A 57,671-nucleotide genomic window follows, 5' to 3' on the forward strand; every position below is an offset into this window, starting at 1 on the left:
TTCGATTCCGTCCCGAGCCACCATTTTGAAGTCGCAAGCCGGCTTAGCTCAATTGGTAGAGCAACTGACTTGTAATCAGTAGGTTGGGGGTTCAAGTCCTCTAGCCGGCACCACTTTCAAAATGAGCCATTAGCTCAGTTGGTAGAGCATCTGACTTTTAATCAGAGGGTCGAAGGTTCGAATCCTTCATGGCTCACCATTTTCAATTTAATGCGGGTGTAGTTTAGTGGTAAAACAAGAGCCTTCCAAGCTCTGGTCGAGAGTTCGATTCTCTTCACCCGCTTTTCAATTATGGGCCTATAGCTCAGCTGGTTAGAGCGCACGCCTGATAAGCGTGAGGTCGATGGTTCGAGTCCATTTAGGCCCACCATAATTGTTCCGCAGTAGCTCAGTGGTAGAGCTATCGGCTGTTAACCGATCGGTCGTAGGTTCGAGTCCTACCTGCGGAGCCATATTATAGAGAAGTACCCAAGTGGCTCAAGGGGCTCCCCTGCTAAGGGAGTAGATCGCGAACGCGGTGCGAGGGTTCGAATCCCTTCTTCTCTGCCAGAACTGGCCCGTTGGTCAAGTGGTTAAGACACCGCCCTTTCACGGCGGTAACACGGGTTCGAATCCCGTACGGGTCATACTAAAAGAGATAGCATAATCTGCTATCTCTTTTTTGTTGTGTATAGATATAGAAGAAGCTATAACAGATTATAAATAATAAATTTTAAAAAGTTATATCAATTTAAATAGGATTACCTCTTCTTATACATAAGAAGAGGTAATCCTATTTTTTGAATATGTTTTAACCCTCTGCTGAATGCCCATCCGGTTTCATAACAGCATGACTATATGCGGAGTGAAGAGTTTTGTATCCTAAAAGTGCAATAGTTAAGGCAAGGCCTCCGGCTATAATGGCCACACTAAATCCTGCCCGAGCTCCAAAGTTATCAATAACTAAACCAGCTATCGCTGATCCTAGGGAGACTCCAATTCCAAGTCCTGTAATTGCCCAAGTCATTCCTTCGGTTATTTTTGATTCAGGTACGATTTTTTCCACAAGTCCCATGGTAATAATCATAGTAGGAGCGACAGATAACCCTGCAAAGAAAACAATAACTACTAGCCAAGTAATAGTGTTTACGAAAACTAGTGGCAGCATTGTTATCATGGATAGTGTGACTGCTATTAAAAATTGATTATAGGGTGGAGTACTGAGTTTAAGGGTACCGAAAATTAGACCTGCAAGGCATGAACCGATTGCATAGACAGAAAGTACAAAGCTAGCAGCTACGGTGTTTCCTTGATGTTCAGCAAAAGCTACACTAACGACATCTATTGTGCCAAATATAGTACCTATGGCGATGAGTGTGAATACTAGTACTCGCAAAGAACCGATTTTAAACACTGTTCCTTTGTTTGTAATGTCATGAGGGTGTACAGGCGGTTCTGTGCTTTTTTGCATGGTGAATAGGCATACCCCAATTGTAAGAAAAACAGATGATAAAAGTGGGCCCGCTTCTGGGAAGAACATAACACTTAAACTGACAGATAATACAGGACCAATGATGAAGCAAATTTCGTCGACGACCGATTCGAAGGAAAATGCTGTATGCAATTTATGGGATCCACGGTATAGTTTAGTCCAACGTGCACGCACCATGGCTGACATGTTGGGCATACAACCTGCACATAAGGCGGATAGAAATAGCGTCCAATAAGGAGCTTCATATTTCGTACATAGGAGTAAGAGGATCGTAAAGAAAACACTGATACCTGTAGTCGGAAGAAGTATGCGAGATTGCCCTAATTGATCGGCCATCCGAGAAATATGAGGAGCTAGTAAAGCTGATGATAATGTAAAGGTGGCTGCAACAGCTCCAGCAAGCCAATAGTCACCACGTAACTGAGATAACATTGTAACAATACCTATGCCCATCATTGATATAGGCATCCGAGCTATAAATCCTGCTAATGAGAATCCTTTTGTACCAGGAGCACTGAAAATTTCGCGGTAGGAATTAAACATGATAATCACCAAAGTATTTGACGTTTACATATACATTCTTCATTCTTTTAACTCCTCCTCTGTTTCATTAATACCTTCTATAAAAAGGGACAGTGAGTCAATGTAGGATATAGGTAAGAAGTTATATTATCTTGTAAGCTAGAAACAATTGACATACGCACCGTATGCCAATATCATATTAACATACGGTGCGTATGTCAATTAGAAAGTTTTATCGTTGGGTAGAGAGCTAACGATAAAAGGAGTTATTCTTTTACATAGAGAACGATACTATAATAGGATTCATTTTGAATAAAGAGAATGAATAGAAGTAGGAGGAAAAGATGGGTAGAAAAACAAGAGAAGAAATGATCATTGAAACACGTGCAAAATTGCTAAGTGCAGCAAGAGAGGCTTTTGGTACAGTTGGATATGTAAACACGTCTATGGATGATTTTACAGCATCTGTCGGTTTAACACGTGGTGCAATTTATCATCATTTTGGTGATAAAAAAGGATTGTTAGAAGCGGTTGTAAAAGAAATTGATATGGAAATGGATAATAAATTAGGAAAAGTATCAGATGAGGCGGAAGGAAAATGGGAAGGGTTTGTTGGGCGTTGTCGTGCGTATTTATCAATGGCACTTAATCCAGAGATCCAGCGAATTGTACTTCGTGATGCACCAGCAGTATTAGGAACTAGTTATTATCAATCATCACAGTCACAATGTTTAGTGACGATGGCGGAGATGCTTCAGCAACTAATGAAGGACTCTATTATTGAAAACACGGATTGTGAAGCATTAGCAAGATTCATAAATGGCGGACTAGTGGACCTTGCTTGTTGGATTGCGAATTCTGAAGATGCAGAGATGCATTTGTCTAAAGCTTTGCGTAGCCTATCACTTATATTGGATGGTTTATTACTAGAAAAGAATGCATGATTTTAACTGATATTTTTTTATTAATATAGGGTAATGGTTAAAAGGGAGGTGTTAAAGAATATGCTAATTGATTTATTTCACTGTATTCTATATAGGCCAACTAACGTCCATTTTGTAAGGCGATAATGTGTTAGTTTAATCTTATAATACGATTTCTTTTTCGACTATTAGGATTTGGATTATAAAAAATGAATTTGGTTACAGGGAATAATCGAATCACACTATTTTTATTCACAATCTAAAGAAAACGCCTCCATTGAAATGGATTCCACACCTATTCTAATAACTTTACACTCTATGTGAAAAAGTTCACAAATAGGTCATAATTTGTGAAGTAATTCACAATAATACGTGCTACAATATGAATGTAAAGAAGTTAAACAACATTAAATTAGTATTTTAATTAATTACTTAAATAATCATAAAAAATATATGTGAACAATAGAGAGGGGAAATTAACATGAAAAAAGGTATCAATCGTGTAGTATTAGTAGGAACAGGAGCTGTAGGTTGTAGTTACGCTTACTCAATGATCAACCAAGGTGTAGCTGAAGAATTCGTATTAGTAGATGTTAATGAAGCAAAAGCAGAAGGGGAAGCAATGGACTTAAGCCATGCGGTACCATTCTCACCATCACCGACAAAAGTTTGGAGCGGTAGCTATGCAGATTGTAAAGATGCAGATTTAGTAGTTATCACTGCTGGATTACCACAAAAGCCAGGTGAAACTCGTTTAGACTTAGTTGAGAAAAATACAAAGATCTTTAAACAAATCGTTCGCGGCATTATGGATAGCGGATTCGATGGAATCTTCTTAATCGCAACTAACCCAGTTGATATTTTAACTTACGTAACTTGGAAAGAATCTGGTTTACCGAAAGAGCGCGTAATCGGTTCTGGTACTACTTTAGACTCTGCTCGTTTCCGTTACATGTTAGGTGACTACTTAGATGTAGATCCACGTAACGTTCATGCTTACATCGTTGGTGAACACGGTGACACTGAACTTCCAGTATGGAGCCACGCTACTATCGGTGTACAAAAACTAGAAACAATCTTAGCTAACAACGAACAGTACAATCAAGAAGACTTAGATAAAATCTTCGAAAATGTACGTGATGCAGCTTACCATATCATCGAGCGTAAAGGTGCAACTTACTACGGAATCGGTATGTCACTACTTCGTGTAACTAAAGCAATCTTAAACAATGAGAACAGCGTATTAACTGTATCTGCATACCTTGAAGGTCAATACGGTGAAAAAGATGCTTACGTAGGTGTTCCAGCTGTAATTAACCGCGAAGGTGTACGTGAAATCGTAGAACTTGAGCTAAATGAAGATGAAAAAGCGAAATTCGCTCATTCTGTAAAAGTATTAAAAGAAACAATGGCACCAGTACTATAATAATTGCTAAATAATTCAGAGGTGGGAAACTGCTTCTTACCTCTGAACTTATATAATTTAATATAAATTCCTTTTCCGGTTTCCCTTGTATATCCCCAATATACCCCTTTTGCTGGATAAGGGTCGTTTATAGAAAAGAGCACTCTACTTTAAGTAGAGTGCTCTTTATTATCCCGCATTAACGGGCAGTAAGATCCCCACCTCAAAATGCAGCGAAAGCAAAGAAGTTAGTTTGGTGATCAACTGCCCGTAAAAGCCCGATTGGTGAGGGCTGATAATCAGTGGGGGATGAACACCCCCCACTGATTAAAGTTTCACTTTATCATTTTTTAGGTGTTAATCCTAATTTCTTTAAAATATCTACCAGTGTACCGCTTTTTGATTTTTCTACAGGTGTTTGTGATTTAGATGCATCTGGCCCTTTTTTCAAGAAGTTCTTTTCAACGAAGCGAATATCTTTTTCGTCGACAATACCATCTTTATTAAGATCTCCGTCTTTTACAGTTAGTCCTTTTTTACCGTAGTTGCTAGCGATAATTTCACCATCTTTAATATCGATTACTTTATCACCATTTACATCGCCGGCAAGGTTTTCGTCAGGTCTTGCATAATAATATTGGCCAAGCAGCTTACCGTCTTTTTCAGTACCAAGTTTCGTTGTTAGGCGGCTTGTTAAATGTCCTGGCACTTCTACATATAAGTTGTAGTCGCGTTTATTAACTGGAAGTCCATTGAGTTTGAAGTATCCGTATTTATCTAGTGAGCCTTCAAACTTATGACGGTAAGAATCAGTTGCATATACTTTTACGCCAAGCTTTGTATAATCAAACTTTTCATCTAAATATCCACGTTCATTTAAGAATGCACCAGGTTTAATATTTCCTTCTACTAGTGAATTTAAGGACATAACTGAGAATGTTTGATCTTGAAGTACACGCATTCTATTTGGTTCTGATTCACCTTGTTTCCAGTAAACAAAAATTGGTGACTCTAATTGAGCATTTGCTTCATAAAATTCATCATTTTCTACTTTGAAAGTTACATCAATGAACGGGAAATCACCATCTAATCCAGCAAAGTTTTTGTCATCGATAGCGCCGCCAACTGTAACCGAACCTGCCTCTAGTTTCGGTTCATTTACTTTTGCGGTTACTCCTTTTTCGGAAAGTAGCTTTTCAAAAGCAGGATTAAATTTCGCATTTGCAAATTTGAAGTTCTTCTCTAGGAAGTTTACATTAAATTGCCCAGCAACAAATTGTTTTACGTGTTTTGCGTTTAGTGTTACTGTGAACTCGTCATTTTTATATAATTCTTTTTTATCGTAACTAGCTTTCGCATATTGAGCACCTTGCGGGATAAACCAGTAGTTATTTACACCGCTTGGATAGTCAGCTCCTGCAGTTGCATAATCGAAAATATATACGCCTGTGTTCATTGGACCTTCCGTTCTGAAGGAGTCAGGTGTAATGCCAACTTTAAAATCGCCATTTGCATTAATCGGTAAAAACTTATGCAAGTATGGAGAATAGTCATAGTACATAACGCCATTCGCTTCTTGCGTAATGTTTAATCCTTTTCCTTTTAAGTAGTCAACATTTGAATCGTATACATTTCCTTTAATCCATAGTGCTTTTTTGCCATCTTCTACTGTATAATTTTCTTCATTTAACTCGTAAATACCAGGTTTTAATCCAATTAGTTTCACTTCTGGTGGGGTATTATCAATTACAACATAATCACCTTTTACACGTGCTTTCCCAGCCTTATCATAACCGACAAACTCAATTGTGTAGTCTCCTTCTGGTAAGTTGATTTTCTCATCACCAATTGGTTTTGCAGGATCATTTGTAAAAGGATACACTTTTCCATTAAAGAACGAGTCTAAGTAGTAATACACATCAGTTTTTAGTCCACTTGTGTTTAATGTTCCAATGAAGCCGAGAGCTTTATCTGTTTTGGAATCTTTTACGATAAGATCTAACGTTTCAAGTTCGCTGTTTAATTGGAATGCCCCGTGAACATACGATTCACCGTATGGATTAAATTTAGATGTATCAGTTGAAATTGCTTTTCTTGATAGTATTGCATTTTCAATACCGGGCTCTGATACACGAATAGAGAATGGGATTTGATATGTTTCTTCTTTATTTTTCGTGTTCGTAATATGAATATATCCTTCATATCGGCCTTGTTTTACACCGGCTGGAACATTAATTTTTGCTTCAATTTCATCTGTTTTGCCAGCATCAAGAGTAATTGTTTCTGGAGCAGAGACTTTTACACCGTTTGCGACAGCATCGTTAATAGTAGGCGAAGCTGGTGTATAAGAAATTTCTGTTTTAAATTCTTTTTTCTCTTGTTTATTATGATTAGTTACTTTTATATTTCGTTTTTGTTCAAGAGCTTCACCGTCTTTTTGATAAAACTTACCGAATGCAATAGATCCAGTTTCTTCGGGCACTTCAATTACTTCATCATTTACAACAGTTTGTGTCGTATCTAATACTTTAAAGCTTGTTTCTGTACGAACGGCGTTGTAAGCATCTACTCGCCCAGCTCCAACTTCATAGACCGAATATTTTTCTTTTAAATCATCAGCTGTGTTCATAAGAGACGCTTTTACATCGAACGGAGAGTAGTCTGGGTGTTCTTGTAAAATTAGAGCGGCAACACCAGCGATATGAGGGGAAGCCATAGATGTTCCTTGCATACGCTCATAGGAAACAGCATAGTTTTCACCCTCTTGCGGGTCGTTAATATATTCAGGAACTGTTGAAAGGACAGCAACACCAGGCGCTGTAATATCAGGCTTAATATCATCATTTGCTGTAACAGGACCGCGTGAGCTAAAGTCTGCAAGATGATCGCCTTCTGTTTGAATGTAATTAATTTCATCGAAAGTTAAGGATGTGCTACCTTGTTCAATTTGAGCTTTTAGTTTTTCACCTTCTTCTTTCGTTAGGCGGAATGCTGGAATGTATTTTGTGCTTTCACCAACGTAGAAAGGAATTTCTCCATCCACGTTGTTATAAATAATAACAGCCTTTGCACCTGCTTGTTTTGCGTTAGCAATTTTTTCATCAAATGAGGTTGTACCACGTGCAACGAGAGCGATTTTTCCTTTTACATCTTTTTTACTAAACTCGTCAGGCGTACCGATTCCTACAGATTCAATAGGTAAAGTTTGTCCCTTAAAATCTTCTATTTTATCAGTGAAGTTTTTGCCGAACAAAATTAAGTTAGGGAATTGTAATTGTCCAGCATGACCTGATAGTTTCGGTAAGGAAATAGAGCTATCACTGGCTCCAACCGTAATAGCAAATGGCGAAGCACCTGGTGATCCGAGTGTTGATGGATTCGGTCCAGAGTTACCAGCAGCAACGACTGTAACAACGCCTGAAAGCATCGCGTTATTAACAGCAATAGATGTTGGATCAAGTGGATTGTTGCTATCATCACCTAACGATAAGTTAATAACGTTCATACCGTCAGAAATAGATTTATCAATTGCAGCTATAATACCTGAACTATCTCCACTTCCGTATGGACCGAGTACACGATAGTTATACAGTTCAATGTCAGGTGCAACACCTTTTACTGCTGAATCAGATTGGTTCTTCTTTTGAGCAGAAACGATACCTGCTACGTGAGTGCCGTGGGCTGTGTAGAAGGAAGAACCACGGTTATCAAATTCAGGAGCACCAGATTGTTGCCATTCTGAATAAGTAGTTTCCATTGGATCTGCATCATTATTAATAAAGTCCCAACCCTTTACTGAATTTGGATCTACTTTGCTAGAGTCCTCACCAGATTTTGCGCGATAGCCTTTATATACGTCCTTTAAGTCAGGGTGATTGTAATCAATACCTGTATCTAATACACCAACTTTAATTCCTTTTCCAGTAATGCCCTCGCTATGTAACTTATCCACTCCAATTTGCGGAATGCTATCTGTTAGTTTTTGAGGTGCTTTCTGCTCTGCTTGTTTTGGTAAATTTAATTTCACTTCGTAATCTTTCCAAATACGTTTTACAACACCAATTCGTAACAACTCTTCAACTGTATTTGCTGGTAATGTCATTGCAACACCATTTATCGCATGCTTATAAGAACGTTTAATTTGTACAGACTGGAAGTTTCCTGATTTTACTGATGGGCTGAATTGATAAAGACGTTTTAATCCTTTTTCGAATTCTTCATGTTCTTGATCAATACGTGCTTTTATATTTTCAGGAGCAGATTGTAATCCTTTTTCTTTTTGTTTTAATTCATTAATCTTTACTGGAGCAGTTTGAAATTCTACAATGATATTTACAGGCTCAGAACTACTCGTATTAATATCTGGTGAAATTGTAAAACCAGGGTTGGCATCTACCGTTTGTAATGCCAGGCGTTGTTCTTTAGAAAGCTTCGATAATATAGAATGAGCATTTGAAGATTCAATTTGGTTAATAGGACTTTCAGCAAGTACATTGAACGGAATGGCAGTTGAAAACAGAACGCCAGCTGTTACAATTCCAGTAACAAAACGATTTTTCTTTTTCATTTATAGGCCTCCGGTAATTTATATTTTTAAAAATTATTTCTCCACACCTGCTGTTTGCTCAGCATGGAAAGTCCAGTTTAGCTGCAGGGAATCACCTTGAAATTTATTTTGATCTTGGTCGTTATCTTCAAATGAGAAGAGAACGTGTAAGTAATCTGTTTCACCAGATTTAATACCATCTATTAAGTTATGACGTTCTAGAGACGTAGCGACATCTTCAGGTTTCATAGTTTTTAATTTTGATAGTTTTGTTTCCCACAAAATCTCATGATCATCGTTTGGATTAGATGGCTGTCCATCATTCACTAGAAACTTGACGATAATGTGATCACCTAAATCTTCACCGTCATTATTTTGCTTTGCATCTGTAACTTCATATGATGTTTCAAGTGCTACTTTTGCGATATCTAATGTACCTTTATTTTCAAGCTTGAAGTTCCTTTCAATAAAATCACCTGGTTTTAAATCTTTCACATTAACGATTACACTTGGATTAAGAGAAAGATCTAGTGTTCCAGCTTGAAATGAGTTACTCGATGTTTCTGAATCACTGAAATAGGCGAATACACCTCCGAATGTAAGGGATAAACCAAGTGAAGCGGTGACAACTCCCATTCCTACTTTTTGTTTTAATGACATAAGAAAGCCCCCTAGTTAAATTTTTATAGCAATCGTTCGCAACAAGGATAAATAAGTAAACATAGTAGTCCGCTATGAATTATAGTTACGAAAGATCGTAGTTCTTTATTGAGAACAAGTATATGCTTATGAATTTCGCATTTCAATAAAATTGTGACAAAAAATGTTGAGAAACATTTTTTTATGACAGATTATTTTGTTTTGATTTTGATTGGAAAATAGCATGAAAAATAGGGTAAACCTAATAAAATAAAGGTTGAGAAAAAATAATAGACAGAAATATAGAAGAATAATAAAGCGTTTTCAATGAATATTCGTCAAAATTCGATATTTTACACGGAAATGTGAAGAAAAACTAACATTTTTAAGAAAAAAACGAATATTTTTTATAAATTAACAAGGATATTGCAGTTTTTCGCAGAAATAGTTAAAGTATAAAAAATTCTGTCATCTAAGTGAGGTGAGCATATTGAGTGTAATAAATTGTGAAGAAGTGAAACGAGATGAGTTTCATACAGAAAAGTACTATGAAAGTTATAACATCTTTGGTGCACATGTTGTGACGGAAGGTGAGATTCAAGGGGTACGGTTTACAGTGTGGGCTCCTCATGCGAAAGCAATGAGTGTTGTTGGAGATTTTAATGAGTGGGATTATGAGCAACATAAGATGCTACAAGTGACAGAAGAAGGCATTTGGTCCTTATTTATACCGCATATTGAAGAAGGAGAAATATATAAATATGCGATTGAAACGTTGGCTGGTGACGTCATTTTAAAGGCAGATCCGTATGCTGTATATGCAGAAGTAAGACCGAATACGGCATCTGTAGTTTTTGATATAAAAGGATATGAATGGAATGATAAAAACTGGAATCGTAAGAAAAAGAAAAAATCGATTTATAAAGAAGCGATGACAGTTTATGAATTACATTTTGGTTCTTGGAAAAAGAAAGAAGATGGAACGCTGTACTCTTACAGGGAAATGGTTGAAGAGCTCATCCCGTATGTGGTGGAACATCAATTTACACATATTGAAATTATGCCGCTTGTTGAGCATCCATATGATCGTTCTTGGGGATACCAAGGAACGGGATATTATGCCGCGACGAGTAGATTTGGTACGCCGCATGATTTAATGCATTTTGTCGACGAATGTCATAAATATGGAATCGGTGTCATTTTAGATTGGGTGCCGGGGCATTTTTGTAAAGATGCTCACGGTTTATATTTGTTTGATGGCACACCGACCTATGAATATAAAGATAAAGATGTACAAGAAAATCCAGTATGGGGAACTGTCAATTTTGATTTAGGGAAGAGAGAGGTACGTAATTTCTTAATTTCAAATGCGTTATTTTGGATGAGATATTTCCATATTGATGGTTTCAGAGTAGATGCAGTTGCGAACATGTTGTACTGGAATAAAGAAGGACAAGAGCAAAGTAATGAGCATGCTGTTTCATTTTTAAGAGAGTTAAATGAAGCAGTGTTTGCAGAGGATGAAGATTTTCTTATGACGGCAGAAGATTCAACAGCTTGGCCACTTGTAACAACTCCAACGTATGAAGGTGGGCTTGGATTCAATTACAAATGGAACATGGGCTGGATGAATGACGTGCTGAAATATATGGAGTGTGCGCCTGAATATAGGAAACACATTCATGAGAAAATGACGTTTTCTTTACTATATGCGTACTCTGAAAACTTCATATTACCACTTTCTCATGATGAAGTCGTTCATGGGAAAAAGTCGTTATTAAATAAAATGCCAGGTGATTACTGGGATAAGTTTGCTCAGCTTCGTTTATTATATGGATATTTCTTTACTCACCCAGGAAAGAAGTTACTTTTCATGGGAGGAGAATTCGGACAGTTTGATGAGTGGAAAGACCTTGAAGATTTAGATTGGAATTTACATGATTTTGAAATGCATCGTTATATGCATGATTACTTTAATGAGCTCATAGCATTGTATAAGCGCTCAAAACCACTTTGGCAGCTTGACCATTCACCTGAAGGTTTTCAGTGGATTGATGCTAATAATAATGAGCAAAGTATTTTCTCTTTTATCCGCCAAGGGGATAAACAAGAAGATGCGTTAGTTGTCGTATGTAATTTTACGAAATCTACATATGAAAACTATAAAGTAGGTGTACCAGATTTCGAGTATTATAACGAGATTTTAAACAGTGATGCTGAGCAATATGGCGGTTCGGGGCAAGTGAATAAGAAACGTCTTAAGACGATTCTAGAACCGTACCATAATCAAGCAGCACATGTAGAGATTACAATTCCACCATTTGGCGTATCCATATTACGACCAGTGAAGACGAGAAAGGGGAGCAAAAAACAAGATGGCTCAAAAACAAAAGTGCGTAGCAATGTTACTAGCAGGGGGAAAAGGTAGTCGTTTAAGTGCATTAACAAAAAATTTAGCCAAGCCAGCTGTTCCATTTGGTGGTAAATATCGCATTATTGATTTTACGCTAAGTAACTGTGCGAATTCTGGTATTGAAACGGTTGGGATTTTAACACAATATCAACCACTTGAACTTCATAATTATATCGGAATCGGAAATGCGTGGGATTTAGACCGAGTAAACGGTGGGGTCACAGTATTACCTCCTTATGCGGAGTCTTCAGGGGTTAAGTGGTATACAGGTACGGCAAGTGCCATTTATCAAAATTTAAACTATTTAAGTCAGTATGAACCGGAGTATGTTCTTATTTTATCAGGCGACCATATTTATAAAATGGATTACAGTAAGATGCTAGATTACCATATTGAGAAAGAATCGGACGTATCCATCTCTGTTATTGAAGTACCTTGGGATGAAGCGAGTCGCTTTGGCATTATGAATACAAATGAAGAGATGGAGATTGTTGAGTTTGAAGAGAAACCACAATTTCCAAGAAGTAATCTTGCATCAATGGGAATCTATATTTTTAATTGGTCAATTTTGAAAGAGTATTTAGAGATGGATGCAAGAAATCCTGAATCTAGTAACGATTTTGGAAAAGACGTTCTTCCGCTTTTATTAGATGAAGGTAAGAAGTTGATGGCGTATCCGTTTGAAGGATATTGGAAAGATGTTGGAACGGTGAAGAGCTTATGGGAAGCGAATATGGATTTGCTTCGCGATGAAACATCACTGAATTTAAACGATCGTAATTGGCGTATTTACTCTGTCAATCCAAACGAACCGCCTCAATATATTGCTGAAAAGGCAAAAGTAGAAGAATCGCTTATTAACGAAGGGTGCGTCATTGAAGGGGACGTGAAGCATTCTGTGTTATTCCAAGGAGTGACGGTGGAAGAAGGAAGTATGGTGATTGATTCTGTCGTTATGCCAGGGGCTAAGATTGGTAAAAATGTTGTGATTGAAAGAGCGATCGTTGGATCAGAAATGGTTATCGAAGATGGAACAATCATTCGTCCAGAAAAGAATGTTGACGATGTAGTATTAATTGCTGAAGGGAAATAGAAAAGGGGGATGAAATGAATGGGAGAAAAAATGTTAGGAATTATTAATGCAACGGGAAGTTTTCCTTCCTTAAAGAAAGTAACAGGGCATCGTTCACTAGCGGCGTTACCGTTTGGGGGCCGTTATCGACTCATTGATTTCATGCTTTCAAATATGGTGAATTCTAGTATTCATAGTGTGGCAGTTTTTACAAGCCATAAAAACCGTTCGTTAATGGACCATGTCGGTTCAGGGAAACAGTGGGATTTAGATAGAAAACGAGACGGACTATTTTTATTCCCGCCAAACTGCCAATGTGACCAAGATGAGTTTGGGTCTTTCGCACACTTTAGAAGACATATTGATTATTTTCTAAGAAGCAGAGAAGAGTACGTTGTTATTACGAATAGCCATCTCGTAACAGCATTAAATTTTCAAGCGGTGTTAGAGCGACATATACATACGGCGGCTGATATTACGGAAGTTTGCCATGAAGGGGTTTCGCTTCAAACATACGTGTTAAAGAAACAATTATTATTAGATTTATTTGAGACATATAAAGATGTGGAGCAATACAGTTTATTTGATGTAGTGAGAGAAAAACGCGGGAAATCATTACACATTGCTACATATGAACATACTGGATATGTAGCAATTATTGATTCGATCGAAAGTTACTATAAACATAGCTTAGAAATTTTGCAACCTGCTATTTGGAAGCAATTATTTAAGAAAGAAGCACCGATCTTTACGAAAGTAAAAGATGAGCCACCAACTCGTTATCTAAAGGGTGCAGTCGTGAAAAATACAATGATTGCAAATGGCAGTATTATTGAAGGGGAAGTAGAAAATAGTGTTATTTCCCGTTCAGTTAAAATCGGAAAAGGTTCAATTATTCGTAACAGTATTATTATGCAAAAGAGCCAAATTGGAGATAACTGTATAATAGACGGTGTTATTATTGATAAAGACGTGAAAATTGGCGACGGTGTCGTATTAAAAGGAAACATCGATGAGCCGTATGTTGTAGAAAAAGGAAGCGTACAAAACAGTACGATTAATAGTTATTCCTAAAGAATCAGTGGGGGCTTTTTCCCTCACTGATTAAAGTTTTAATTTAAATGAAAACTCGAAGGGAGGAAGCTGCAAGAGGAGTAATAAAAACTTTTCGCGCAGTGGGACAACAAGTGAATATTTTATTTGCAGTATCAGAATGTGTACCGTTTGTGAAATCGGGAGGATTAGCTGATGTAGCGGGTGCGCTCCCAAAAGAGCTGAAAAAATTAGGAGTGGACGTTCGTATTATACTTCCGAATTATAGCCTCATTCCGCAAAAGTTAAGAGATGGATGTACGTTACATAAAGTAATTAACGTCCCGCTTGGGTGGAGAAATCAATATTGTGGAATTTTAAAAGGTGAGCAAGACGGAATTACGTATTACTTAATAGATAATGAATATTATTTTAAGAGAGATTCTCTGTATGGTCATTATGATGACGGGGAGCGTTTTTCTTATTTCTCAAAAGCAGTGTTAGAGTGTATTCCACATCTTGATTTTGAAGTGGATGTTCTTCATAGCCACGATTGGCATACGGCTATGGTTAATTTCTTACTTCGTGAAAAGTATCAAGATAACCCGTTATATGAGCGTATTAAAACGGTATATACGATTCACAACTTGCAGTTCCAAGGCGTATTTCCTCCTGAAGTGATGTACGACTTGTTAGAGCTTGGTGATGAATATTTTCATAGTGAGCAGCTAGAGTTTTATGGAAACATAAACTTTATGAAAGGCGGTATTATCGCTTCGGATCAAATTACAGCGGTGAGCCCGACGTATAAAGAAGAAATTCAATATGAATTTTTCGGTGAGAAGTTAGATGGATTACTGCGAAAATATAATGATAAGCTTAGCGGCATTGTAAATGGTATTGATACGAGCGTATATAATCCAGAAACGGATTCGTATATTAAGGCTCAGTATGATGCAGAGTCATTATATGAAAAGAGTGAAAATAAACGCGCTTTGCAGCGTTATTTTGGTTTGCCAGAAAAAGAGGATACACCAATTATTTCAATGGTAACGAGATTAACGAAGCAAAAAGGTCTTGATTTAGTACGCACTGTATTCCGCGAAATAATGGAAGAAGATGTACAATGTATTATTTTAGGCTCAGGTGATTCGGAATATGAGCAATTCTTTGAGTGGATGGCATATGAGTATCCAGAGAAGGTAAAAGTTTATATCGGATTTAATGAAGAATTAGCGCACCAAGTGTATGCGGGAAGCGATTTGTTTTTAATGCCATCGCTGTTTGAACCGTGTGGACTTGGACAACTTATCGCATTAGCGTACGGTACGATTCCAATTGTAAGAGAAACAGGTGGATTAAACGATACGGTACATTCTTATGATGAAGAAACAGGCGAAGGAAATGGTTTCAGTTTCACGAACTTTAATGCACATGACATGCTGCATACGGTTCACCGTGCAATTGAATTTTATCACGATAAACCAGTGTGGGAGCAACTTGTAAAACAAGCGATGACTGAAGATTATAGCTGGGAGCAATCGGCTCTTGCTTATAAGGAATTGTATAAAAGTCTCATGGAATAACATGTAGGTGGTGAAAAAATGTTTACTCATGTTGAAAGTTTTAAATCAACTTTTCTAGAAAAGTTAGAGACGATGTATGGGAAAAGTTTCAAAGATTCTACAACTCGTGATCAATATAATACGCTCGGCCATATGGTACGTGAGTATATGAATAGTCAATGGATTGCAACGAATGAGAGTTATCGATCCGGAGAGCAAAAGCAAATGTATTACTTGTCTATTGAGTTTTTGCTTGGACGTTTGCTTGGAAGTAACATCTTGAATTTAGGTATTAGAGATGTTTGCGAGCAGGGTTTATCTGAACTAGGGATTTCGTTGCAAGAGCTAGAAGAAGTGGAAGCAGATGCAGGCCTTGGTAATGGTGGCCTTGGACGCTTAGCGGCCTGTTTTCTTGATTCACTTGCATCTTTAAACTTACCAGGACACGGCTGTGGAATTCGTTATAAACATGGGTTGTTTGATCAGAAAATTGTTGATGGTTATCAAGTTGAATTTCCAGAACAGTGGCTTCTTCATGAAAACGTATGGGAAGTAAGAAGGCATGATCAAGCTGTGGAAGTAAGTTATTTCGGCAGTGTTGAACCGCTAGAAATTGACGGGCGTTTAGAGTTTAGGCATACAAACGCAGAAGTCATTATGGCAGTGCCATATGATGTGCCGGTAGTAGGCTATGAGACGAGTACTGTAAATACACTTAGACTTTGGAATGCTGAACCAGTTCCTTTCCCGCAAAACTGCAAAGATATTTTGAAATATAAGCGCGAAACAGAGGCTGTGTCGGAGTTTTTATATCCAGATGATACGCATGATGAGGGGAAAATACTTCGTTTAAAACAACAGTATTTCCTCGTATCAGCAAGTTTACAAAATATCGTCCGAATGCATAGAGAAAGATATGGTGACCTTCGTCAACTACATGAAAAAATTGCGATTCATATTAACGATACACATCCGGTTTTAGCAATTCCAGAACTGATGCGTATTTTACTAGACGAAGAAAAGTTAACATGGGAAGAAGCTTGGCACATAACGACGCAGACGATTTCTTATACGAATCATACGACGTTATCAGAAGCGCTCGAAAAGTGGCCAATTCACATTTTTAAACCGTTATTACCGAGAATTTATATGATTATTGAAGAGGTTAATGAACGTTTCTGTCATGAACTTTGGGAACGTTATCCTTATGAATGGCATCGCATTGAAGACATGGCAATTATTGCGCATGATCTTGTGAAAATGGCTCATTTAGCAATTGTCGGTAGCCATAGCGTAAACGGTGTAGCAAAAATTCATACGGAAATATTAAAACAGCGGGAAATGCGATTGTTTTATGAATTTTATCCAGATAAGTTTAATAATAAGACGAATGGAATTGCTCATAGGCGCTGGCTTATGAAAGCAAATCCACAGCTAACAAATCTCATTTCAGAGGCGATTGGAACAGAGTGGAAGAAAGAACCAATTAAGCTTCAATCGTTGCAAACAGTTCAATATGATGCTAGTTTCCAAGAGAAATTTGCAGAGGTAAAACAAGAGCGTAAAGAGATTTTAGCGGAGCGCATTCATAATACAATGGGGATTACGATTGATCCAAATTCTATTTTTGATGTGCAAGTGAAAAGATTACATGCTTACAAACGACAATTATTAAATGTTCTTCATATTTTATATTTGTATAACCGTTTGAAAGAGGATGCTAGTTTTACATTTTATCCGCGTACTTTTATTTTTGGAGCGAAAGCATCACCTGGCTATTATTACGCGAAAAAAATTATTAAATTAATAAATGAACTCGCAAGAAAAGTAAATAATGACCCGTACGTCAGTCAATATATGAAAGTTATCTTTCTAGAAAACTACCGAGTTTCTTTAGCGGAAGATATATTCCCGGCAGCGGATGTAAGTGAACAAATTTCAACGGCGAGTAAAGAAGCATCGGGAACAGGTAATATGAAATTTATGATGAATGGTGCAATTACACTCGGAACGCTAGACGGAGCTAACATTGAAATAAAAGACCGGGTCGGTGATGATAACTGTTTCATTTTCGGCTTAACAGCGGAAGAGGTTCTTCATTACTATCAAAATGGTGGATATCGTGCAAGTGATTATTATCACCACAATAGGCACATTAAAAAAGTAGTTGATCAATTAACAAATGGTTTCTTTGCACAATCGGGAGCTGAATTTGAAGCGATTTACGATTCTCTTGTTATTCAAAATGATGAATATTTCGTTCTGCGAGATTTTGGCCCATATGCTGAAAGACAAGAAGCTGTCGGTAGAGCTTATGAGAACCGAACAAAGTGGCTAGAAATGTCGATTTTAAATATTGCACAGTCTGGTCATTTTGCGAGTGATCGAACGATTTTGCAGTACAGCAATGAAATTTGGGGTATTGGTAATGCAGTTAAACAGTTTTAAAGAAGTTGCTATATTGGGAGATATATTATCGATTTACCAACAAAAATGGATATTAATAAATAAAACGGGCTTAATAAAATTAAGCTCGTTTTATTTATTTTGCTTAAGAAAGAAATGGAACAGTGGTATATATGATACCTGCCCCATCATACTCTCCTGTCGCAAAGTATGAAAATGTAAAGAAACCTGTGACCGTAAAAATTACAATAAGAAAAAGTGTGAAGATAAATTTTAACATGTAAGGTCCCCTCATCCAAAAATAACTTCATAGAGTATTATAGTATACGAATATTTTATTTCCAATTGTTTACTGGTTAAAAATGAGAAGTCAGACATGTTTTGTATGTTGTAATGGAATGATTATTTGTAATGGATTTTGTGTTTTTTGTAAATGTCATATTGTGATGAACGTGTGCATACTCCCAATCATGATCATTGAAATTTATGTTTCGGGGAGGGAGAAGTGGAACGACATCGAACAAGTTGACGAAACGAAAACTACTAGCTACTTGTAGTTTATAATAATTTCGAAAAGCGATATCTCCTACTTTTGGAGAAGCAAATGTATAAAGTCCATATTGCGCGAAGGCAGTATTTATACGCGCATCTAATATGTGTAATGTGGCAAGCGCGCCACCTAGACTATGCCCAGTAGCTAGCAGTTTTTTATGTGCTGGCAATGATACGAGCATATCCATAATAGAATCACGGCAAGACTCATAAATAGAGAGAAATCCGTGATGGACATTTCCGCCATTTAAAGCATAAGGATAAGGTTTTTGATTGACGAGAGAGTCAATAATCCAATCTGGGTCTGTTTGAGTGCCCCTAAAGGCAACGATAATTGTATCCTCAGATTCTAATATAAACCCGAACCATTCTGTTGTTTGAATGGCCTTTCCTTGAAAACCTTGTACATATTGAAAACCATCTGGTATTTCGAAAATACCATTTTGTTTATATTGTTCATACGTTAACTCACAACAAGAAGCTAACAGTATGGCAGTGTCTTTATCAAAGGATAAAGGAGTACGCATTAAGGAAGCCCTCCTTAAGAAAAGGTATAGTTTAATATATGCAGTGAGGAACTTGATTCATGCTTTTGGAGGAGGGAAGTAGCTTGTATTGCTTATCTAAATCAGTGGAGGAAATTATATAGACTTATCGACGAATAATGTCAAAATAAAACAGTGCCTGATAAGGGCACTGTTTACTCTTTTCCATCTTAAGGAATCGACTTTTTTAGTTATTCTTAATGAACTAACGCATGCGTTAGTTACATAAGTAAGAGGTTTGAAAAAATAGCCTGTATATATTTGAACGATGAATTACCTATTTTCTTTTGTTTGTTCGCATTATATACCGAAAATTTCGGGAAACGAAACGTATTATTTATCTGTTTGTTTTTGCTTTTTTTTCAAATACTCCGCACGCAATTGTTCAAGTTGCTGCTTTTTATCAAATTTGGCAGGCTTCTGTTTTTCATGAAACTTTGCCACAGCTACCTGACTTTTGGAATCCAATTGATATTTTCCCACTTTGTTCACCTACTTTTCTTGTCTTTAAAGAGAATCTATTCAACAAATATAATATACCTTATTTTACTGAAGTAAACCTTATTACTTTATTTCATCTGCTTTTTCTCGTTTGTAGACGTAAATTAAAACACCCTTTCACTGCATTACTGCAAGCAAGGGTGTTTTAATTGTAGTATTTTATTAGTCGATGGCTATGCCCGCATAAGGGCCCTTTTTACTCTTTCCCATCCAATAAACGACCAAGTCCACCTAATACACTACCTTCACCAGTACTTTGCGCTGCTGGGCTTGTAAGGCGTGCTGCTAATCGGCTAAGTGTTAAGGACTGAATCCAAACTGTTCCAGGACCTTCTAATGTTGCGAAGAATAAACCCTCACCGCCAAATAGAGCTGTTTTTACTTTTCCAACGAACTCGATATCATAGTTAATATCTTTTGTCATGGCAACGAGACAACCTGTATCAATGCGAAGTTTCTCACCAGGTTTTAATTCACGTTTATATACAGTTCCGCCTGCGTGCATGAAAGCAAGGCCGTCACCTTCAAGTTTCTGCATGATAAAACCTTCACCGCCGAAGAAACCAGTTCCTATTTTTTTCGTAAATTCAATTCCGATAGAAACCCCTTTTGCGGCACAAAGAAAGGCATCTTTTTGACAAACTATTTTTCCTTGATATTCTGTTAAATCTACAGGAATAATTTTACCAGGATAAGGAGCAGCAAATGAGACGTGGCGTTTGCCGTGACCTGTATTTGTAAATACAGTCATAAACATACTTTCGCCTGTAACGAGACGTTTACCAGCGCCCATTAATTTGCCGAATAAACCGTTAGATGGGCCAGAACCGTCACCAAAGATTGTTTCCATTTCAATGTAATCTTCCATCATCATCATTGCGCCAGCTTCTGCGATAACGCTTTCTTTTGGATCTAATTCAATTTCAACAAACTGCATATCATCGCCATATAACTTATACTCGATTTCATGTGCTTGCATTTTTTCACCTCATAAATATGTAGTAATTATATTGTACAGAAGTTAAAAGAATTAGAGTACTGTATTTTTGTTAATTTTTGAATAAAAATAGAATGAAAATTTAAGGTTATACTAGGATTATAAAAAATGATGTAATGAAAGTGTTCTCATTTGACGTTTTCGATATAGCATGATATAGTGAAAGCACTATTGAGCTACATAATGTGGTACGGAAATAAAGCACGTTGTATTAAAGGCTGTAAGCTTGTTATACATTCATGTCCTTTATATCCACCTTTTCATGTGGATTCATAGTTTCATTTTTATTTAGGAGGTACATGACATGCAAACAGGTAAAGTTAAATGGTTTAACGGCGAAAAAGGTTTTGGCTTCATCGAAGTTGAAGGCGGAGAAGACGTATTCGTACATTTCTCAGCTATCCAAGGCGACGGCTTCAAAACTTTAGAAGAAGGTCAAGAAGTTTCTTTCGAAATCGTTGAAGGAAACCGCGGACCACAAGCAGCTAACGTTACAAAAAACTAATTAGCTAGCGATAAAAAGCATTCCGATTTTCGGAATGCTTTTTTTTATTCTTTGGAACTAGATTCATTTGAAGATAATTCGCCCTTAAAGGTACGCTCTTCAAAGTCATCAAGCATTTGTTCATATTCTTCATGTTCCTCTGTGGCGAAAACTTGTGGATTTTTCCCGTACATATCCGTGCCGATGAAGTTTTCGAAATCCTCTACGTATCCCACATTTTCCTCGCTATTTATATACATGCCATTATAGTTTTTTGAATCTTGTCTTTCTAAATCAGACGGTGTTTCAGACGTTCCGTAATTTGCGACGTCTTGCCATGCATCTTCCGCGTCATACTCGACAGAATAGTCTTCATCGTGCTTATGGAAAGAAGGGGACAATACTTCTTCTTCAACTGGACGCGTATCCATATTTAATTTATTTGTCGCGTGCTGAACGCATGTTGTAGCAGTAGGCATTGCTTCTAATCTTTCGAATGGAATCTCCACGCCAGATACTTCACAAATGCCGTACGTACCAGCTTCAATTTTTTGCAGAGCATGTTTTGTATCATCTAGTTGTTTATGCCAAAATTCGATGAGTCCAAAATCCTTTTCTCGTTCGTATAATTCTGTAGCCATATCACCTGGATGGTTGTCATAGCTAGACAGTTCTCCTACTGAATCACGTTCAGAAGCACGATCTGTATTTTCATGAGTCTGTATCGTTTGTTCCAGTTCTTGTTTTTGTTTTTCTAAAATGGATTTAAATTGACCTATTTGTTGTGGAGTTAACATAGTCGTCCACCTTCCTACAATTCAGTTTCTTTACATAGTATGAGCGTTGAGAGTAGGAATTATGAGATGAATTTCAGATATGAAAAAGGAGCCGCATAAGCAGCTCCTTTTATAGAAAGTATCCAAGTAATAATCCGATTCCCATTAGGAAACCGAAGATTGTATTTGTTTTTGCTGTTGCAATCATCGCAGGTACCATTTCCATTGGAATGCTTTTGCCGATAAAGCCTTTTGTCGCTTTAAATGCTTTCGGTGCACTTAAAAATACGATAAGCATCCATGGTGATACGATGCCCACGATAATTAAAGCAATTGTCCAAATGTAGGAAACGATGAACATCGAAGCAAGTACACCAACAGCTCTTTCCCGTCCAACGAGAATTGCTAACGTTTTACGACCGTTTTCTTTATCGCCATCCAAGTCACGAATATTATTAGCTAGTAAAATGGCACCAATTAAAATGGAGCTTGGAATAGATAGTAAAATGACCTCTGATGTTACAGTGCCAGTTTGAATAAAGAATGAAATCCCAATAATAATGACACCCATAAATAATCCGGCTGTCAATTCTCCAAATGGTGTATATGCAATTGGAAGTGGGCCACCTGTATAAAGGTAAGCAACGGCCATACAAACAAGACCGATTGCAGCAAGCCACCAGCTAGAATTTATACAAATATAAACACCTAATAGTATTGCGATGCCGAAAAATCCAAATGCTAAGTTAAGCACTGTTTTTGGCTGAATGCCATCGCGAACGATAGCGCCGCCAATACCAACTGAACCTTCGTGATCGAGTCCTCTTTTATAATCAAAGTATTCATTAAACATGTTTGTTGCTGCTTGAATGAGAAGACAAGCAAGAAGCATCATAAGGAAAAGAGGAAGATGTATTTGATTTATACCTCCGACCTGCATCGAATATGCTGTTCCGATGAAAACAGGAACGAAAGCGGCTGTTAATGTATGGGGACGTAGTAAACTCCACCAGATGCGCCAGCCTGTTTGCTTACTTGGCTTTGGCGCCGTAGGAGAGGAATTCGTTTTGACGTTCATTTCCATGTTGAATCCTCCTTTGGTCACATATTGTACAAAACTAAGTGTAGAAAAAGCATCATTTAGTGTCAACGTTTATTTTCTAGGAAGAGAAGGTGAATTTCTCAGAAATGCTAAACGTTGACAGGCCTTTCGTTTGAGGTGTATCTTAAAATCAAGCGTAATTATGACTATTTTTCGCCCATAGGGGGGAGACAATTGTGATTCAAACGAAACAAAAAGGCTTGCAAGAAGTTCTTATTGCAGCCATAAAGCGTGCAACTAACGAAAAAACATTAGTTAGTTTTGTAAAACAAATAGACTGGGTGGATCCGCTTCTGTTCTATGCAGCAGGAAAGAGGATTTCATTCGAAAATAGATGTTATTTTGCAGACCCGGCTCAGCATGTAATATTGGCAGGAATTGGCTCTGTTTTCACTATAGCAAATTCTTCTCATAAGCGCTTTCAAACTGCTCGTGACGAGTGGGAGAAAGTAAAAGAGAATGCATTTCTCCAAAGAGATGAATATGAATTTGGAACGGGTCCGCTTTTATTTGGTGGTTTTTCATTTGATCCAGAAAAAGAGAAAACGGACCTATGGAAAGAATTTAAGGATACGACATTTTCACTACCAGCATTTTTATTAACTGTAAAAAATGAAAAAGCATGGTTAACGATGAATACATTTGTTTCAGCAACAGATTGTGCAGAAACTCTTTATAACGAAATGATTTCTTTAGAAGAGAAAATTTTGGGAGAGAGTAAATGTGCGCTAAACGGATCGAAATTAACTGTTATTTCTAAAGTAGAAGTGGATCCGAAAGGCTGGATGAAAGCAATTGAAAAAGTACAAGATGAGATGAAGCAGGGTAACGTACAGAAGGTTGTATTGGCGAGAGAACTAAAAGTAGAGATGAATCATTCTATTGATTCCGCTCTTGTTTTAGAAGCACTTCGCATTGGTCAACCAGATTGTTACGTATTTTCTTTTGATTATAAAGGAGCATGCTTCTTAGGAGCGACACCAGAACGATTAATTCGCAAAGAGGATGAAAAATTTACATCGATGTGTCTTGCTGGTTCAATCGGTCATGGTCATTCTATAGAAGACAGTGAACGAAATAGTAATGAGCTTCTTCATGATGAAAAGAATTTAGCTGAACATGGTTATGTTGTTAACATGATTCGCTCCGTACTAAATGAACATTGCGAATACGTTAATATTCCGGAAAGCCCAGGCTTATTAACAACGAAAAACTTAATTCACTTATATACGCCTGTAGAAGCAAAAGGCGATGCGAGTCTTTTAACAATGGTAGAAGAATTACATCCAACACCAGCTCTTGGCGGGACACCTCGTTTGGCAGCGATGAAACTGATTCGTGATGTTGAATTGTTAGACAGAGGATTGTATGGTGCACCGATTGGCTGGATAGATGATGAAGGAAATGGTGAATTTGCGGTTGCACTGCGCTGCGGATTATTAAACGGCGAGAAAGCATCCTTATTTGCCGGTTGTGGTATTGTAATTGATTCAATCCCGCAGCTTGAATATGAAGAAACAAGTTTGAAGTTTAGACCGATGCTTGGTGCTTTGGAGGAATTAATGAAATGAACAATCATATAGAAGCATTATCATATTATTTAGGCGCGTTCGTGGATGAACTGACGCGTCTAGATGTATGTGATGTTGTCATTAGTCCAGGCTCACGGTCAACGCCGATTGCTTTACTAATGGAACAACATGAAGGAATGAACACATATTTACATGTAGATGAAAGATCAGCAGGATTTTTCGCGCTCGGTATTGCGAAAGCGAAGAAACGCCCAGTAGCATTATTGTGTACGTCAGGAACAGCAGCAGCTAATTACTATCCAGCTGTATGTGAAGCTTTTCATTCAAGGGTCCCGCTTATCGTCTTAACAGCGGATAGACCGCATGAATTAAGAGATGTAGGTGCACCACAAGCAATGAATCAATTTAATTTATACGGTACTTTTGTGAAGCAATTTACAGAGATGGCACTGCCAGAAGCGAGTGAAATGATGTATCATTACGCTCGTATGACGACGCAGCGCATAGTAGCAAGTGCTTGTTTAGCGCCGCAGGGTCCTGTTCACCTTAATTTTCCAGTTCGCGAACCACTTATCCCTGATTTCTCACTAGAAAGCTTATGGGATAAAGGACGTAGTGAATATACAGGAGTAGTTCAGCAAGGAAACGTGACGATGCCGAGTGAATATGTAGATTCTCTTGTAGGGCGCCTTTCACATATGGAAAAGGGGCTTATTATTTGTGGGGATGATAGTCATTCGGAAATTGCAATGTTTGCCACAGAACTAGCTGAAAAAACTGGCTATCCTATATTAGCAGACCCACTTTCTAATATTCGTAGCGGACACCACGATAAAACGATGGTAATTGACTGTTACGATACATTTTTACGAAATGAACAGTTAAAAGAAACGTGGAAACCGGACGTTTTAATTCGCTTTGGTGGTATGCCTGTTTCTAAATCATTAACGCAGTTCATAAAAAAACAAACGAAAGCAGTTCATATTGTTGTCGATGAATCAGGACAATGGAGAGATCCAGCTCTTGTTGCGACAGAAGTTGTGCAAGCAAGTGACATTGAATTCTGCAAGGCAGTAATAGAAAAAATGCCAGTTATGAAAAAGAATGATTGGTTCGTAATGTGGCAACATATAAACGAAAAAACGAAGGAAACGCTTCGTGAAATAGAAACATATGATACTGCATTTGAAGGAAAGGTTATTACGGATATTGTACGCGTATTACCAGAAGGAGCAACATTATTTGCGAGCAATAGTATGCCAATTCGTGATACAGATTCATTCTTCTTCAAATCGGATAAAAACATTCAAGTGATGGCAAATCGTGGTGTAAATGGTATTGATGGAATTATTTCGACAGCTTTAGGAGCGAGTATTATTTGTAATCCGCTCGTATTAGTTATCGGTGATTTATCGTTTTATCATGATTTAAATGGACTGTTAGCAGCGAAATTACATGAATTAAACATAACAATTGTCGTTGTAAATAATGACGGCGGGGGGATTTTCTCATTCTTACCGCAATATGAGAAAAAGGAACATTTCGAATCATTATTTGGAACACCAATTGGCCTTGATTATGAGCATGTTGTCAAAATGTACGGTGGTTCATTTAGCCGTGTAAATGGCTGGGAAAACTTCCGAGAAGAGGTACAAAAAGGAACGACTGCAAAAGGTTTACACGTTGTGGAAATTTGTACACACCGTGATGAAAACTTAACGTTGCACCGTACATTATGGGCAAAAACGATGGACGTAATTACTACATCTTTGCAAGGTGAATCAAAATGAAAGTAACGCTGCAAGGTGTATCGTATGAATATGAAGTAGTCGGGAGCGGGGAACCACTTCTACTTCTTCATGGTTTTACGGGAAGCATGGAAACGTGGCGTTCTTTTATCCCTTCATGGAGCGAGCAGTTTCAAGTTATTGTAGTAGATCTTGTTGGACACGGAAAGACCGAGAGTCCTGAAGATGTTGCGCATTATGATATCCGAAATGTGGCATTGCAAATGAAAGAGCTACTAGACTATCTTCATATTGAAAAAGCGCACATACTCGGCTATTCGATGGGCGGTAGACTGGCGATTACGATGGCATGTTTATATCCGGAGTATGTACATTCTCTTTTATTAGAAAATTGTACAGCTGGGCTCGAAAATGAAGAGGATAGAAAAGAACGTCGTGAAAAAGATGAGCGACTTGCTAATAAAATTGAGCGAGAAGGCGTTCAAAGTTTTGTTTCTATGTGGGAAAATATTCCACTTTTTGAAACGCAAAAACGTTTAGCAGAAAACGTACAAGAAGCGGTGCGAAAAGAACGGCTTGCTAACAATCCAAAAGGACTTGCAAATAGCTTGCGCGGCATGGGAACAGGGGCTCAGCCTTCATGGTGGGATGAGCTACACAACTTGAAAATGCCTGTTCTTTTAATGAACGGAGAATATGATGAAAAGTTCTTTCGCATATTAAAAAACATTGAAAAATGCGTGTCTGATGCGAAATTTGTCAAAATTCATGGTGCTGGCCATGCAATTCATGTGGAACAACCGGAAAAGTTTGATACAATAGTAAAGGGATTTCTAAAAACTATGCAGTGATGCTTTTTTCAGCAAGAAGGAAGTCACACTTATAGATGAGATCAGAAATATACAAGGAGGTAGTTGTAATGGCTATTGAATGGGTAAAAGAAGGCAATTACGAAGATATTATTTATTCAACATACAATGGTATCGCAAAGATTTCGATTAACCGTCCTGAAGTACATAACGCATTCCGTCCAAAAACGGTAATGGAGTTAATCAACGCTTTTGCACACGCTCGTGATGATGCAAATGTTGGCGTTATCATTTTAACAGGTGAAGGTGGACGTGCATTCTGTTCTGGCGGCGACCAAAAAGTTCGCGGTCATGGTGGATATGTAGGTGACGACCAAATCCCACGTCTAAACGTATTAGACTTACAACGTCTAATTCGCGCAATTCCTAAACCAGTTATCGCAATGGTAGCAGGTTATGCAATCGGTGGTGGACACGTACTTCATATCGTATGTGACTTAACAATCGCTGCAGACAACGCTGTATTCGGACAAACAGGTCCTAAAGTAGGAAGCTTTGACGGTGGATACGGAGCTGGTTACTTAGCTCGTATGGTAGGCCACAAGAAAGCTCGCGAAATTTGGTACCTATGCCGTCAATACAACGCACAAGAAGCGCTTGATATGGGCTTAGTAAATACAGTAGTACCATTAGAAGAGCTTGAAGCAGAAACAGTACAATGGGCACAAGAAATCTTAGCAAACAGCCCAATGGCACTTCGTTTCCTAAAAGCTGCATTCAACGCAGACACAGACGGTCTAGCTGGTATTCAACAACTAGCTGGAGATGCAACGTTATTGTACTACACAACTGACGAAGCAAAAGAAGGTCGTGACGCGTTCAAAGAAAAACGCAGTCCGGACTTCGGTCAATTCCCTCGTTTCCCTTGATCAAAAGCGGAAGCGGCTCGCTTAGAACAAGAGGGCGTTGGAACTCCTGACGTAGAGGCGCTTTTTGCCTCGTAGGAAGGCGTGAAACGACCGACTGTTCTAGCCGCTGTAGCTGGATAAGGTCAAACCGGAAACAAAACAACTAAGAGACTTGATGTCATATCAAGTCTCTTTCTTTCATGAAAGGAGAATGAGTGATGGAGACGATGCCAAATTGGTTAATGCAGCGTGCATTTTTAACACCAGACCGCACTGCAATTGAAATAGAGGAAGAGAAAGTTACTTTTATGGAGCTACATGAAAAAGTAGTATCTGTTTGTGAACACCTTACGTATGTTGGAGTGAAGCGAGGGCAAAAGGTGGCTGTTCTGATGAAAAATGGTATGGAGATGATTACAGTTATTCACGCCCTATCTTATGTAGGTGCAGTAGCTGTACTTTTAAATACGCGTCTTTCAAGAGAAGAGCTACTTTGGCAAATGGATGATGCTGAAGTTATTTGTTTAGTGACGGATCAAGATTTTGATGCTAAAGATGTTCCTGTCTATTCATTCGCTGAAGTGATGAATGGACCGAAGGCGGAAGCATCTATACAAGAGGAATTTTCTTTAGAAGAAGCGATGACAATTATTTATACGTCTGGGACAACAGGGAAACCGAAAGGCGTTATTTTAACGTACGGTAATCATTGGGCAAGCGCAGTCGGTTCTTCGCTTAACTTAGGGCTTCGTGATGATGATTGTTGGTTAGCTTGTATGCCGATGTTCCACGTTGGCGGGCTATCTCTTTTAATGAAAAATATTATGTACGGCATGCGCATTTTACTCGTTCCGAAATATGATGCGGACTTTATTCATAAAGCACTTCAAACGAGAGGTGTAACGATTATTTCTGTCGTATCAAAAATGTTAACTGATTTATTAGAGAGACTTGGAGAAGGAACATATCCATCTTCTTTACGATGCATGTTACTTGGCGGAGGACCAGCGCCGAAACCATTATTAGAAACGTGTGTGGAAAAAGGAATTCCAGTGTATCAAACGTACGGTATGACAGAAACGTCGTCTCAAATTTGTACGTTATCAGCTGATTACATGTTAACGAAAGTAGGATCAGCTGGAAAGCCACTATTTCAGTGCCAACTTCGCATCGAAAAGGACGGCGTAGTAGTGCCGCCACATGCGGAAGGTGAAATTGTAGTAAAAGGGCCGAACGTAACAGGCGGTTATTTTAACCGTGAAGATGCGACGAGTGAGACAATTCAAAACGGATGGCTTCATACTGGTGACCTCGGTTATTTAGATGAAGAAGGATTTTTATACGTATTAGACCGCCGCAGCGATTTAATTATTTCTGGCGGAGAGAATATATACCCGGCTCAAATTGAAGAAGTGTTGCTTTCTCATCCGATGATAGCGGAAGCAGGTGTTGTCGGTATGTCTGACGATAAATGGGGACAAGTACCAGCTGCTTTTATTGTAAAAAGCGGGGCGGTAACAGAAGAAGAAATTCTTCATTTTTGCGAGGAGAAATTAGCGAAATATAAAGTGCCGAAGAAAGCATGTTTCTTAGAGGAATTACCACGTAACGCTTCGAAAAAATTGTTAAGACGAGAGCTAAGACAATTAGTGGAGGAGATGTAGGTGGAGATAAAAAAAGCGACACTTCATATAACGGAAATGCCACTCGTAATCCCGTTCGCTGCAAGCTACGGGACTTACGAAAAGCGCGAGAGTATCGTTATTGAATTGGAGGATACGGACGGGTACATCGGATTTGGGGAAGTCGTTGCATTTTCTGAACCGTGGTATACGGAAGAAACGGTGAAGACAGCGCTGCATATACTGCAAGACTTTTTAATACCTGACTTATTAAAGGCTGAAATTTCTCATCCGAATGAGGTACAGGGTCTATTTCAACATATAAAAAGAAATCGAATGGCAAAGGCCGGAATAGAGGGGGCTGTTTGGGATTTATATGCGAAGCGTCAAAAGAAATCGCTAGCGACAGTACTTGGCGGAACTAGTCCTGAAATTGAAGTCGGCGTTGTAATTGGGATCAATACAACGCCGGTTATGTTAAAACAAATCGAGAAGTACGCGGAAGAAGGATACGAGCGTTTTAAAGTGAAAATAAAGCCAGAACATGATTACGAATTATTGAAAGAGATTCGTAAAGAGTTTCCGCATATCCCGCTAATGGCAGATGCGAATTCAGCGTATACATTAGCGGATACAGAGAGGCTGAAACGACTAGATGAATTCCAATTAATGATGATTGAACAACCGTTAGCGGATTACGATTTTCTTGATCATGCACAGTTGCAAAAGAAAATTGAAACGCCGATTTGTTTAGATGAAAGTATTCATAGCTTTGAAGACGCGCGCGTTGCGATTACGCTTGGCAGCTGCCAAATTGTGAACATTAAGCCAGGGCGAGTGGGTGGACTAACAGAATCTATTCAAATCCATAATTATTGCATGGAGCATAATATCCCTGTTTGGTGCGGCGGTATGGTAGAGATGGGGATTTCACGAGCGCAAAATGTTGCTCTTGCCTCATTGCCTAACTTTACGATTCCTGGTGATATATCTGCTTCTAATAGACATTGGAAGAGGGATATTATTTCACCGGAAGTGATGCTTGAGGGCGGGAAAGTGATGGTGCCGCAAAGTATTGATGCTGAGTATGAGGTGGACCGCGGGAGACTAGAAGAAATCACGAAGCAGCGGATTGTTTTTGAGCGGTAAATGGAAGTTTCATTAGGATGCCCGCAAATAGCGAGATGATTTTGTCGTTCATTGTCGGTAAGTCGATATAATTGGAAAATCGCTGATATAATTTTATTTACCAAGGTTACTTTAACGAGTAGCCTTTTCGTATTGTACAAATTGGATAGACTAGTTTACAATCGAGCGTATAAAAATGGAATGAAAAAGGGGGAGTAAAATGAAACGCATTTCAATTTTAATCGCTGATGATGAGGCGGAAATTGCTGATTTAATTGAGATACATTTAGAAAAAGAAGGGTACCATGTTGTGAAAGCAGCGGATGGGGAAGAGGCAGTTCATATTATTGAAACGCAGCCAATCGACTTGGTAGTTTTAGATATTATGATGCCCAAAATGGATGGTTATGAGGTGACGCGTCAAATTCGCGCGAAACATCATATGCCGATTATTTTTTTAAGCGCGAAAACTTCGGACTTTGATAAGGTGACAGGTCTTGTACTAGGTGCGGATGATTATATGACGAAGCCTTTCACACCAATAGAATTAGTTGCACGTGTAAATGCACAACTGCGTAGGTTTTTTACGTTAAATCAACCGAAAGTAGCGGAGAGTAAATCTGCTTTAGAAATAGGCGGAGTCGTAATTAATCCCGAGCGCAGGACGGTTGATGTGTATGGTGAGCAAATTGAATTAACGCCGAAAGAGTTTGATATTTTATATTTATTAGCGAGTCATCCGAAGAAAGTGTACAATGTGGAAAATATTTTTCAGCACGTATGGGCAGACGATTATTATGAAGGTGGAAATACAGTAATGGTACATATTCGTACTTTGCGGAAGAAACTTGGAGAAGATAAAAGAAAGGATAAATTAATAAAAACAGTGTGGGGAGTAGGGTATACTTTCAATGGCTAATATGATGAAAAGTTTTCGATTTAAAATGATTGCCTTATTTGCGTTAAGTATGGTGCTTGCAGCAACTGTAACTTATATAATTTATAAAGGATTGCAGCTGTATTATAAAAAGATGGTTCGCTACGAAGAGCCTTTAGCACAATTTAGGTCAATGGTAAGGGAATTTGGAGACATTAACTTCTTTTTAATTTTCTTTATTCCGTTATCTATTATCTTTTTCTTCTTTTTGACAAAACCGTATTTAAAATACTTTGATGAAATTTCTAATGGGATTCATCATCTTGCGAACGGTAACTTTACGAATAAAGTTCAAGTTTCATCAAATGATGAGTTTGGAAATATCGCGCGTGAAATAAATGTTGCAAGTGAAAAGTTAAAAGAAGCTGTTGAAAGAGGAGATTTTGCTGAAAGTAGTAAAGATCAGCTCGTTGTGAATTTAGCTCATGATTTAAGAACACCGTTAACATCCGTGTTAGGATATTTAGATTTAATTCTTAAAGATGAAAATTTAACAAAAGAACAAATTAAACATTTCTCCACAATTGCATATACAAAATCGCAAAGACTGGAAAGTTTAATTGATGAGCTATTTGAAATTACACGTATGAATTATGGCATGCTAAAGCTGGATAAAAAGCCGATCGATATAAGTGAGTTGCTTATACAGTTAGAGGAGGAATTGTATCCGTTATTAGAAAAACATCATTTAGAAGCTAGATTAAACGTGGCTCCTCATTTACCGATGCACGGTGATGGAAAATTGTTAGCTAGAGTATTTGAAAACTTATTAACAAATGCCGTTCGTTACGGGTACGATGGGCAATTTGTTGATATGAATGGATATGTTGATAATGGAGAAGTTGTCGTACAAATTATGAATTACGGAGATAGCATTCCGGAAGAAGATTTACCGTATCTTTTTGATATGTTCTATACAGGTGATAAAGCAAGAACTGAGAACCGTGGCGGGACTGGCCTAGGACTATTTATTGCGAAAAATATTGTCGAGCAACATAACGGTACGATTTCTGCTGAGAGTAATGTAGTTAGAACAATGTTTGAAGTGCGATTGCCAAAAGACGAGAACTTAATAATTTAATAAAAATTTAAACTTTACCCCACTTTTTATTTTAATAGTTTTTTCTATTCTATACGTAAGTTACGTTAAGGAGGAACTAGAAATGAAAAAGTGGGTATTTATTTCTTTTTTTATTGCATGCACAATCTGTGTAGGCGTTTATATATCACCGTTATTTCAAAAAGAAATTGATGTGAAAATCGATGGAGAAAATAGTGCAGTAAAGAATGCAAATATGGAGCAGGTAGAGGTTGCAAAAGAACAAATTTACAAAGGGGATCTATTATTAGTTAACAAAGATTACCCAGTAAAAAAAGATAGTATTAGGTCTGATATTATAAATGTAAATCATAATAGTGAATTAGTGAGAGGCTATGTAATATTTGATAGAAATCTTCGTTTATCAAAGGATGTTGTGAAAAAGTTTTTGAACGTTGTCGATGCGGCTGGCAAAGAAAGTGTTAACCATTTTTTGATTAGTAGTGGTTATAGAGATTTCCAAGAGCAAAAACAGCTATATGAAAAAATGGGATCTGATTATGCACTTCCAGCAGGATACAGTGAACATAATTTAGGATTATCACTGGACATTGGGTCTACTCAAAAGAAAATGGAGAAAGCGCCTGAAGGAAAATGGATTGAAGAGAACGTATGGAAGTATGGCTTTGTATTACGTTATCCGAAAAATAAAAGTAACATTACTGGAATTCAATATGAGCCATGGCATATCCGTTATGTCGGCCTACCTCATAGCGCAATTATGCAAAAAAAGAATTTTACACTAGAGGAATATTTAGAGTTTTTAAAAGAGGAAAAAGAGGTTTCAACTGAAGTAGAAGGTAAGAAATATACTATTTCTTATTATAAAGTTTCTGAGAATACGAAAGTGAACGTTCCAGCAAACAAGCAGTATGAAATTTCCGGGAACAATATGGATGGGGTTATTGTGACGGTTCAGGAATAGAGAAAAAGGCTGTGCCATTTGGGACAGCCTTTTCTTATATAAGAAAGGAAGTGACGTTTTTTGTCGGTAAATCGATATTCTTTGTCGAATCGTTAATATATTATAAGTTATGATAGATATAATTGAAAAATCGTTGATATATTGTAAGTTATGATAGATATATTCAAAAAATCGTTGATATAATTTCCTATACTATTAGCATTTTGGAGGAGCATCTTTTTATGTATTTTTAAACATTATAACGTTATATTTACTTTTCGTTTTTTTCATGTTACTCTAAATATGTGAAAGAGATATAAAATGAAACTTTAATGTAAGCGTATTCTTATGGCTTCTTATAGAAAAGGGTGGAAATACAATGACAGAACGATTCGTACTACGTAATGTGAAACGTGTGAACGGGGAAGAGATTGACATTGTAATTGAAAATAATAAAATCGCACAGGTGACGAAAGCTGGTGCTGGCGAGGGTGGAACAGTTCTTGATTACTCAGGTACTTACGTATCGAGTGGCTGGATTGATTTGCACGTTCATGCTTTTCCAGAGTTTGATCCGTATGGTGATGAGGTAGATGAGATTGGCGTTAAGCAAGGGGTAACGACAATTGTTGATGCGGGTAGTTGCGGTGCTGATCGCATTGCAGATTTAGTAAAAAATAGAGAGCAGGCAAAAACGAATTTATTTGCCTTTTTAAATATTTCTCGCATCGGTTTGAAACGAATTGATGAATTATCCAATATGGAATGGATAGATAAGGAGAAAGTAATAGAAGCAGTAGAAAAGTATAAAGATGTAATCGTTGGGTTAAAGGCGAGAATGAGTAAGAGTGTCGTTTGTGATAGTGGAATTGAACCACTTCATGTTGCACGTGATTTATCTCGCGAAACATCATTACCGATTATGGTACATATCGGTTCAGCGCCTCCTCGCATTGAGGAAGTTGTACCTCTTTTAGAAAAAGATGATGTCATTACACATTATTTAAACGGGAAAGAAAATAATTTATTTGATGAAGAAGGCAAACCACTACCTGTGTTACTAGATGCAGTGAATCGCGGCGTACATTTAGATGTTGGTCATGGTAATGCTAGTTTTTCTTTTAAAGTAGCAGAAGCGGCGAAGCGTCACGATATTGCCTTTAATACAATTAGTACGGATATTTACCGGAAGAATCGTATATATGGTCCAGTGTATAGTATGGCTCACGTTCTTTCGAAATTCCTTTACTTAGGTTATCCGCTAGAAGAAGTGATTGATGCGGTTACGAAAAATGCGGCAGAGTGGCTTAAGAAACCAGAGCTTGGCCGTATTCAAGAAGGAGATATTGCAAACTTAACTTTATTTACGGTTAAAGATGAGAAGGTTACGTTAATTGATTCAGAAGGGGATCAGCGCATTGCTGAAAGAAGGATTGATACGAAAGGGGTTGTAATCAATGGGTCATTCATTGAATGCTAAGTACGGATTAAAAAGAGTAATTAATGCGAGCGGTAGAATGAGTATTTTAGGTGTATCTGCTCCTACAGATACGGTAATGGATGCGATGAAACATGGTGGACAAAATTATGTGGAAATTGCTGATTTAGTAGATAAAGCAGGAGACCATATTGCGAGAATTCTAGATTCAGAGGCAGCGGTCGTTGTGAATTCAGCATCGAGCGGAATTGCGCTTTCTATCGCTGGTATCGTTACAGAAGGAAATCGCCGTAAAAGTGAAAGACTTCATCAAGAGGTCATCGCGAAAAACGAAGTGATTATGTTAAAAGGTCATAACGTTCAATACGGAGCTCCTGTTGAAACGATGATTTACTTAGGTGGAGGAAAACTCGTTGAAGTTGGCTACGCAAATGAAGGGAAAGCAGAACATATTGAAGATGCGATTGGCGAAAATACAGCAGCAATTCTTTATGTGAAATCACATCATGCAGTGCAAAAAAATATGATTTCTGTTGAAGAAGCATGGGAAGTAGCGCAGCGAAATAACGTACCACTTATCGTTGATGCGGCAGCTGAAGAAGACATTCAAAAATATGTGAAGTATTCAGACCTTGCCATTTATAGTGGTTCAAAGGCAATTGAAGGACCTACTTCTGGTATTGTTGGCGGTAAACGAAAATATATCGAATGGCTGAAAGTGCAATTACATTGCATCGGAAGAAGTATGAAAGTCGGGAAAGAGACAACTTTTGGCTTACTTCAAGCGCTTGATGAGTACGGAGTAAAAGAAGATAAGAGCGAGCAAGAAAAAGAGCAATTACAAGTACTTATGCCGCTAAAAGAATTAAATGGTGTAAATGTAACGATCGTTCAAGATGAAGCTGGAAGAGCAATCTTTAGAGCTCGTATTCATATTAACGAGAAAGAGTTAAACAAATCAGCAAGAGATGTTGTGACTGCATTACGCGAAGGGGAAATCGCTATTTATACACGTGATTACGGAGTAAGACAAGGATTCTTTGATATTGATCCACGTCCACTTCAAGGTGATGACATACATGTGATTGAAGAAAAATTGAGAGAAATCGTAGGGGGAAACTAAAATGACAAACATTCAAAAACGTTTTTATAAAGGCCGCGTAGCATTAAATGTATTGGCAAACAATATAGAAAATGCGAAAGATATTTTTGAAGCAGCAGAAGGTTATGTAGTAGTAGGAGTGTTATCAAAAGACTATCCAACAGTAGAAGAAGCTGTTACAGCGATGAAAGCATACGGAAAAGAAATTGATGACGCTGTATCAATCGGACTAGGCGCAGGAGATAATCGCCAAGCGGCAGTTGTAGCTGAAATTGCGAAGCGTTATCCTGGTAGCCATATTAACCAAGTGTTCCCCTCAGTTGGAGCGACACGTGCAAATCTTGGCGAAAAAGATAGCTGGATTAATAGTTTAGTATCGCCAACAGGAAAAGTAGGTTACGTAAATATTTCTACTGGCCCAATTAGTGCGGCTGGAGAAGAAAAAGCAATCGTTCCAATTAAAACAGCGATCGCACTTGTACGTGATATGGGCGGAAATTCATTGAAGTACTTCCCGATGAAAGGTTTAGCTCATGAAGAAGAGTATCGCGCAGTTGCGAAAGCTTGTGCAGAAGAAGGCTTCGCATTAGAGCCAACAGGCGGAATTGATAAAGAAAACTTCGAAACAATTGTACGTATTGCGCTTGAGGCAAATGTAGAGCAAGTTATCCCGCACGTATACTCTTCTATTATTGATAAAGAAACTGGTAATACGAAAGTAGAAGATGTTCGTGAATTATTAGCAGTCGTGAAAAAGCTAGTTGATCAATATGCGTAAGAAAATTGCAGCATTCGGCGAAGTAATGATGCGCCTGCAAGTACCTGGATATGAATTGTTGTCGCAAGCTAACACGTTAAATTACTCATTTTCAGGTACAGGTGTGAACGTTGTAGCGGCACTTTCTCACTTAGGGCATGAAGGGCTTCTTATTTCAACTTTACCGGAAAATTCGGTTGGAGATGCAGCTGTATCTTACATTCAAAAGTTAGGGATTCAAACTTCTCTTGTTTCAAGAGGCGGTAAATATGTAGGTATGTATTTTTTAGAAAATGGATTCGGTGCACGTGCAAGCCGCGTTACATATTCGAATCGATTAGAAAGTAGCTTCAATACGGCATGTGAAGAAATGTATCAATTTGAAGAAATCGCAAAGGAAATTGATATCGTTCATTTTTGCGGTATTACACTTGCGATGAATGATACTGTGCGTCATCATATGAAATCTTTAGCGAGAGCAGTTAAAGAAAACGGAGGAACCGTCGTTTTTGATTGTAATTATCGTCCCTCACTTTGGGGAGAAGACGGATATGAACAGGCAAAACCACATTATGAAGAAATGCTAGGACTCGCTAATATCGTTATGATGAATGAAAAAGATGCGATGTTCGTTCTTGGGATGAAAACAGAAGAGACGGAGCGTGAGGCGCAGCTGCTGGATCTCATTCCAAAGGTAGCTGAAACGTATCATATCGCTACAATCGCTGGTACTCATCGCTCTATTAACAGTGATAATACACATTCGCTTCGCGGGTTTATATGTAAAGATGGTTCGTTCACTTTTGCAAAAACACTTACGTTTTCTGTATATGATAGAATAGGTGCTGGAGATGCTTATACGAGCGGAATTATTCATGGCGAGATAAAAGAGTTTGCACCAGAGAAAGCTGTTTCATTTGCGTCAGCAGCTGGAATGCTAGCACATACAATCGTCGGTGATACGCCAATGTCATCAGAGAAAGATATACTTCGGGCGATGACGGCATCAGTAGGTGATGTAGAAAGGTAGTGGGTGTAACAGTGAACGTAACGAGGAAAAAAGGACCATTATATTTACAAATAAAAAATATTATTCGTGATCGAATATTGCATGGCGTATATGCGATTCATACGAATATTCCTTCAGAACCGCAATTAGAAGAAGAGTTCAAAGTTAGTAAGATTACAGTGCGTAATGCGATTAAAGAACTCGCTCAAGAAGGATATTTGGAAAAGAAGAGCGGCAAAGGAACGAAAGTGATTCGTAATACTTCTGCGACAAAACTGTCAAAGGGTAAGAAATTTACAGAAGTGTTAGTGGAAGAAGGATATAAAGTACAAAAGAAATTATTAAAAGCAGAAATCGTTCATAATGAGGAAGGAACAGTGCCGTTTCGATTATTCGGTAAAGAGAGTTTTCGTATCGAGCGCCTATATATGTTAAATGATACGCCGTACATTCATTATACGCACTATTTCTCAGCTCAAATGGCAAGTACAGATTTATCGGACTTTGATTTACAATCGCTTTACGATTTAGTTGAGGACCGAGGTATACATTTAGAAAACTTCAGAGATGAATTCGCAGTTGGACTTGCGCCTAATTTCGTTGCAGAAGCGCTAGGTGAAAAAGAGGGAACAGCGTTATTAAAACGCATGCGCTATTCTTACGATGAAGTTGGCGAAGTAATTGAATATAGCGAAGGCTACTACAATACAGAAATGCAGCATTATGTAGTTAATTATGACGTATAAAAAAGAGGGGATGTTCCCTCTTTTTTTATAAAGTGAAACGTGGAGGAGGGCATCACCCACTGATCACCAATAGGGGTAAAAGTAAGGGGAATGAGAGATGGATATATACTTATTAATCGTCACGTTACTTGCTATCACAATTGTTATTTTAGGGGTATCATGGTGGAAATGGCATGCATTTATTAGTTTAACAGTTGCGAGTTTGTTTTTAGCTATTATGTCTGGACTGAACTTAACGAAAATAGTCACTGCCTATGAAACTGGTGTTGGTAGTGTACTAGGGCATTTAGTTGGTATTTTGGCACTTGGGACTATACTCGGGAAAATGATGTCTGATTCAGGAGTAGGCATGCAAGTTGCAGATTTCTTTATTCGATTTTTCGGCGTAAAAAAATTACCTTGGGCTATGTTATTTGCAGGGTTTGTTATAGGGATTCCCGTCTTTTTTGAAGTAGGGATTGTCATTTTATTACCACTTGTTATTTCAATTCGAAAAACGACGAAGCAAAACATATTATTAATTGCATTACCTGTTATTGCGGGATTATCTATCGTACATGGACTAGTACCTCCGCATCCAGGTGCTATGACAGCAATCGGTATTTATAACGCGAACTTAGGAAAGGTACTTTTATATTCATTAATTATCGCGTTACCGACGGCTATTATAGCAGGCCCAATATTTGCAAAGTGGGTACATAAGAGGGTTATACCTGAAAATGAACCGGAGCTTGTTCGAGTTACGACAGTATCAACTGATTTGCCAAGTCGTAAAGTTTCATTCTTTATTATTTTATTACCAGTTGTATTGATGATTTTATCAGTAGTTGCACCATATATTTCATTACCGAAAAAATTGACTGAATTTTTCGTGTTTATAGGAAGTCCAGTAATCGCCTTACTTATTTCATGTTTCGCAGCATTTTATTTACTTGGAATAAGACAAGGAATTAATAAAAAGATGATTAAAAAATTAACAGATGAAAGTTTATTGCCTGTCGGTTCCATTATTTTAATAATTGGTGCAGGCGGTGGATTTAAGCAAATATTAATTGAAAGCGGCGTTGGAACGGCCATTGCACAAATGGCAGAACATATTTCGTTATCACCAATTGTATTAGCTTTCATGGTAGCTGGATTAATTCGAATTGCAACAGGTTCAGCTACAGTAGCATTAACGACAGCGGCAGGGATTGTTTCACCGGTTATTCAGCACATGTCTGGTGTGAATTTAGAGCTTCTCGTTATTGCAACCGGTGCAGGTTCATTAATGTTTTCTCACGTAAATGATGCAGGGTTCTGGCTTGTAAAAGAGTATTTAGGTTTGACGGTGAAGGAAACGTTTAAAACGTGGACGGTGCTGGAGACATTGTTAGCATTTATTGCATTCGGTTTTGCCCTTTTGTTGAATATGTTTCTTTAAAAGATACCTGAATAGGTATCTTTTTTTTGATTAAGCCTAATTTCTAAAACAAGCCCGTTTTTAGGTAAGCCAAGCTTCCTATTCGCCCTGAAAACATAATATAAATGGAATCCCCTCATTTAGAACAAGAGGAACTTGTTATGAATGATACTAAAGGAGGAATAGGGTAATGAGCGAAAAGTGTGAACACAGACATGATGATTGCGATCGTAGACGTGGATGCGGAGGCGGTTTTGCGCTTCTAATCGTATTGTTTATTTTATTAATTATCATCGGTGCTAGCTGCTTCGGCGGAGGCGGCGGTTGTGGCTATGGTGGTTACGGCGGTTACGCAGGCGGCTATGGTGGATATTGCTGCTAATTATTAAAAACTATTGAAAATGGCCTTGTGCGTATTGCACAAGGCCATTTTATTCATATTTTTATATGCTGTGATAATTTATTAATGTACAGAGAACGGATTAAGAAGAAGAAAATAATCTCGATAATCCCGAAAAAGGTGAGTACGATACATGTCTCTTTTAGTAAGGAGAAAGAAAACATACTTTGTAAAAACTTAACCGCAAATAATGTGTGAACACCAGCAACGATGTAAGGAACGAAAAATAAAATTCCTAATTGAATCGTTGCAGAGCGAAACATTTCTGATTCAGTTAAGCCAAGCTTTGTAATCGTAATATACTTTTGTCTTTCAGTTGTTAAGTCATTATACATACGGAAATATAAAACACTAGCTGCTCCGATAAAGAAAATAAAGCCGAGAAATGCCCAAATAAAGAATTGAGCGACTGCATTTCCTTTACTATGAACGAGTTCATCCGTAGCTGTATAAATATAAAATGGTTTAATGAAATCTTCTTCATTTTTATGTGCTTCATACAAGGTTTCTGCATCGTGATCTAAGCTTTTTAATATATTTTTTGTTGGGACAATTGCATTTTCCCAATTTGCCACGAAGTAGTTATAGACTGTAATTGTTTCAATATGAGGAATCATATTTTCAATTACTTCATCTTGCATCACAATTAAGTGAGGTAATGCAAAGGGAGGCTCAATTCCTCTATTAATAAAACCTTTAATTTGAAATTCCTTTTTATTAGAGCCAAGTGTAATTGTGTTCTGCTTCGCAAATGGGTTAGACACGAGATTTAATAACGCTGGTGAATAGCGAGAAATATTATAAACTTGTGAAGAATCGAGAGTGATTTTTGGTCTGTTTAATTGCTGTGCTATTGCGTTATAATCACTCATTTTCATAATGGCAATTGATTCTTTTAAAGCTGTATCTTTTAAAACGGTAAACTTATATTTGTCATATTGAAAATTAGCATTTGTAAGTTCAGTTTCAATCGTAGTAATATGCTTTTGTTCAAATGCATTAACACCTTCTGATGTATAGGTGAATGGTATTGGATATCGTTCTAGTATGGGTGCTTTCGTATTATTGTTTGCAGCAAATAACCCGATAATAATTGTAAATGCAAGTGCAGATAGCATAGAAACAATAAAGAGTACATTAATATTACTGCGTGTACGAGAAACTAAATCTGAAATCCATAACATATTTATTTGTTTTAAGTAAAACTTTCTTCGTTTCTTTAAAATATAGATAAAGAGAAGAAATGTTTGTGAAAAAAATAAATACGTCCCAATCACTACAAGCGGTAAAATAGATAGCATAATTAAGAATACAGATCCATTTTGTGCATTTTTTTCCGTTATGTAGCCTTGCGGATAACCGGCAATATAATAACATAGTCCTAAACAAGTTAAAGCAAATAGTGAAATGAGTATAGATGGTTTTTTTTCGCTCTTCTCTTTGTTAACGCCCTTAATAAGCTTCGTTGTTTTTCGAGTACGAATAAACATTGGTGTAAATGTAGAAACGATTAAAAATAAAATGATAAACGTTACGGTTGTAACGATAATCGCTTCTGTTGGCCAATATAAATAGAGACCTTTCGCACTTGTTAATTTCGAAGTGACTAATAAGAAAAAGTTAGAAAATACAAGTCCACCTTGAATGCCGATAAAGATAGATAATATCCCAATTATCATGTTTTCGGTAAATAACAATCTTTTTAATTGTCTCTGTGAGATACCAAGAATAGTGAGTATCCCGAATTGCTGCTTCCGAACATTTAAAAATGTTCCAATTGAATATAAGAGAAAGAAGAACGAGAACATAACGATCACAAGCTGTGCTGTACTAGCTAAGTTCATTAGAGGATCACGTTCTTGAAAGCTTTGTACACTCTGTAAGCGTGGATGATACGCGTATACAGTAAATGAAAAGAAAACCATGATAGAAAACGCACTACTTACAAAGTAGGCGAAATATGCTTTTGAATTACGTGAGACATTTTTAAATGCGAATTGCCAAAACGTCATCCACGTCTGCCTCCTAATAAGGCTAGAACATCTAATATTTCTTGATAAAACTTCTCGCGATATAATCCGCGGTGCAGTTCATTGTAAAGCTCTCCATCTTTAATGAAAATAACACGGTTACAATAACTTGCCGCAAACGGATCGTGCGTAACCATTAAAATCGTTGCATCTTCTTCTTTGTTTAATTTCGTAAATAACTCCATTACATCAATAGCGGCTTTTGAATCCAGGTTCCCTGTCGGTTCATCGGCTAGTAAGAGAGAAGGGTGATGAATAACAGCGCGTGCTACTGCAGTACGCTGTGCTTGTCCTCCAGAAACTTCAAAAATACGTTTGTCCAAAATATGATCAATTCCAAGCTTTTTTGAAATGTTATCAAGCTTTTCATCCATTTCTTTTAATGGAACATTATCTAATGTTAAAGGTAGTACGATATTTTCACCGATTGTTAGTGTATCTAGTAGGTTAAAGTTTTGGAAAACAAATCCTAACTCTTGGCGGCGGAAAATAGCTAACTTCTCTCTACGAAATGTGTGTGGTTTTTTTCCGTTAATAACGACGTCACCAGAAGTAGGAGAATCAATTGTAGAAATAACGTTTAAAAATGTAGATTTTCCGCTACCAGATGGTCCCATAATGGCAACGAATTCACCTTTATCTACGTGTAAATTTATATTTTTTAAAGCAGTATGAGGGACTTTTCCCTCATACACTTTTGAGACATTTTTTATGTGTAATACTTCTTCCATAATAATCACCTTTCTAATTTTAAAACTTAATATGTTGTGATAATTTTTGCATATAAAAGGAACGAATTAAAAGGAAAAATAAAATTTCAACTGTTCCAAAAATCAACAGTACGACTGTAATCTCAGCGAAGAACGAGAGATGTAAAACTTCTTGTAGCATCTTTGTCGCAAACATCGTATGGATTGATGCCATAATGTAAGGCACGAAGAAAAGAATCGCAAGCTGAATTGTCGCTGAACGTTTCATTTCAGTTTCAGTTAAGCCAATTTTCGTAATCGTTATATATTTTTCTTGCTCATTTGTTAAATCTGTATACATTCGGAAGTAAAGAACACTACCAGCCCCGATAAAGAAAATAACACCTAAGAAAGTACCAATTAAGAAAAATGAAGCGACATTTAGTTTTGTTGTGTATAGAGAATCGCTTGCTTCACTTGCATGGAACGGTGGGTGCTCTGCTTGAATCGCTGCATTATCGTTATCGATTTTTGTGATAAATGATGAACCGATATTATGTGCTTTTTCCCAATCTGTAACTTTGAAGTTATATACACTCATTTGTTTGGAAACGGTGGATAAAGCTTCTACATTTTCATCAGATAAAATGAGCAACTTTCGTATTAAACTATTTGGAAATGGATTATAACTTTTATATTCTTTTACTTGCAAATGTAAAGAATTTTGAGCAAGTGTAAGAGTACTTTTCTTTTCTCTATCATGTAGTGTTCCAACGACTTGAGCATCTAAATCTTTAATTAGGACATAAGATTCATTCTTATTCACCGTGAGTTTTTCCAAATTTAACGCTTTAGCAAGTACATTATAGTCACTTTGTTTAATTGCATAATAGAGCTGCGTGTTATCTTCAGCCGAAGATACTTCATATATATCCGTTTTAAATTTCGTATAAGTAAAATGCTCTTCATTAAATTTCTGCTCTAACCAGTTTAAATGTTCATCAGCTAATGTATTTTCAGTATGCGATAAATATGTAAACGGGAAAGGGTTTTGTCTAATTGCATCAAACTTTGTAAATTTCCCAAAACCGTATAAGAATGTAATCATTGTAAAAGCGAGTGTTGATAGCATCGCTACAATAAAAAGCATGTTAATGTTTGTCCGAATGCGCGCTGCTAAATCCGAAATCCAAAGCATATTAATTCGTTTCATATAAAACGTTCTTCGCATTTTTAAAATACGAATAAGTAAAAAACTAATTTGTGAAAAGAAAAAGTATGTTCCAGCTGCAATAAGCGATGGAATAACAAATATACTAGAGACGGCATATAAAAGCCCAATGATATCGCCTAACGACATAAAATATAATGGATTGGATTCTAATACATATCCAGTTATTAAACATGTCGCACCAAATAGAGAGATGAGTACGGATGCTTTTCTTTCTTTTTGTTGTGTTCCTTCTTTTAAAAGACGTACGGCTTTTCTCGTACGAATGAGCATCGGTGTAAAAGATGATACGAGAATGAAGAGCCCGAGAAAGATGATGATAGTTAAAACGATAGCACTTGTAGGCGGATATAAATATAAACCAGGTACGTGTGTAATTTTGGCGGTAACTAATAAAAAGAACTGTGAAAAGACAACTCCAAGTTGAATGCCAAAAAATATAGAAAGAGCACCAATTAACATATTTTCTATAAATATGAGTCGCTTTAATTGTTTTTGAGATATGCCAAGTACTGTTAAAATCCCGAACTGTTTTTTTCGTACTTTTAAAAACGTCCCGATTGAATACAGTAAAAAGAAAAATGAAAAGAACACAATGACAACTTCTGAAATTGTCATTAATATGTTCAGAGAATAATTCACGTCTGTCATATGCAATTTAGGATGAAATAAATAAACTGCAAATGAGAAAAAGATTGCGATGGAGAACGCACTGCTTACAAAATAGGCGAAATAAGCTCTGGCGTTCCGCGTCACGTTTTTAAATGCAAACTGCCAAAATGTCATTCACCTGAACCTCCTGATAGGGTGAAGATGAGAAGAGCATAGGAAATACTCTTTTCATCAAGTTTGTTTTAAATATTTTGTCCACTCGTGTATTGTGATAATTTTTGCATATAAAGTGAACGAATGAATACGAAAAATACGATTTCAACGAATCCAAAAATAATAAGAACGGCTGAAACCTCTTTGAACAGAGATAAACCAATTACATCTTGTAGCATTTTTGTTGCGAACATTGTATGAATGGATGCCATAATGTACGGAATGAAAAATAAAATACTAAGTTGAATGGTTGCAGATCGTTTCATCTCTGTATCTGTTACACCGATTTTAGAAATCGTTATATATTTCTCTTGTTCGTTCGTCAAATCCGTATACATTCTAAAGTAAAGAACGCTACCAGCTCCAATGAAGAAGATAACTCCTAAAAATGTCCCGATTAGGAAGAATGCAGCACTGCCAGATGTTATTTTGTATAACGAACCTGCTGATTCAAAGGGGCGAATAAGAGGTCCTTCATACTGGGATGTATCTCGATCTTTTTGTACTTTTTCCATAAAATTATCAGCAATTTTATATGTCTGTTCCCAGTTTTGAATTTTGTAATTGTATGCTGATATATGCTTTACGGTGCTAGGTAAGTTATTTACGATAACATCAGGCAAAACTATCGTTTGATATGAAAAGCCAGCTGGAATTGCATTCACATGCTCATAGCCTTTCACTCGTAATTTCGTATTTGTACTAGAGAGTGTAATGTAATCTCTTTTGTAGCTTTGCTCAAATTCGTTGAATATGGTGATATAAGATGTCCCTGTTAGCACATATGCTTCGTTATCATCCATAAATAGTTGTTTCATTCGTAAAGAATCTGCAAGTTTGTTATAGTCACTTTGCTTAATTGCGTATACATCATTAAAAATGGCTACATCTTTATCTTCTTTTAGTGGTGTTTCATATATATCAGCTTTTATTTTTTGATAAGAGAAATGCTCTTTTTGTAATTGTTGCTCAAGCCAATTTAAATGCTCTGTAACAAAAGGGTTCGCATCATAAGAAAAATAAGAAATTGGGAAAGGAGAAGTTCTATTAACTTCTAGCTTAATAAATTTCCCGAATCCATATAGAAACGTAATCATTGTGAAAGCGATAGTAGATAGCATCGCTACAATAAAAAGCATATTAATATTCGTTCGAATACGGCTTGCTAAATCCGAAACCCAAAGCATATTAATCCGTTTCATATAAAACTTCCTTCTCTTCTTTAAAATATAAATAAGTAAGAAGCTAATTTGTGAAAAGAAGAAATATGTTCCGATTGTAACAAGCGTTGGGATAACGAAAATACTTGAGACCATATATATAACACCGATTTGCGGGCTTACTGATACGAAATATTTAGGATTTCCAGCTAATGCATAACCACCAAATAAACAGATCGCACCAAATAATGAAACAAGTATGGATGGTTTTCTTTCCTTTTGTTTTCCACCATTTGTTTTTAAAAGGTGTACCGCTTTTTTTGTACGAATAAGCATTGGTGTGAATGCAGATACAATGATAAAAAGACTAAGGAAAACAATGGTTGTTAAAATAAACGCGTTAGTAGGACCGTATAAATATATTCCTGGAACATGCGTAAGTTTGGCTGTTACTAATAAGAAAAATTGCGAAAAAACAACTCCAAACTGCATACCGAAAAAGATAGATGAAATCCCGATTAACATATTTTCCATGAAGACGAGACGGTGTAATTGTTTTCTCGATATTCCTAAAATGGTCAAAACCCCAAATTGTTTTTTTCTAACTTTTAAAAAAGTACCAATGGAATATAGTAAAAAGAAGAAAGAGAAAAATACAATTACTACTTCTGAAAATACCATTAATCCTGAAATTTCAGAAGTCATGTCAAAGTTTTGTAATTTCGGATGGAATAAGTAAACAGCAAACGAAAAGAACACAGCAATGGAAAAGGAGCTACTTACAAAGTAAGCAAAATAAGCTCTTGAGTTGCGCGTGACGTTTTTAAATGCAAATTGCCAAAATGTCATAGATTATACCTCCGGCTAGAAGATATAGAAGTAGTTGTATTGCAAAAAATGTATGAGAGTGAGTTCTCATACATTTTGCTTGCATATGTTACGATCATGCTTCGGTCACCTTCTCCGTATGTTCTGCCTGATTATTTGCAGCGTTGTGGAAGATGATTTTAATCGTCGTTCCTTTACCAACTTCCGAATCTAATTTGACCGAGTGACCTAAATAATCACAAATCTTACTTACAATATAAAGTCCCATACCAGTAGATTCTCCAAATGCGCGACCGTTTTTCCCAGTGTAAAACGGTTCAAATACTCTTCGAATATCTTCTTGCGGAATACCAACACCTTCATCACGAACTTCTAAAATAATATCTTTTCCGTTTCGGTAAGCAGATAAGAAAACTTTCTTTCCGCGCTCACCAGAGTAACGAACAGCATTTGTCATTAACTGATAGATGATAAATTTTAGCCATTTCGCATCAGAAGTAACTTTTAAATCAGAATGGACTTCTAAAACAGGGAAGACACCATTACGAATGAATAGTTCTTTTAATCCATTAATATTTTTTGTTACCGTATCTTTTAATGAAATCGTCTCGACATGGAAATCTTCATGGAAGTTATTTAACCTAGCCATGTATAAAGCCATATCAAGCCCTTGGTTTAGACGCTCTAATTCTTTTTTAAACTTTGGAATTAAATGCTCGTCTTCCATTTCTAGCACCATAAGCTGCATAACAGAAACAGGTGTCTTCATTTGATGTACCCAATGGTTAATGAATAATTGATGTTCTTGTTGTTTTACTTCATACGATTGTAGTTCTTTTTGGAAGAGGCGGTACTGCGTACGCACGAGTTCATTGACACCGTGAGGCATCGGAGCAGTCGCTCTTTCAATAAACGCATCTTCCATTTTTTCAGGTTGCTCACTTAATCTATGGTACATTCTACGATTGCGAACGTAACGGTAAGCGAGGAAACAAATGAATAAATATAAACTTAAAACGACGAAGTAAAATTTATTATTTTGAAATCCATCTACTGCATCATAAAGAACGAAAATGATACCGAAGTTTAATATGTACAGTAGGAAAAATGCAAAATGATCACGTAAAAATAGCTTCATGCTTATTCACTCCAAGTTGCGTTAAAACGATATCCAAGTCCACGTACTGTTTCAATAGAGTTCTCAATACCAAGCTCATTAAACTTTTTACGAAGACGCGTAATGTTTACGTTTAATGTATTTTCTTCAACGAAGCTTTCGTCATCCCAAAGCGCAGCTAATAAATCTTCACGGCTTGCTGTACGAGGGAATTTAGATAATAACATTTCAGCTAAAATAGCCTCTTTCTTCGTTAAAAGAACTTGTTCAGATCCGAAGTGAATTTCAGGACGTTCTGGGAATAGTTTTAAACCTTCTACTTCAACGATACGTTCAGAAATATTTGGTGCATAATCACCGTAAATACGACGTAATTGTCCTTTAATTTTCGCCATTACAACGTCGTAGTGGAATGGTTTTGTAATGTAATCATCCGCACCGCTTTCAATTGCCATAATTTGTTCCATCTCACCAGCACGCGCTGAAATGAAAATAATTGGACAAGTAGATTCATGACGAATTTGACGGCACCAGTAGAAACCATCGAATTTCGGTAAGTTTACATCAAGTAAAACAAGATGTGGTTTCACAGCGTTAAACGATTCCATAATATCATCGAAATTCTCCGCTACCACAGCCTCATAACCGTACTTCTGAATGTGAGATTGCAGTAATGATGAAATATTTGGATCGTCTTCAACGATTAAAATTTTATACATATGTATATTCCTCCTAAAAAAACAATTGTAGCTATAGTGTATCATGTGTTTCAAGTCTTTTCATTATGTTGAAAGATAAGCTAGTAAACAGTATAGGTCAAAAGTGTGAAAAGTAAAAAGTATTATATTTTTTTATGAAATTTGGAACTTTATTTTGCTTACCGTCCAATATATAGTGAGAACATCGTTAAGGAGGGGGCACTACTTGGCAAGTAATGAAGAGATACATACCTGGATAGAACGCTTATTAAAAGGTGATGAGGAGGCTTTTGAATTTATATTTAACTTAACAAGTCAGCGAATCTATGAAACCGTCTTTGCTATAGTTAAAAATCGACATGATACAAATGAAATCGTAAATGAAATCTACTTTCAACTTTGGAAATCTATTTCAACATATGATCAATCTAGACCGTTTCTATTTTGGTTGAATGGAATTGTTTACAAGCAGATTAGTCAGTGGAGAAAACACATATGGAAGAGGATGCGCTTATTTGAAAAACAACAATTAAATGATGAGACAGTTGTAGAGGTTCCAGAAAAAGTATTATTAAGAAAAGAAACAGAAGAGCAGTTAATAAGGGTGATACAAGAACTACCATTTAAGTTTAGAGTAGTAATCGTTTATCGCTTTTATCATGATTACAAGTATGAAGAAATTGCAGAACTATTACAAATGCCTATAGGTACAGTAAGATCTAGAATTCACAGAGCGTTAGAAAAAATTCGGAATCAATCTAGTATAGAAATAGATGAGGAGGAATCTAATTCAAATGTCGTTTTCAAATGAATGTAAAAAAGCAATGAAACAAGAGGTCCCAAAAGAGGTTAAAGAGCGTGCTTATCAATCCTTTAGTCAAATGTATAAAAAAGATAATAAAAAGAAGACGAAAAAGAAATTATTAATAGCAGGTTTAATAGCGGCTGTCATTATACCGACGAGTACAATGGCATTAAACAATTCCTATTTTGCAAAGCCAGAGGTAAAGTTAAATGAAATGATTGGTGAAGAAGTGAAAAAGGATGCTGCGAATGGGAAGTCCATACAGTTAAACGAAAAAGTAGTAGATAATGGTATTACTCTTCATGTAAAAGAAATATTAATTCAAGATGCTAAAATACTTGTTTATTATCGATTTGAACAGCAAGATGGATCGCTTGTTCCTTATAAATTTAATACAACTGGGCTTGATATTACAAAAGATGGTAAAGAAGACGGGAAACAAGTGGAGAGCCCACATTATAAAAATAAGAAATTTAATGCTGTCCAATACTTACATTTTCTTAGTAACACTCGTATCGATAATTTTCAAAAAGATCGTATTGGTAATCCGGATGCATCAGATACAGATATATTTTATGTAACGAATCAAGCGGGGGAAAGTTTTGACACAGTGTTAGCTGCTCATGATAAACCAGAAGGAGTAATGGTTTTTGAACCGTTAGAAGGTGAAAGATTTCCAGACTTCTTATCTGTAAATATTAATATTAACAGAATTGGAGGGACGGAAGGAACTTGGACAATGAAAATTCCAGTGGATATGGCGAATAAAACTGTCCAAAAGGACTCTACAAAGAACGAATGATTTCTTACTTATATGTAATAGAATCCATACTAGGTGTGTGAAGCATGATTAGTTATTGGTTAAATGAATTCGGAACGATAGTAGGTATGTCCTTTATTATAAGTTTGATTATCTTTTGGATTTCTTCGTTTGTTAATAAAATAATAAAGTTTAAATAAAAACAGCTCTTCCTTTATATTAGAAGAGCTGTTTTCTTTTTTTACTCTCCGTAATCTTTAGATTTTACTCCATATAGTAATTGACGTAGGTCAGAAGTGGAAAAAATAAAAAGGGCTGTATACATAATTGACAATTAACTGAAATCATTTTAACATTTAGATAAATATCTAAATGTCTAATTATCGAAAGGAAGAAAGACATTGAATCAAGCATTCAAAGCATTAGCAGATCCAACAAGGCGAAAAATTTTAGACTTATTAAAAGAAGGCAATCTAACCGCTGGTGAAATTGCTGAACATTTCAATATGACAAAACCAAGTATTTCACACCACTTAAGCGCACTTAAAAATGCTGAACTTATTCAAGATGAAAAGAAAGGGCAATTCGTTGTGTACTCTTTAAACACAACGGTCTTTCAAGATTTGTTGACTTGGGTGTTTACATTTACGAATAAGGGGGAAGAGGGGAAATGAAAAAGCATATATTTCCGTTACTATTAATTGCTTTAACGATTATTGCATGGTGCGCTGCATGGCCTTATTTACCGGGAGAGGTTCCGAGTCATTGGAACATTGATGGTGAAGTAAATGGGCATATGTCAAAAATGGGAATGTTGATTTTTGATGTAGCAATTATGATTTTTATATATGTATTAGTAACTGTATTGCCTAAGATAGATCCAAGGTACGAGAACTATAAAAAATTTCCTAAAGCACTTGGAAGGATTAATGGAGCAATTTTATTTTTCTTATTTACTATTAATATGATGACACTAGCAAATGCTTTAGGATATAACATTCCAATTGGAATTGTTGTGAACATAATGGTCGGTATCCTTTTTGTAGTGCTCGGCAATTATATGCAGCAATGTAAACCAAATTTCTTTATAGGTATTAAAACACCATGGACTTTAAGTAGTGAAGAAGTGTGGAGAAAAACGCATAGGATAGGATCAAAGATTATGATGATTGGCGGTATTGTAATCATATTTTCCTCGTTCCTTCCGGGAATGTGGAAAATGATTAGTTTGTTAAGTGTTGTAGTCGTACTGGTTGTTGGTACGATGGTATATTCTTATATTGCTTATAAAAAAGAAATAGGGGCCTAATAAAAAATTATGGGGGAGAGAGGATGAAAAGACACATATTACCATGGAGTTTAATTATTGGCATTGCAATTGGATGGTATATTGTATGGCCATATTTACCAGAACAAATTCCAAGTCATTATAATGCGGCAGGAGTAGTAAATGGATATTTTTCTAAAGTAGAAGCAAGTTCATTCTCGATAGGTAGTATGGTAGTGCTCTATATGATGTGGATAGTTTTTGGATTCATAAAAGATAAGTCTACACAGCAATCCAAAGTTCTTTCAGCGATTAATTATGCCATTCTCTTTATCGGGTTTGGATGTAACATATTTGCACTATTAGCAGCGTCTAATTATATTGCATCGGGCTCAATTGCATTTAATTTTGGACTTGGAACATTGTTTCTTGTACTAGGTAATTACATGCAACAAACGAAGCCGAACGGGTTAGTAGGCATTCGAATGGACTGGACATTAGAAAATCCTGTAGTTTGGAGAAAAACACACCGATTTGCTTCGAGGGTATTTGTAATAGGTTCACTTTGTATATATGCTGGGGCTTTGCTTCCAGATCCATTTAATATTTTTATGGGGATTGGAATCATATTAATATGCATTATCGTATCAACAATAAAGTCATATAGTATTTATAAAGAAGAGTTGAAAATGTAAATAAAGCTGCTTTTCCTTTTAGGGAAGAGCAGCTTTGTTTTTTTATCACTTCTTCAAAACCGGTATCCAAATTTCACTTTTAAAGTTTGGAGAAGATATGTCTTTCTGTTCATTCCACAATATTTCCGGTCCTTCCGCTAGTTCATAGTTCGAAGAAGGAAACCATTCAGAATAAATACGCCCCCATACATTTTGTAATGCATCAGGAAATGGACCGACAGCTTCGAATATAGCCCATGTTGAAGCTGCAACTTCAAGCTGCGCGAATTGCTCTGGACAATCCTTTGTTGTGGCTACTCCAATATAGTGATCAAGTTCTCCCTTTTCCGCCATTCTTCCTTCAGAAAAATTAGTAGAAGCACTAATAATTCCAGTAGGTTCAATGTTTGAAAGGGACTTTAATGTTTGAATAGACTCTGGGTTTAAACTTTTCCACATAGAAGCAATTTCTTCATTTACACCGTTAAAAACGATTGGGACTCGTTTTGTAATACCTATAATTCGAAATGGCTCTTTTTCTTCAATTCGATAGTTCATTTCATTTCCTCCTTGAATAGATAATTGGAAGGTCATTGGTGAATAAGCCTTCAAAGAATGGCTACTATTTCGGGCCTCTGAAGGTGTTATACCGTGCAAGTTTTGAAATGCACGAGCGAATGAATCTGGTGAGTTGTAGCCATATTTTATAGCGATATCAATGACTTTTACATTGTTGTTTTTTAGTTCAAAGGCAGCGAGAGTAAGACGTCTACAGCGAATATATTCTGATAGTGATATGCCAGCTAAAAAAGAAAACATTCTCTTGAAATGATATTCGGAGCAGTAAGCTATTTTTGCGACTTCCTTAAAATCAATTTCATGTGTAAGGTTGTCTTCGATATACTGCATTGCAGCATTCATATTTTTAAGTGAATCCATATTATGACCTCCTCTGTACATAGAATAGCAGGAATGAAATAGCTCCATCCGACATTTCGTGCACAACTTTGTAGGGTACATTTTTCACCTTACAAAATTGTAATGTTCCTGTAAGGAGAATGAATGGATGGTATGATATCCCAATGTTATAGTAACAAAGTACTTTAATTCATTACGTTAACTTTTTGATTTCTTTACTTATGTGCCTTACATAACTGTCATGTTTGTGTAAGAAACATCGATAGTGGCAAGAGTAGAGAGTGTATATAGTTGAAAATAGAGAATAGAAGAAATGAGGGATGTCGAGATGAAAACAGTGTTAGAAGCAAAAAATATTGAAAAAGTATATGACACGGGTGGTAACAAATTTGCAGCGTTAAAAGGTATTAACTTACAAGTAAAAGAAGGTGAGTTCGTTGGAATTATGGGACCTTCTGGTTCTGGTAAGACGACTTTACTAAATGTTCTTTCTACAATTGATAATGCGACGAACGGTGAAATTTTAATTGATGGCAAAGATATCGTGAAAATGAATGACGATAAGTTAGCGTTATTCCGCCGCGATCATTTAGGTTTCATTTTCCAAGATTATAACTTATTAGATACGTTAACAGTGAAAGAGAATATCGCTTTACCACTTGCGTTATCAAAGGTGAAAGCGAGTGAGATTGATCGCCGCGTTCTTGAAATCTCAAAGAAATTTGGCATTGATCATATTTTAAGTCAGTTCCCATATCAAGTATCTGGTGGACAGAAGCAGCGCTGCGCAGCATCGCGTGCAATCGTTACGAATCCAAGTATGATTTTCGGGGACGAGCCAACTGGAGCGCTTGATTCTAAATCTGCAACAGATTTACTTGAAAGTATGAAGTCATTAAATGAATATGATAACTCAACAATTTTAATGGTAACGCATGATGCATTTGCAGCAAGTTATTGTAAACGAGTTATTTTCATTAAAGATGGTGAACTATATAAAGAATTGCACCGTGGTGAATCAACGCGTAAACAGTTCTTCCAAAAAGTCGTTGACGTAATGTCTTCTATTTCTGGAGGTATGGCTGATGACCTTATCTAGCATTGCCCTCCGCAACATACAGCGGAACTTTAAAGACTACTTTGTATATTTCGCATCTATGATTTTTAGTATCGTTATTTATTTTACATTTAAAGCACTGCAATATAATTCACAAATGGAAAAAGCGGCAGAAGCTTCTAAAAAGATTAGCGGAGCGTTCCAAGTTTCCAGTGTGATGCTTATCATTTTCGTAGCAGTGTTCATTATATACTCGAACGGATTCTTTACACGTAAACGTAAAAAAGAAGTTGGCTTATATTCGTTATTAGGTATTCGTAAAAGACAAATTGGTAAAATGCTCTTTTATGAAAATATGTTAATGGGATTAATGTCATTAGTAATCGGGATTGCGATCGGTAGTGTCCTTTCGAAATTATTCCTTGAGTTATTAGTAAATATGATGGGATTAAATTTAAACGTTCATTTTGAAGTACCGATGGCTGCCATTATTGATACAGCAATTATTTTCTTTGTGATTATTTTATATACATCACTTCAAGGATATCGTTTAATTTATCGCTTTAAGTTAATTGAACTTTTCCGTGCAGAACGTGAAGGAGAAGCAATGCCAAAAGGATCTGTCATCATGGCATTAATTTCAGTTTTCTTAATCGGTTCAGGTTATTTTTTAGCGCTAATGTACATGAAAGCAGTTATGTATGCAGACTTTATGGTCGTTGCATTATATATTTTATTAGCGACAGTAGCAGGGACTTATTTACTGTTCATGTTCTTCACAGTATTTGTATTGAAACGTGCAAGAAATAATAAGTCAGCATTTTATAATGGTATGAATATGGTAACGACATCGCAGTTACTATATCGTATTAAAGGAAATGCGAAATCATTGGCGACAATCGCTATTTTAAGTGCAGTTACATTAACAGCGGTTGGTACGTCAGTTACGATGTATTACAACACATTTACGCAATCAAAAGTTGCTGCGCCGTATAGTTATTCCTATGAGAAAAAAGATGCAGCATTAGATAAAAAAGTAAATGAGATACTTGCTGGAGAGAAGAATAATCACCCAGTCACATATGAATCAGAAGTTGAAATGATTCCTGTGAAAGGAACATTTAAAGGTGAAAGAGCTGATCAAGTTCTGAACACACACTATAATGTTACGAATCAGTACCAGCTTATTTCTCAATCAAGCTTTAATAAACATGTGAAACATTTAGATGTAGAACCTGTAAATTTAAGTGCGAATGAAGCTTTCGTATATGATAGCTTATATATTGAGAAACTTGATTTTGGTCCTCTTTATACAGGAAATACAGCTGTATTCCCTGTTGGAAATGAGTCAAAAGAATTAAAAATTAAAGGTGTAAATAATAGAAGCCTTACAAATTTAAATGAACTATTTGTAATCGTTCCTGATAAAACATATGAGCAAATGAAACAAGTAAACGAAACGCGTACTGTAAAAAATATTGATGTAAAAGGTGAGCGAAATAGTAAAGAGTTAACAGCAAAATTAGCAAGCATTATGCCAGCTGGAGAATCAGAAGTTTTAAAACCATTTAACGATTTCTATACAGGATTCCAAATGGGGCTTGAAACGACAGGCTTAATGATGTTTATTGGGTTATTCTTAGGATTAGTATTCCTATTAGCGACAGGCTCAATCATTTACTTTAAACAATTAACAGAAGCAAGTGCTGACCGTGATCGTTACATTGTCCTTCATAAAGTTGGTGTAACGAAGCAAGAAATGAAGAAAGCTATCGCAAAACAAGTAAGCTTTATCTTCGCTATTCCGTTAGTAATCGGTATTTTACACAGCTTATTTGCACTAAAAGGTTTATCAAATATATTACCATTTGAAATTATGATTCCGCTTCTCATTAGTATTGGAGTATACGGTGTCATCTATATTGGATATTACTTCTTAACGGTTCGTTCTTATTATAAGATCGTGAGTGCGAAGTAATAAGGGGCAGCTATCGCTACACGCGATAGCTGTTTTTTTTATTCTTCATAAAATCTTAAGAAACTTCCTCAATTTTTATTAAGAAACGATAGTTATACTTAGACACAAGTTAAAAACTATCGAACGAATGAGGAGAGGTTTACATGCAGCTCATTACATTTTTACATGAATTTATAAAGCATCCAAAACATACTGGTGCAATCGCGCCAAGTTCAAAAATATTAGCAAAGAAAATGGTCGATGTAATTGATTTTAATAAAGCGAAATGTATTGTAGAGTTAGGGCCTGGCACAGGGGTTTTCACGAGAGAAATTATGAAGAGAAAAAAGAAGGAAACAATATTTCTTCTTATTGAAATTAATGAAGTATTTTTCAAAGAATTAAAAAGAAAGTTTAAAGATGAGCAGAATGTCATTGTTGTACACGGTTCAGCTGAAAATATAAAGAAGTATATGGAGGAGCTCAATATAGAATGCATTGATTACATTTTATCAGGGTTGCCTTTTACTTCTTTACCAGAAAAAGTTTCAAAGCGCATTTTAAACAATGCGATGGAAGCGATACATGAGAATGGTGAGTTCATTACATTTCAATATTCACTTGTGAAAAAAGGATTTATACAGCATTTCTTCCCTAAAATTACACTAGAAAAAGTATGGCTCAATTTCCCGCCAGCCTACGTCTTTAGTTGCAAAAAAGAACTAAGGAGAGCGTATGCATAATGGAATTACATGAATTATTATCCTATATCGAGCAATACGGTTATTGGGCATTATTTTTCTGCCTATGGTTAGGCATTATCGGTATGCCAATTCCAGATGAAATGATTGTTATGAGTGGTGGTTTCGTATCTTCAGTAGGTATATTAAGTGTTGTTCCTTCATTCGTATTAACATATTTAGGTGTTGTATCAGGGCTTTCTTTAGGATATATATTAGGGAAGGTATTTGGCACGAAGGTACTCCATAAATTGATGAAAAAGAAAAAAGCGAAGTATTTGATAAAATCACAAGAAATGGTTGATAAATACGGACAGTACGCGTTAGTTACAAGTTATTTCATACCAGTTGTAAGACATATCGTGCCGTATTTAGTTGGAATGAATAATATGTCATTTAAGACGTATGCTTTGTATTCTTATA

The 57,671-nt window shown here is 36.7% G+C and carries 49 protein-coding genes and 7 tRNA genes (1 of these 56 running past the window's edge); 40 read left to right on the forward strand and 16 right to left on the reverse strand.

Going from position 1 to position 57,671, the window contains the following annotated elements:
- The first annotated feature begins 37 nt into the window (after positions 1-37).
- The 7 genes from RT27_RS02010 to RT27_RS02040 all read left to right on the forward strand — a co-directional run bounded on the left by RT27_RS02010 (position 38) and on the right by RT27_RS02040 (position 626).
- A tRNA-Thr gene (locus RT27_RS02010) sits at positions 38-113 on the forward strand.
- A gap of 10 nt (positions 114-123) precedes the next feature.
- Positions 124-199, forward strand: a tRNA-Lys gene (locus RT27_RS02015).
- Between the two features lie 13 nt (positions 200-212).
- Positions 213-283, forward strand: a tRNA-Gly gene (locus RT27_RS02020).
- Positions 284-293: 10 nt separating this feature from the next.
- Positions 294-370 (forward strand) — tRNA-Ile (locus RT27_RS02025).
- A 7-nt stretch (positions 371-377) separates the two neighbouring features.
- Positions 378-452: transfer RNA gene (locus RT27_RS02030), tRNA-Asn, on the forward strand.
- 6 nt (positions 453-458) lie between these two features.
- Positions 459-549 (forward strand) — tRNA-Ser (locus RT27_RS02035).
- 5 nt (positions 550-554) lie between these two features.
- Positions 555-626: transfer RNA gene (locus RT27_RS02040), tRNA-Glu, on the forward strand.
- A 164-nt stretch (positions 627-790) separates the two neighbouring features.
- Here RT27_RS02040 and RT27_RS02045 read toward each other — a convergent pair.
- Positions 791-2,014 (reverse strand): MFS transporter, encoded by a 1,224-nt coding sequence (locus tag RT27_RS02045; protein ID WP_043935173.1) that lies wholly within the window; start codon positions 2,012-2,014, stop codon positions 791-793.
- A gap of 323 nt (positions 2,015-2,337) precedes the next feature.
- Here RT27_RS02045 and RT27_RS02050 point away from each other — a divergent pair, with 323 nt between their 5' ends.
- Both RT27_RS02050 and RT27_RS02055 read left to right on the forward strand, forming a co-directional pair.
- Positions 2,338-2,937 carry a TetR/AcrR family transcriptional regulator gene (locus tag RT27_RS02050; RefSeq protein WP_043935174.1) on the forward strand — a complete coding sequence of 200 codons (600 nt, stop codon included), beginning with the start codon at positions 2,338-2,340 and terminating at the stop codon, positions 2,935-2,937.
- A 460-nt stretch (positions 2,938-3,397) separates the two neighbouring features.
- Positions 3,398-4,342 (forward strand): L-lactate dehydrogenase, encoded by a 945-nt coding sequence (locus RT27_RS02055; protein ID WP_000715346.1) that lies wholly within the window; start codon positions 3,398-3,400, stop codon positions 4,340-4,342.
- A 322-nt stretch (positions 4,343-4,664) separates the two neighbouring features.
- Here RT27_RS02055 and RT27_RS02060 read toward each other — a convergent pair whose 3' ends face one another.
- Both RT27_RS02060 and RT27_RS02065 read right to left on the reverse strand, forming a co-directional pair.
- A complete protein-coding gene (locus RT27_RS02060) occupies positions 4,665-8,888 on the reverse strand; it encodes a S8 family serine peptidase (protein ID WP_043935175.1) in 4,224 nt (1,407 codons plus the stop codon).
- 33 nt (positions 8,889-8,921) lie between these two features.
- Complete coding sequence (locus RT27_RS02065) at positions 8,922-9,527, reverse strand: CalY family protein (protein ID WP_000053936.1); 606 nt, start codon at positions 9,525-9,527, stop codon at positions 8,922-8,924.
- A 469-nt stretch (positions 9,528-9,996) separates the two neighbouring features.
- On the opposite strand from RT27_RS02065, the gene glgB reads away from it, so the two are divergent.
- The 5 genes from glgB to glgP all read left to right on the forward strand — a co-directional run bounded on the left by glgB (position 9,997) and on the right by glgP (position 18,036).
- The gene (glgB, locus tag RT27_RS02070; RefSeq protein WP_043935176.1) at positions 9,997-11,934 is read left to right on the forward strand and encodes a 1,4-alpha-glucan branching protein GlgB; all 1,938 of its coding nucleotides are present in this window, start codon (positions 9,997-9,999) and stop codon (positions 11,932-11,934) included.
- Positions 11,882-13,012, forward strand: a complete 1,131-nt coding sequence (glgC, locus tag RT27_RS02075; RefSeq protein ID WP_000057604.1) for a glucose-1-phosphate adenylyltransferase — start codon at positions 11,882-11,884, stop codon at positions 13,010-13,012. The genes glgB and glgC overlap by 53 nt, the downstream gene beginning before the upstream one ends.
- Positions 13,013-13,030: 18 nt before the next feature.
- Positions 13,031-14,065, forward strand: a complete 1,035-nt coding sequence (gene glgD, locus RT27_RS02080) for a glucose-1-phosphate adenylyltransferase subunit GlgD (RefSeq protein ID WP_016079899.1) — start codon at positions 13,031-13,033, stop codon at positions 14,063-14,065.
- 113 nt (positions 14,066-14,178) lie between these two features.
- Positions 14,179-15,609: a glycogen synthase GlgA gene (gene glgA, locus RT27_RS02085; RefSeq protein WP_029948456.1), complete on the forward strand. Its 1,431-nt coding sequence runs from the start codon at positions 14,179-14,181 to the stop codon at positions 15,607-15,609.
- Between the two features lie 18 nt (positions 15,610-15,627).
- A complete protein-coding gene (gene glgP / locus RT27_RS02090; protein WP_043935177.1) occupies positions 15,628-18,036 on the forward strand; it encodes a glycogen phosphorylase in 2,409 nt (802 codons plus the stop codon).
- Between the two features lie 103 nt (positions 18,037-18,139).
- Here glgP and RT27_RS36045 read toward each other — a convergent pair whose 3' ends face one another.
- The 4 genes from RT27_RS36045 to RT27_RS02105 all read right to left on the reverse strand — a co-directional run bounded on the left by RT27_RS36045 (position 18,140) and on the right by RT27_RS02105 (position 20,571).
- A complete protein-coding gene (locus RT27_RS36045) occupies positions 18,140-18,274 on the reverse strand; it encodes a hypothetical protein (protein WP_016079902.1) in 135 nt (44 codons plus the stop codon).
- Positions 18,275-18,350: 76 nt separating this feature from the next.
- Positions 18,351-19,073 carry a lipase family protein gene (locus RT27_RS02095; RefSeq protein ID WP_043935178.1) on the reverse strand — a complete coding sequence of 241 codons (723 nt, stop codon included), beginning with the start codon at positions 19,071-19,073 and terminating at the stop codon, positions 18,351-18,353.
- Between the two features lie 351 nt (positions 19,074-19,424).
- A complete protein-coding gene (locus RT27_RS35085) occupies positions 19,425-19,574 on the reverse strand; it encodes a hypothetical protein (protein ID WP_000521642.1) in 150 nt (49 codons plus the stop codon).
- Positions 19,575-19,788: 214 nt separating this feature from the next.
- Positions 19,789-20,571 carry a TIGR00266 family protein gene (locus tag RT27_RS02105; RefSeq protein WP_043935179.1) on the reverse strand — a complete coding sequence of 261 codons (783 nt, stop codon included), beginning with the start codon at positions 20,569-20,571 and terminating at the stop codon, positions 19,789-19,791.
- Positions 20,572-20,893: 322 nt separating this feature from the next.
- Between RT27_RS02105 and cspD the strand changes: the two genes are divergently transcribed.
- Positions 20,894-21,094: a cold-shock protein CspD gene (gene cspD / locus RT27_RS02110; protein WP_001193052.1), complete on the forward strand. Its 201-nt coding sequence runs from the start codon at positions 20,894-20,896 to the stop codon at positions 21,092-21,094.
- Positions 21,095-21,138: 44 nt separating this feature from the next.
- Here cspD and RT27_RS02115 read toward each other — a convergent pair whose 3' ends face one another.
- Together RT27_RS02115 and RT27_RS02120 are read right to left on the reverse strand one after the other, a co-directional pair.
- A complete protein-coding gene (locus tag RT27_RS02115) occupies positions 21,139-21,870 on the reverse strand; it encodes a yteA family sporulation protein (RefSeq protein ID WP_043935180.1) in 732 nt (243 codons plus the stop codon).
- Between the two features lie 109 nt (positions 21,871-21,979).
- Positions 21,980-22,933 carry a 1,4-dihydroxy-2-naphthoate polyprenyltransferase gene (locus RT27_RS02120; protein WP_000425766.1) on the reverse strand — a complete coding sequence of 318 codons (954 nt, stop codon included), beginning with the start codon at positions 22,931-22,933 and terminating at the stop codon, positions 21,980-21,982.
- Between the two features lie 194 nt (positions 22,934-23,127).
- Here RT27_RS02120 and RT27_RS02125 point away from each other — a divergent pair, with 194 nt between their 5' ends.
- The 16 genes from RT27_RS02125 (at position 23,128) to RT27_RS02200 (ending at position 40,474) form a co-directional block, all read left to right on the forward strand.
- A complete protein-coding gene (locus RT27_RS02125) occupies positions 23,128-24,522 on the forward strand; it encodes an isochorismate synthase (protein ID WP_043935181.1) in 1,395 nt (464 codons plus the stop codon).
- The gene (gene menD, locus RT27_RS02130; RefSeq protein ID WP_043935182.1) at positions 24,519-26,273 is read left to right on the forward strand and encodes a 2-succinyl-5-enolpyruvyl-6-hydroxy-3-cyclohexene-1-carboxylic-acid synthase; all 1,755 of its coding nucleotides are present in this window, start codon (positions 24,519-24,521) and stop codon (positions 26,271-26,273) included. The genes RT27_RS02125 and menD overlap by 4 nt, the downstream gene beginning before the upstream one ends.
- Positions 26,270-27,082, forward strand: coding sequence for a 2-succinyl-6-hydroxy-2,4-cyclohexadiene-1-carboxylate synthase (gene menH, locus RT27_RS02135; RefSeq protein ID WP_043935183.1), 813 nt, complete (start codon positions 26,270-26,272; stop codon positions 27,080-27,082). Before menD ends, menH begins: the two co-directional genes overlap by 4 nt.
- 68 nt (positions 27,083-27,150) lie before the next feature.
- Positions 27,151-27,969: a 1,4-dihydroxy-2-naphthoyl-CoA synthase gene (menB, locus tag RT27_RS02140; protein WP_016079909.1), complete on the forward strand. Its 819-nt coding sequence runs from the start codon at positions 27,151-27,153 to the stop codon at positions 27,967-27,969.
- 197 nt (positions 27,970-28,166) lie between these two features.
- On the forward strand, positions 28,167-29,612 hold the full coding sequence (locus RT27_RS02145; RefSeq protein ID WP_043935184.1) for an o-succinylbenzoate--CoA ligase: 1,446 nt from the start codon (positions 28,167-28,169) through the stop codon (positions 29,610-29,612).
- The gene (menC, locus tag RT27_RS02150; protein WP_043935185.1) at positions 29,613-30,719 is read left to right on the forward strand and encodes an o-succinylbenzoate synthase; all 1,107 of its coding nucleotides are present in this window, start codon (positions 29,613-29,615) and stop codon (positions 30,717-30,719) included. It abuts the gene before it with no gap.
- Between the two features lie 199 nt (positions 30,720-30,918).
- Entirely contained in the window at positions 30,919-31,617 is a 699-nt protein-coding gene (locus tag RT27_RS02155) for a response regulator transcription factor (RefSeq protein ID WP_000822510.1), read from the forward strand.
- Positions 31,610-32,716 (forward strand): HAMP domain-containing sensor histidine kinase, encoded by a 1,107-nt coding sequence (locus RT27_RS02160; RefSeq protein WP_043935187.1) that lies wholly within the window; start codon positions 31,610-31,612, stop codon positions 32,714-32,716. The genes RT27_RS02155 and RT27_RS02160 overlap by 8 nt, the downstream gene beginning before the upstream one ends.
- Before the next feature lie 82 nt (positions 32,717-32,798).
- Positions 32,799-33,659, forward strand: a complete 861-nt coding sequence (locus tag RT27_RS02165) for a D-Ala-D-Ala carboxypeptidase VanY (RefSeq protein WP_043935188.1) — start codon at positions 32,799-32,801, stop codon at positions 33,657-33,659.
- Positions 33,660-34,017: 358 nt separating this feature from the next.
- Entirely contained in the window at positions 34,018-35,118 is a 1,101-nt protein-coding gene (locus RT27_RS02170; RefSeq protein WP_016079915.1) for an amidohydrolase/deacetylase family metallohydrolase, read from the forward strand.
- The gene (locus RT27_RS02175) at positions 35,096-36,199 is read left to right on the forward strand and encodes a DgaE family pyridoxal phosphate-dependent ammonia lyase (RefSeq protein WP_043935189.1); all 1,104 of its coding nucleotides are present in this window, start codon (positions 35,096-35,098) and stop codon (positions 36,197-36,199) included. The genes RT27_RS02170 and RT27_RS02175 overlap by 23 nt, the downstream gene beginning before the upstream one ends.
- A 1-nt stretch (position 36,200) precedes the next feature.
- Positions 36,201-36,956, forward strand: a complete 756-nt coding sequence (locus RT27_RS02180; RefSeq protein WP_016079917.1) for a KDGP aldolase family protein — start codon at positions 36,201-36,203, stop codon at positions 36,954-36,956.
- Positions 36,949-37,965: a sugar kinase gene (locus tag RT27_RS02185; RefSeq protein WP_001227514.1), complete on the forward strand. Its 1,017-nt coding sequence runs from the start codon at positions 36,949-36,951 to the stop codon at positions 37,963-37,965. Before RT27_RS02180 ends, RT27_RS02185 begins: the two co-directional genes overlap by 8 nt.
- The gene (locus RT27_RS02190; RefSeq protein WP_043935190.1) at positions 37,965-38,690 is read left to right on the forward strand and encodes a GntR family transcriptional regulator; all 726 of its coding nucleotides are present in this window, start codon (positions 37,965-37,967) and stop codon (positions 38,688-38,690) included. Before RT27_RS02185 ends, RT27_RS02190 begins: the two co-directional genes overlap by 1 nt.
- Before the next feature lie 97 nt (positions 38,691-38,787).
- Positions 38,788-40,113, forward strand: coding sequence for a gluconate permease GntP (gene gntP / locus RT27_RS02195; protein WP_043935191.1), 1,326 nt, complete (start codon positions 38,788-38,790; stop codon positions 40,111-40,113).
- A 169-nt stretch (positions 40,114-40,282) separates the two neighbouring features.
- Positions 40,283-40,474, forward strand: a complete 192-nt coding sequence (locus RT27_RS02200) for a YjcZ family sporulation protein (RefSeq protein ID WP_001290386.1) — start codon at positions 40,283-40,285, stop codon at positions 40,472-40,474.
- 53 nt (positions 40,475-40,527) lie between these two features.
- Here the strand turns inward: RT27_RS02200 and RT27_RS02205 are convergent, their stop codons facing one another.
- The 6 genes from RT27_RS02205 to RT27_RS02230 form a co-directional block, all read right to left on the reverse strand.
- Entirely contained in the window at positions 40,528-42,504 is a 1,977-nt protein-coding gene (locus RT27_RS02205) for an ABC transporter permease (protein WP_016079920.1), read from the reverse strand.
- Positions 42,501-43,253 carry an ABC transporter ATP-binding protein gene (locus RT27_RS02210; protein ID WP_000393250.1) on the reverse strand — a complete coding sequence of 251 codons (753 nt, stop codon included), beginning with the start codon at positions 43,251-43,253 and terminating at the stop codon, positions 42,501-42,503. The genes RT27_RS02205 and RT27_RS02210 overlap by 4 nt, the downstream gene beginning before the upstream one ends.
- Positions 43,254-43,272: 19 nt before the next feature.
- Positions 43,273-45,228, reverse strand: a complete 1,956-nt coding sequence (locus RT27_RS02215) for an ABC transporter permease (RefSeq protein ID WP_043935192.1) — start codon at positions 45,226-45,228, stop codon at positions 43,273-43,275.
- A gap of 68 nt (positions 45,229-45,296) precedes the next feature.
- On the reverse strand, positions 45,297-47,276 hold the full coding sequence (locus tag RT27_RS02220) for an ABC transporter permease (RefSeq protein ID WP_043935193.1): 1,980 nt from the start codon (positions 47,274-47,276) through the stop codon (positions 45,297-45,299).
- 94 nt (positions 47,277-47,370) lie between these two features.
- On the reverse strand, positions 47,371-48,393 hold the full coding sequence (locus RT27_RS02225; RefSeq protein ID WP_043935194.1) for a sensor histidine kinase: 1,023 nt from the start codon (positions 48,391-48,393) through the stop codon (positions 47,371-47,373).
- Between the two features lie 2 nt (positions 48,394-48,395).
- Complete coding sequence (locus tag RT27_RS02230; protein ID WP_000276738.1) at positions 48,396-49,091, reverse strand: response regulator transcription factor; 696 nt, start codon at positions 49,089-49,091, stop codon at positions 48,396-48,398.
- Positions 49,092-49,296: 205 nt separating this feature from the next.
- On the opposite strand from RT27_RS02230, the gene RT27_RS02235 reads away from it, so the two are divergent.
- The 5 genes from RT27_RS02235 (at position 49,297) to RT27_RS02255 (ending at position 52,597) form a co-directional block, all read left to right on the forward strand.
- Positions 49,297-49,881 (forward strand): sigma-70 family RNA polymerase sigma factor, encoded by a 585-nt coding sequence (locus RT27_RS02235; RefSeq protein ID WP_043935196.1) that lies wholly within the window; start codon positions 49,297-49,299, stop codon positions 49,879-49,881.
- Positions 49,865-50,677, forward strand: a complete 813-nt coding sequence (locus RT27_RS02240; RefSeq protein ID WP_043935197.1) for a DUF4179 domain-containing protein — start codon at positions 49,865-49,867, stop codon at positions 50,675-50,677. Before RT27_RS02235 ends, RT27_RS02240 begins: the two co-directional genes overlap by 17 nt.
- Positions 50,678-51,036: 359 nt before the next feature.
- Positions 51,037-51,309, forward strand: coding sequence for an autorepressor SdpR family transcription factor (locus RT27_RS02245; RefSeq protein ID WP_043935198.1), 273 nt, complete (start codon positions 51,037-51,039; stop codon positions 51,307-51,309).
- Positions 51,306-51,944 (forward strand): SdpI family protein, encoded by a 639-nt coding sequence (locus RT27_RS02250; RefSeq protein ID WP_043935200.1) that lies wholly within the window; start codon positions 51,306-51,308, stop codon positions 51,942-51,944. The genes RT27_RS02245 and RT27_RS02250 overlap by 4 nt, the downstream gene beginning before the upstream one ends.
- A gap of 23 nt (positions 51,945-51,967) precedes the next feature.
- Positions 51,968-52,597 (forward strand): SdpI family protein, encoded by a 630-nt coding sequence (locus RT27_RS02255; RefSeq protein WP_043935201.1) that lies wholly within the window; start codon positions 51,968-51,970, stop codon positions 52,595-52,597.
- Positions 52,598-52,642: 45 nt separating this feature from the next.
- Here RT27_RS02255 and RT27_RS02260 read toward each other — a convergent pair whose 3' ends face one another.
- Entirely contained in the window at positions 52,643-53,515 is an 873-nt protein-coding gene (locus RT27_RS02260; RefSeq protein WP_043935202.1) for an AraC family transcriptional regulator, read from the reverse strand.
- 307 nt (positions 53,516-53,822) lie between these two features.
- On the opposite strand from RT27_RS02260, the gene RT27_RS02265 reads away from it, so the two are divergent.
- The 4 genes from RT27_RS02265 to RT27_RS02280 all read left to right on the forward strand — a co-directional run.
- Positions 53,823-54,593, forward strand: coding sequence for an ABC transporter ATP-binding protein (locus RT27_RS02265; protein WP_000859656.1), 771 nt, complete (start codon positions 53,823-53,825; stop codon positions 54,591-54,593).
- A complete protein-coding gene (locus tag RT27_RS02270) occupies positions 54,580-56,529 on the forward strand; it encodes an ABC transporter permease (protein WP_043935203.1) in 1,950 nt (649 codons plus the stop codon). The genes RT27_RS02265 and RT27_RS02270 overlap by 14 nt, the downstream gene beginning before the upstream one ends.
- A gap of 143 nt (positions 56,530-56,672) precedes the next feature.
- A complete protein-coding gene (locus RT27_RS02275) occupies positions 56,673-57,251 on the forward strand; it encodes an rRNA adenine N-6-methyltransferase family protein (RefSeq protein ID WP_043935204.1) in 579 nt (192 codons plus the stop codon).
- A protein-coding gene (locus RT27_RS02280; protein ID WP_016079930.1) for a DedA family protein crosses the window boundary here: on the forward strand, positions 57,251-57,671 show its 5' portion. Its footprint extends 179 nt past the window's final position; the window shows 421 of its 600 coding nt (coding positions 1-421); it begins with the start codon at positions 57,251-57,253; the stop codon falls past the right edge of the window. Before RT27_RS02275 ends, RT27_RS02280 begins: the two co-directional genes overlap by 1 nt.

The sequence above is a fragment of the Bacillus sp. L_1B0_5 genome (genome assembly GCF_000836715.1).
GTDB classification, from domain to species: Bacteria; Bacillota; Bacilli; order Bacillales; family Bacillaceae_G; genus Bacillus_A; species Bacillus_A thuringiensis_S.

Bases quoted from the DNA above. Each gene is read 5' to 3' on its own strand.
- RT27_RS02045 (WP_043935173.1), bottom strand. From the start codon at position 2,014: ATGTTTAATTCCTACCGCGAAATTTTCAGTGCTCCTGGTACAAAAGGA.
- RT27_RS02050 (WP_043935174.1), top strand. From the start codon at position 2,338: ATGGGTAGAAAAACAAGAGAAGAAATGATCATTGAAACACGTGCAAAA.
- RT27_RS02055 (WP_000715346.1), top strand. From the start codon at position 3,398: ATGAAAAAAGGTATCAATCGTGTAGTATTAGTAGGAACAGGAGCTGTA.
- RT27_RS02060 (WP_043935175.1), bottom strand. From the start codon at position 8,888: ATGAAAAAGAAAAATCGTTTTGTTACTGGAATTGTAACAGCTGGCGTT.
- RT27_RS02065 (WP_000053936.1), bottom strand. From the start codon at position 9,527: ATGTCATTAAAACAAAAAGTAGGAATGGGAGTTGTCACCGCTTCACTT.
- glgC (WP_000057604.1), top strand. From the start codon at position 11,882: ATGGCTCAAAAACAAAAGTGCGTAGCAATGTTACTAGCAGGGGGAAAA.
- glgD (WP_016079899.1), top strand. From the start codon at position 13,031: ATGGGAGAAAAAATGTTAGGAATTATTAATGCAACGGGAAGTTTTCCT.
- glgP (WP_043935177.1), top strand. From the start codon at position 15,628: ATGTTTACTCATGTTGAAAGTTTTAAATCAACTTTTCTAGAAAAGTTA.
- RT27_RS36045 (WP_016079902.1), bottom strand. From the start codon at position 18,274: ATGTTAAAATTTATCTTCACACTTTTTCTTATTGTAATTTTTACGGTC.
- RT27_RS02095 (WP_043935178.1), bottom strand. From the start codon at position 19,073: ATGCGTACTCCTTTATCCTTTGATAAAGACACTGCCATACTGTTAGCT.
- RT27_RS02105 (WP_043935179.1), bottom strand. From the start codon at position 20,571: ATGCAAGCACATGAAATCGAGTATAAGTTATATGGCGATGATATGCAG.
- cspD (WP_001193052.1), top strand. From the start codon at position 20,894: ATGCAAACAGGTAAAGTTAAATGGTTTAACGGCGAAAAAGGTTTTGGC.
- RT27_RS02115 (WP_043935180.1), bottom strand. From the start codon at position 21,870: ATGTTAACTCCACAACAAATAGGTCAATTTAAATCCATTTTAGAAAAA.
- RT27_RS02120 (WP_000425766.1), bottom strand. From the start codon at position 22,933: ATGGAAATGAACGTCAAAACGAATTCCTCTCCTACGGCGCCAAAGCCA.
- menD (WP_043935182.1), top strand. From the start codon at position 24,519: ATGAACAATCATATAGAAGCATTATCATATTATTTAGGCGCGTTCGTG.
- menH (WP_043935183.1), top strand. From the start codon at position 26,270: ATGAAAGTAACGCTGCAAGGTGTATCGTATGAATATGAAGTAGTCGGG.
- menB (WP_016079909.1), top strand. From the start codon at position 27,151: ATGGCTATTGAATGGGTAAAAGAAGGCAATTACGAAGATATTATTTAT.
- RT27_RS02145 (WP_043935184.1), top strand. From the start codon at position 28,167: ATGGAGACGATGCCAAATTGGTTAATGCAGCGTGCATTTTTAACACCA.
- RT27_RS02155 (WP_000822510.1), top strand. From the start codon at position 30,919: ATGAAACGCATTTCAATTTTAATCGCTGATGATGAGGCGGAAATTGCT.
- RT27_RS02160 (WP_043935187.1), top strand. From the start codon at position 31,610: ATGGCTAATATGATGAAAAGTTTTCGATTTAAAATGATTGCCTTATTT.
- RT27_RS02165 (WP_043935188.1), top strand. From the start codon at position 32,799: ATGAAAAAGTGGGTATTTATTTCTTTTTTTATTGCATGCACAATCTGT.
- RT27_RS02170 (WP_016079915.1), top strand. From the start codon at position 34,018: ATGACAGAACGATTCGTACTACGTAATGTGAAACGTGTGAACGGGGAA.
- RT27_RS02175 (WP_043935189.1), top strand. From the start codon at position 35,096: ATGGGTCATTCATTGAATGCTAAGTACGGATTAAAAAGAGTAATTAAT.
- RT27_RS02180 (WP_016079917.1), top strand. From the start codon at position 36,201: ATGACAAACATTCAAAAACGTTTTTATAAAGGCCGCGTAGCATTAAAT.
- RT27_RS02185 (WP_001227514.1), top strand. From the start codon at position 36,949: ATGCGTAAGAAAATTGCAGCATTCGGCGAAGTAATGATGCGCCTGCAA.
- gntP (WP_043935191.1), top strand. From the start codon at position 38,788: ATGGATATATACTTATTAATCGTCACGTTACTTGCTATCACAATTGTT.
- RT27_RS02200 (WP_001290386.1), top strand. From the start codon at position 40,283: ATGAGCGAAAAGTGTGAACACAGACATGATGATTGCGATCGTAGACGT.
- RT27_RS02205 (WP_016079920.1), bottom strand. From the start codon at position 42,504: ATGACGTTTTGGCAATTCGCATTTAAAAATGTCTCACGTAATTCAAAA.
- RT27_RS02210 (WP_000393250.1), bottom strand. From the start codon at position 43,253: ATGGAAGAAGTATTACACATAAAAAATGTCTCAAAAGTGTATGAGGGA.
- RT27_RS02215 (WP_043935192.1), bottom strand. From the start codon at position 45,228: ATGACATTTTGGCAGTTTGCATTTAAAAACGTGACGCGGAACGCCAGA.
- RT27_RS02220 (WP_043935193.1), bottom strand. From the start codon at position 47,276: ATGACATTTTGGCAATTTGCATTTAAAAACGTCACGCGCAACTCAAGA.
- RT27_RS02225 (WP_043935194.1), bottom strand. From the start codon at position 48,393: ATGAAGCTATTTTTACGTGATCATTTTGCATTTTTCCTACTGTACATA.
- RT27_RS02230 (WP_000276738.1), bottom strand. From the start codon at position 49,091: ATGTATAAAATTTTAATCGTTGAAGACGATCCAAATATTTCATCATTA.
- RT27_RS02240 (WP_043935197.1), top strand. From the start codon at position 49,865: ATGTCGTTTTCAAATGAATGTAAAAAAGCAATGAAACAAGAGGTCCCA.
- RT27_RS02250 (WP_043935200.1), top strand. From the start codon at position 51,306: ATGAAAAAGCATATATTTCCGTTACTATTAATTGCTTTAACGATTATT.
- RT27_RS02255 (WP_043935201.1), top strand. From the start codon at position 51,968: ATGAAAAGACACATATTACCATGGAGTTTAATTATTGGCATTGCAATT.
- RT27_RS02260 (WP_043935202.1), bottom strand. From the start codon at position 53,515: ATGGATTCACTTAAAAATATGAATGCTGCAATGCAGTATATCGAAGAC.
- RT27_RS02265 (WP_000859656.1), top strand. From the start codon at position 53,823: ATGAAAACAGTGTTAGAAGCAAAAAATATTGAAAAAGTATATGACACG.
- RT27_RS02270 (WP_043935203.1), top strand. From the start codon at position 54,580: ATGACCTTATCTAGCATTGCCCTCCGCAACATACAGCGGAACTTTAAA.
- RT27_RS02275 (WP_043935204.1), top strand. From the start codon at position 56,673: ATGCAGCTCATTACATTTTTACATGAATTTATAAAGCATCCAAAACAT.